Raw genomic sequence first — 57671 nt, 5'->3', positions numbered from 1 at the left:
CCGCTGCGCGTAACAGTGCCGGTAGGCGTAGGGGAAGATCCGGGCCTTGTCGAAGGGCACGAGGTGGGTGGCCTGACGGCCGGCTGCGGTGACGACGATGGGGACGGTCAGGTCGGGGAGCGTGTCCACCCAGGCTCGGTGGACGGAGCGATGTCGCAGACCGGCTTGGTGCCCTCGGGGTTGGTCTTCGGGCGGGGCAGCAGTTTCAGGCGAGCCGGGGCGACGTTGGGGAAGCGGGCGCGGATGCGTTCTTGCTGGCGGCGGATGGTGGCGGCGGTCTCAGCGCCGATCGGGAGGCGGCGGCCGAGGCGGCACGCCTTGTGGTTGTCGTAGATCAGGACGGGAGCGCCGTCCGGGTCGGCCTCCAGGCAGTCCAGGGCGAGGGTGTAGATCTCGTCGGGGCGGCGGCCGGTGTCGATGAGGAGTTCGGTGGCCACCCGGGTCCCGGCGTTCGTCATCTCCTCAAGCCGATCCAGGTGAGCGCACAGCGCGCGCATCACCTCCTCGGGGAGGTCCCGGCCCGCCTCGGTGGCCTCCGGCTCGTCGGGCATGTCCTCCGGTCCGAGCGCGAAGTCGACCGGCATCCCCTCCAACAGGCCCCCGGGTCCGGTCAGGCCCAAGGTGCGGAATCGCACCTGGACGCGGCGGACGAACCGGGTGAACGCCAGCCGGCGGGCGGGGCTCAGCTTCCCCGTCGAGGTCAGGTGGCCCATGCGGTTGATGAACCCGACGATGTCTGCGCGTCCCCACCGTGCTGGGACCTCGCCCCGGTCGGGCCGCTGAAGACGCAGGCTGTCCGAGAGCAGGGCGACGGCGGAGATGATCGCGCGGGCGTGGTGGACGGCGTTCTTGTTCCGGCGCCGCGGCAAGTCGTCATAGACCCACACCTTCATCGCCTCCCGCAGCGCGCGCTGGCGGATCGCGGTGAACGGCAGCGTTCCGGCATGCCCGAAGACGGACATGTCCCAGACGTCCTTGACCCGCTCGGTCTCCGGCGTTGTGTTCAGCCGGACCAGCGCCAGTTGGGCGGCCCGGATCATCATGACCTGCTCGCGGCTGTACCCGGCCTTCTCCGGTTCGGTCACCTCCATGAAGGAAGTGACCTGAGGGCCCGGAGCCGGTCGTAGAGGGGGCGCAGGCACTCGGGGCGGAGTTTGTAGCCGTTCCCGACCCGCGACCACAGCGCGTAGAGCCCCTCGGCGACCAGCAGGTCCGGTAAGCCCCGCAGGCTCACCTCCCGGGTGGAGCAGATCGCCTTCTCCGTCCGGCGCCACAGCTCCTCATCGAAGGACTCCCTCGGGAGGGCGAGGCGCATCCGATGGTAGTGGGCCTTGCAGTACGGGTAGCGGGTGCTGGTGCGGTCGAGGTAGCAGGCCAGGACCCGGCACGGGCCGAGTCCGGCGAGCCCGATCACCTTCGGGTCGGCCAGGAACTCCTCCAGGGGCCGGCCAGCCATGGTTGCGCTCCCGCAACATGCGGTGGGTCATGCACAGACGCCCCGCCGCAGTGTCCCGGGGCCGCTCACACCGGTCGACGGCACACGGCTGCCGCCCGCCCCCCATGGTCCAGGCCTTCGGCGTCCGGATGAATTCCTCCACGGCAGGCTGCTTCTTCCGAACCGCTCCAAGGACCCCCGGCACATCGGATGGGTGAAGACTGCGATGGCCAGTGGGCAGGTCGGCACCGGGCAGTCCCGCAGACCGATGACCGGGTGGTCCCAGGGGAAGGTGATCACCCGCCGCTGCCAGTCCCAGCCCACCACCTCCAAGAAGCCGGGATCGAGCGCGCGCAGGATTTCCTCCAGGCGGTCGTCGCAGGCCGGCTCAGCCGCGCTCTCCGGCCGCACGCCCGCCACAGCTGTGCCGGACCTCATCGGTCCTCCCGTCCGCCGAACACGCGGGGGGTCGGGACCCGATCGGCCGCAGCTCGCACCCGGCCCGGATCAGGAAACCGGTACGGTCCTGAGGAATCTGGGCTCCGGTGTCCCAGCAGGGCCTGAACCTCGTCCGGCGTACCGCCCGCGTCGGCGACGTTCGACCCGAACGCCCGCCTCGCCATGTGCGGCCCCACCCTCCGCCCCAACCCTGCCCGCACCCTCAGCCGCTCGAACAGCTCCCCGATCGCCTCGGGCGACATCGGCGCCCCCAGCGGACCCCGGAACAGGTTCACCAACAGGAAGTCGCTGCCGCCCTCGCCCAGCAGCCTGTGCCGCTCCTCGTAGTACAGGTCGAACGCGGACACCGTCAGGAAGTCCAGCGGCGCCACCCAGTCGTGGCGCGACTTCGACCAGGCTCCGTTGGAGTTCTCCCGACGGCGCACGTGCGCGTGCGCCCCCGGATACGCGCATCCCAGCGTTCGGGAGTCCGGCAGCAGGTGCACGTCACTGCGGCGCAGCCCGGCCGCCTGCCCGCGCCGCAGCCCCGCCCGGCCCAGCAGCAGCACGACCAGGCGGTCCCGGGCGCTGCGGCAGGCGAGGAACATGGCCACCAGCTCGGCGTCGGCGGCCCGGTCCACGTCGGCGACCGGCTCCCGGAGCGTGTGCACCGGCCGCAGCCGGTAGAACAGCCCGGCGTCCTCGCCCGTCGCCTCCGCCGGAAGGCCGCGGCTGTCGGCGAGTTCGTAGATCTGCCCCAGCACCCCGCGCGAGGCCTCACCTGTGGACACCGCGTAGGAGAGCAGTCCGCGTACGGCGACCAGCACCCGGTTGATCCGCCGCTCGCCTCGCACCGGCTCCGCCTCCGGGCCGGGACGGACCACCGCTGCGATCCCGTCCCGGGGCGCCGGGGTGTGCTTCAGCCAGACCATGAACAGCCCCGGGTCCCGACCCGCCTCTGTCCAACAGCGGCCGGTGATCCGGCACCACCGCAGGTACAGCGCGGCCCCGCCTGCGTACGCCTTCGTCGTCAGCTCGGCTGTTCCGATACCGTCGTACGGTTCTGCGGTCCAACCGTAGGCGGCGGCCGATGGCGTTAAGCGACAGGCCCGTGGCGGCGAGCTCGTTGACCTCAGCGTGTCGTTGTCGGATCCGAGCGAGGAGCGGAGTGTCCGGCGTGGCCAGTGGTGGGCTGGCTTCCGCTTCGGCTGGCCGTCGTAGGCACTCACGGTGACGGCGGCAGGTCTTCTCCACGGCCGTAGAGAGGTTCTGGAGCAAGTGCCAGCGATCGGCCACCTCCAGAGCGTCCGGGGCGGCCTGCCTGATGGCCTTGGTGAATGCCATCAGGCGGTCTCGACAGATGATTTCGGCGCCGGGGTGCTCGTGCAGCCATGCCGCGACGGTGCCCGTCTCGCGATCAGGCAGCACGTCCACCGGCCTCGATGACTCAACATCGACGAGGACGGTGCCATAGGTACGGCCCCTACGAAAGGCGAACTCGTCGATTCCGAGTATCCGCGGGGCCCGGTCCGGCACCGGCTGAGCGGTCAGCTGTCCCAAGAGGGCCGTCCGCCGGCCGTGGACCCCCAGCTTTGTGCACAGGCGTTGGCCCGGGCGGCCGCCGAGTTCTATGGCGACCGCCCGAGTCGTTGACCGTGCCGCTGTCGTACTACGACGTCGTGGCTCGGTCAGGCCCGCCACCTGTTCCACAAAGGTCCGACGTCGGCACCGGTCTTGATCACAAAAGAACCGACGGACACGGAGACGCACGATCAGGCGGTGGCCGCCGACCGGCAGCCCCGCTATGTGACGCCAGTACCGGCTGTGAACGCGTACTGAAGGGTGCTGACACTGAGGACAGGCTCCGGGCGGCCCGCAGCCAGTCGCGTCGATCAGCATGCGGTCATCCGCGAACACGGCTTGCTGCACCACGACGTCCAGGTTGGGGAAGAGGACGTCCTTGAGCGTCTCCACCTTCATGGCGACGTGATCCCCTGGCGGAACGGTCCTGCAATCTCCGCTCCTCAGCACGTGCTGCAGCTGGGCGGTCAGGGGCCTTGGTGGAAGGGGATGGGTATGTCGTGAGCCTTCAGAGCTTCCGTGTAGTGGACCAGCAGCTCGTCAAGGTTGGAGAGGAGGAGGGCCGCAGCCTCACGGGCCTCACCTACCTCGCCTTGGTCGCAGGCTTCTACGATTGCGGCGACATCCGCGCGGATGATCGACAGGGAGTCTCCCTGAATCAGTACACCAGGAAAATTTCGCGGGGGCAGGCGGACGACCGCGTCGTTTCCCGGATCTGTGAACAGCTCAACTTCGATACGTTCCATCTGATCATCCAACCTCAGCCGCGCCCCCTTCTCCAGGCGTAGTCATCACGGAAGAGCGGTCAGAACCAACTACAGCGCTCAGTCACACCGATCACCCGGGCATACCTCCGCATACCTAGATCATCTAGGGCGGGTTTTCGGGCTACTGCTGTCGCCCTGGCCGTGAGACCCACGCAAGGGGTGGAGAGGGGCCACAGGGGCCCTGACCAGGAAGGCACCGTCATGCGCAAGCGCATCACCCGCTGGTGCACCCTGCTCACCGCCGACGCCTACCCGGAGCGCTTCACCAGCTCCGAGCCGGCGGGCGCCATCGTCACCGTCCGGCGGCTCGGCGGCCGCGCCGAGCGGTTCCGGCTGACGGACATCCCGCTGTACGGCCCGCACCGCGGCACCTTCGCGGCGGAGCCGGCCGACTACCTGTAGGCCGTCCGGGGGAGAGGCGGGGGTCGCGGTGGCGGCCCCCGCTTCCGTCTGCCCGGCGCCGGTCCGCAGTCCCCCGCAGGGGTGATTTATGCCCTCGCGTACGCGTAGGCGGCTTATGCGGCGTTCTCCCAACTCGCCTCAGTATCAGGGCTATTAACAGCAAATGGGATCTTTCCGCATGTTTCCGGCGCGGCCCGACAGTCGGGCCGCGCCGGAAGTGTGATCAGAGTGTGTTTCATGGTGCGTTCGGGGCGAGAACAGTACGACGAGAACCACTCCGCGGGCCGGCTGCGGTCGCCCCTTGCGGCCTGGCGGTGGGCGGCGGGCTCGGGTCTGGTCCCGCCGGCGGACGCCGGCCAGGGGTTGTGGTCGCGGGCGGTGGTGGAGGCCGCCGACCCCGAGGCCGTGCGCGCGGCCCTGGGGGGCCCGATCGGTGCGGGGGTGGCGGCGGACCGGCTGACGCAGGCCTTGGGGGAGCCGCTCCCGAGGTGCCGGCCGCGGGTGACGGCCTCGGCGGTCGGTCACCTGGTGAAGGCTGGCCTCCTGGTCCGCCTCGGCGGGGACGCCGAGTTCCCCGACGTCCACCCGGACCAGGTGGCCGCCCTTGCCCGCCGCCGGGACCTGCCTGCCCTGCTCGACTGGCACGTCCCCCTGGGCCCGGACCAGGCCGCCCCGCGCCTGGGTGTCCGAAGGACCGATTGGGACCAGGTGGTCAGGCTCGGTTTCGTCTCCCCGGTGGACACGGTGACCATCGACTTGGATGACGCCACCGCGAACCTCGCAGCCTGGACCAGCGGCATGCACCAGCTCGACTGGCTTACCGCCCGAGGCCAGACACAAGCCGCCTGGTCCCACCTCGTGACCACCCTGCGCACCGCCCAGGCTCACCTGAACATGCCCAGCTGGTACAACCCCGCGAGCGCGCTCACCGACCTCCTGCAGGTGTACCAGGCAAGCCGCAGCATCCGCGCCTCGCAGCCCTCCGGCCTCACCGGCGTGATCAGCCCCACCATCGAGGCCTCCTTCGCCAAACAGGAGGGACTGCTCCAGCACCTGGAACAAGCCCTCGCCCACGACCCCCAGTTCACAGCCCACCCCGACGCCGAGGCCTCGCACACGGCCGTGCGTACCCGCCGCATGCAGGACAACGGGAAACAGCCCCCGGAGGGGGCGCCGGGAAAACAACTACAGGGCCGCCCCGCATTCGCCGCCCTGTTCCACGCTGACACCACTGGTCTCCGAGATGACATCGACCCCCGTCTCCTCCACCAGCTCGAAGACCGTCTGCAGTACGTCGCCAAGGGCTACACCCCAACCGGCAACACTCGCTTTGACGACCACCTGGAATCCCTGCTTGCCATCCTCGCCACCAGCCCCGCGTGGAGGCCCACCGACAGCCACTATGTCACCGACCTGCTGCAGCACTTCCTGCGATTCCTCTACGACCGTTTCGACGCCCAGGCCAACCTCTACGGAGACCGCACCGCATGCCTCGGCCCACCGACCAAGGAGAAGAACGGCAAAGTAACTCCCTGGGCGGAGAAGCACCTGCAGGACGACTTCCACCAGCACCTGACAGGAATCTGCACCCCAGGGACCGTCCAGCGTGAAGTGTGGGACGTCGCAGGAGGGCGCGCTGACGTCATCTACACCCCAGCACCAGGAAGCCGCCTGGTGACAGAAATGAAATGGAGAGACAAGACCTGGACACGGCCGAAGATCGAACAGGAGTACCTCGCGCAGGCTGCCGTGTACACCGCCACCGGACCACCCTTCAGCTTCCTACTGGTGGGCGATGCCACTGGCAACCCTGGCGGCCACCCCAGCATCGAGGACGGCATCTGGGTGGTCTCCCATGCCCGAACCGCCACCGAAATACCTCGCCTGGTTGTCACCGGCGTCCTCCCGACTGCTCGCCCCACTCCTTCCGCCCCGCGCACCCCCGGGCCGCCCGAACAACCTCGCAGTGAGGTCAGGACCTGCAGAGGCTTTGGGTGTGCCGCTGCGTGCTGCTGGCCGCTCGAAACCCAGAGGCGGCGGTCGACCACCCTGTCGAGGCCAGACTCCTTGCCTACTCGGCTACAGGGTCGAGACCCCGGCGGTCAGACACGCTGAAGTAGGTAGGGAAAGCGCCCGCGACATCGCCCTGTTGGACGTGGTCCGCCCCTCGGTGGACTGGCGGGCGGTCCGCGAGACCCGTCCGGCCCGCCGCTTCCCGCTCGCCGCCCTGACCCCGGTCACCCCGGACACCGACCGGGTCCTGCTCGCCGGGGTCGCCCGGATCGCGAGTGCGGGCCGCAGCGCCGGGGTGGGCCGGGCGGCGGTGGCCAACTGGCGCCGCCGCCACCCAGACTTCCCCGCCCCCACAGGCGGGACCAAGACCCATCCGGAGTTCGACCGGGCCGACATCGTCGCGTGGCTCCTCGCCCACGACAAGATCACCCTTCCCACCGGGGCGGGTATGGCCTTGCTGCTGGTGCGTGGCACGGCGGGCGCCACAGGACGGTTCCGGCTCGATGCCCCGTGGCTCGGCCTCGCCGACGACATCGAGGCACCGACCGGCTGTCGGGATGGGTCGCCGACGACGCGGACGCCGACGCGCTGGCCGCCCTGGCGGCCGGGTATGTCGGAGTCACACTCACCCGGCTCACCGCACCGGGTGCAGGCCCCCTCGCGGTGCTCGGGGACGTCCGGGTGACCGACCGGTTCCGGCCCGGATCCGGCGGCCTGCGCATCACGCTGGAATGGCCGGCCCGCCTGCGCGGCACCGCCTCGCCAACCGGGAACGGTGGTGTGGTCCGCCACATCGTCCCGCAGACGAGGGTCGGCGAGGAGTGCGTGTGCGCGCGGCATGGCTGCGGCGGCCTGGACCCGGTCCTGTGGTGCGAGGAGCACGGCGGCGACGTCGCCCCCGTGCTGGAGTGGCACGCGGGCGGAGGCCTGCGCTGCGCGCAGCTCGCGCGCGGCAGGGCGGCAAGCGCGTAGGGGCTCGTCGGCTGCGGGTGGTCCCGGCGCACCCTCGGATGCGCCAAAGGCCGGTCAGGCCCGGGATTCACCGCCCGGGGTGCCGGCGGCGCGCTGGAACCAGGCTTCTGCCTCGGTCTCGCGGCCAGTGTTTACCAGCAGCAGTGCGAGGTTGTTCATGGCTTCGGTGTGTCCGGCGTCGGCGGCGCGCTGGTACCAAGTTTCTGCATCGGTCTCGCGGCCAGTGTTCTGCAGCAGCACCCCGAAGTTGTTCATGGCGTCGATCTGTCCGGCGTCGGCGGCTTTTCGGTACCAGGTTTCTGCCTCGTTGGTGCGGCCGGTGTTAGCCAGCAGCAGTCCGAGGTTGGTCATGGCGTTGATGTGTCCGGCGTCGAGGGCTTTTCGGTACCAGGTTTCCGCCTCGTTGGTGCGGGCGGTGTTGGCCAGCACCACTCCGAGGTTGTGCATGGCGTCGATCTGTCCGGCGTCGGCGGCTTTTCGGTACCAGGTTTCTGCCTCGTTGGTGCGGCCCGTGTTCTCCAGCAGCAGTCCGAGGTTGGTCATGGCGTCGGTGTGTCCGGCGTCGGTGGCCTTCCGGTACCAGGTTTCCGCCTCGTTGGTGCGGCCGGCGTCCTCCAGCAGCACGCCGAGGTTGGTCATGGCGTTGATGTGTCCGGCGTCGGTGGCCTTCCGGTACCAGGTTTCCGCCTCGTCGATGAGGCCGGCGTCCTCCAGCAGCCGCGCAAGGCTGAACATGGCGTCATAGTCTCCGGCTTCGGCGGCCTGTTGGAGGCGCTCCGCGTCGGGTTCCGGAGCCTCCGCTGCCGGCACGGGGGTGCGCCCGGGTGCGAGATGGGCGGTGCGCAGGCGTGCGGCGACGTCCTTGGCGGTGAGGGGATGGCCGCCGGGGTCTTTGGCAATAAGGGAGGTGATGAGGTTGTCGATGTCGGGCGGGATTGCGGGCTGGTGGGTACTGGGCGGTTCGGGAGTGGTGGACAGATGCATGGCGATGACGGCGTACGCGGAGTCCGCGGTGAACAGGGGGCGCCCGGTGAGGAGCTCGTAGAGGCTGACGCCCAGGGCGTACAGGTCGGACGAGTGCGTCGGCGTCTGTCCGCTGAGCTGCTCGGGAGCCATGTAGTGAGGGCTGCCGAGCAGCGCTCCGGTCATGGTCAGACCGATCGTGCCGTCCTGGACCTGGGCGATCCCGAAGTCGCAGATCTTGACGGTGCCGTCGTCGAGCAGCATGAGGTTGGCCGGCTTGATGTCGCGGTGGACGATGTTCCGCCCGTGGGCGGCGGCCAGCCCGTCGCACACCTGGGCGCCGTACTCCACCACCTGCTCCAGGGGGAGCCCGCCGGGGTGGTCCTCGCGCAGGACCGTCGCGAGATCACGACCTTGCAGGAACTCCATGACGAGGAACGGAGAGACTTCCACCTGCCCGTCGGCGCTCGTCTCCCGGTGCTCGCCCAGGTCGTGGACGACGGCGATGTTGCGGTGGTTCAGCCGGGCGGCTGCTTCGCCCTCACGGCGGAAACGGGCCAGGACCTGGGCTGCGAGCCGGTCGTCACGCAGATGGGAGGTGAGCACCGTCTTGATCGCGACGGTACGGCGCAGCCTCAGATCGGACGCCGCCCACACCTCGCCCATACCGCCGTGCCCCAGCCGGCTGTCGAGCCGGTAGCGGCCCGCTAGCTCCATCCCCCTGTACATGCAGGTCAACGTATGCGACTCGCCCGCGATGCGACAAGAATCCTCCGAACCTGGGCGGGGTCTTCCGGCCGCATCCCCGGCCCGCTGCCAGGAGTACGAGCACCGCCGCGACACCGCGACCGGTCCGCTGCGCGGGTCGGCTCCGGCTGGTCCCGGTGTGTGCCCTCGGAGTTGCCGGGGGCCGGTCAGGCCCGGATCTCGTTGACCTGCATCCGCAGGGTCAGGCTGTGCTTTTCGGGCGGCAGGGCGTCCATCGCGGCGGTGGCGTGCGCGACACCGCCCGCCTTGTCGCCGGACCGGGCGAGCATCAACCCTCGGTGGAGCTCCAGATGCGTCGCGAAGCGAGGCAGGGACGCAGGAAGTTCGGCGAGGGCCTGGTCCTGCGCCTCAGTCGCGGCTTTCTCCTCGCCGAGACGGGCCAGGAGGAGAGACCGGAAGACGTTGAGCCGCCACCACGGCACCGCGTAGTCCGAGGTCTGCTCGTGGGAGCCGGCCGCGTCGAAGACCCGGCGGCCCCGGTTGTCGAGCGCGAACGCGGTAGCACGGTCGCCGCGGAGGGCAGCGGCGTGGGCCTTGCCGTAGATGGCGTTGAGCAGACCAAGAGACGGCCGCTCGTCAAGGGCGAGGGCCTGGTCGGCGAGGACGTCCGCGACGTCGAGGGACGTCCTCTCGTATCCGAGGGCGATGGCGGCCCGTCCCCGTACCCACACCCGCGCGGCCGGGTCCCCGGACTCGTCGGCGGCGGTGGCGGCCATGCGGTACCAGCGCACGGCGGCGGCCCCGTCCGAGCCGGGGAACGTCTTCGCGTACAAGGTCATCAGCCGGGCGGCCACCGACCACAGGCGCGGCTGATCGAGCTGCTGCTGCACGACGACGAGTTCGCCGGAGACGCGGCGCTGGATGTCGGCCGCGCCCATGGACATGTGATCGGTCCCGTACGCCGCAAGCTTGGCCTCCCACGCCTCCGCCGAGGGCCCGCCGGCCAGCCGGGCGGCGAAGCCCTTCGCGAGGAGGTCGGAGGCGACCACGGGGGCTATGGCCGTACCGGCCACATCGGTCAGGAACGTACGTCGCAGCATGGGGTCCTCCAGCACGGACAGCGGGACGTCGAGCACCCGGGACAGAACCGCGAGGTAGAACGCGCGCGGTGCGCACTTGCCGCGCTCCCACCGGGCGACGTACTCGCGCGTCAGAGTCGTGCCCTCGGCGCGGTTGATCTCATCGGCCAGACGGGCCTGCGACCAACCCTGCGCGGTGCGCAGGTCGCGGATCAACTCCCCGATGTCCATGGGGACATCTTGCCCCCAGCTTTGCCCCTGCCCGGGGGTTTCTCGCGGGCCGAAAGTAAAGGGCACCAGCCCGACCCGCGAACGGGCTGCACCATGAAAACCACCGACCAAGCCCACGCCGAGGCCATCAAGCTGTTTCCCCCGGCCGCCCTCACGGCCCCGCCGGACTGCGCCCGCTGCCAGGACTACGCCCGCCGCCGCCCTGGCAGAGAAGGAGGCAACCGCCGCCCAGGCCGCGGCAGCACAGGCGGAGAAGGACGCCGCGGACGCCGCGAAACTCGCCACCTCCGCCGAAGAGCACGCCAAGACCGCCGAGACCGCGGCCACGAACGCCAACCAGCACGCCCGCGAATCCGACGAGTCGGCCAGGAGAGCCGAGGAATACCAGCGCGAGCGGCAGCGCAAGGCCCGCGAGGAAGCATCCAAGGCACAGCCGTCCGATCCCGTCCTCGACGACCAGGTGAAGGAGGCGCTCGCGGCGGCCGGGCTCTCACCCGAGGCCTACGAGCAGGTGCGGGCCCTGGCGCAACTCGACCTCCTCGACTACCTGAAGTCGAACGGCGCCGAGATCCTCGTCGAGCTCTTCCTGGAGGACATCAAGGCCTGCATCGACGACCCCGACATCCCGACCTGCCTGTGGGCCGTGGTCCAGAACATCGGCCCGGCGAAAGCCGCCAAGATCCTCGGGAAGCTCCCCAGGGTCGCCAAGGCCATTGCCGGAATCAACGCCTTCCTCGACAAGACCGCGGACGCGCGCAAGCAGCTCAAGAAGTACGAGGAGGCGCTGGGGAAGATCAAGGCGGCCGCCTCCTGCCTGGTGGACATCGCCGGGCAGAGGACGAAGGCGGGTCTCCGCCGTGGCGGCGCGGCTCCCTTCGTCGCAGCTGGCCGGTCCGACTTCGCCGGTGCGTCCGCGGCCGGGTACGGCCAGGCGGCTGGGACCGCCAAGGTCCACCGGTGGAAGCACCTCCGGCAGGCCGACGGCCCCGCCGTCAACGATCGCAGCCCTGTCGTGCCGGCCGGGGTCTTCGCGGTACCCGCTGGTGGCCCGAAGAAGGAGGGCTGCCTCCTCGCCGACGGCGATGAACTGGTTCTGGGCATCAACGGCCCCGACAGCGGAGACGCCCTGGCCGAGGCCCTCCAGAAGGAGACCGGCAAGCCCTACTTCACACTGAACGGCGGGCCGTGGGGCCAGATGAGTACGGCCGACCCGAACAAGCCCCTGTGGATGGTCGCGGTCGAAGAGGCTGCACAGAATCCGAAGGTCAACCTGACGTTCTCGCTGGACGGGTTGCGGAAGGCCGACGGGAGCGAGTTCGAGACGGCCGAGGAGGCCCTGCGGTACACCGTGGCGCGGGGCAGGACCTACACGACCCCGGAGCTGGGCCTGAAGCATGGCAACCAGACCGCCTGGGAACTGGCGACCGTCGTCAGGGCCTCGATACTGAACGAAACCCGTGAGCTGAAGGACATCACCTGGTTCTGGAACGGAAAGAGGCTGAACGACCCTCCGGCCTTTGACTGGCGTTCCACGACCAGTATCGACAAGTAGACCCGGAGAGCACCTCTTGCCGGGGCAGCCAGACCTGCTGCCCCGGCAGCACCGTCCACTGCCCCCTGCCCGCCGCACCGAACGAACACGGACGAACCATGCACCCCGAGCCGGCCGACCTTCACGCCCCACTGGACACCCGTACCTACCCGGAGCTCGCGGCAGACGCCGGCGACCCCCTTGTCGGCCTCAACCGGATCGCCGGCGCTGCGGGCGCCGCGCTCGCCCCGAGCCGGCCCTGGGGACGCTGGGACGCCTCGCAGGACTCGCTCGCGGTCGCTGTGGAAAGCGGCCGAGGGACCTGCTTCGTCACCTTCGAACGCCACCAGCACGTCATCGGGGTACGGTTCACCCTGCCCTGGATCGGCAACGCCCTGGCCGGCACCGTCCCCGCGCTCCAGGATGCGGTCGCCCTGCTCGATGCATGGCACAACCGCCTGCCCCTGGACGAGATGGGGCGCCAGTGGCCGACGCTCACCACCTCGCCGTTCGCCGTGGCGCTCGAGCAGGGACGGGCCATCCCGTACAAGTGGCAGGAGATCCGCTCGCTGCCCGCCGGCCTGATCGACAGCCGGCTCGTCGAAGCAGCCTTCGCCGCACCGCAGCTGAGGGCGCTCTTCCCGGTCGTCTCCCATGGCGCCCTGACCTTCAGCGACACCCCGATCCCGCCCCACCCCGACCACTTCCCCCGGGCCAGCCCGCACGGCGAGCACGGATGGATCGTCGACAGCGCGGAGAAGTCCGCATCCGACCGCCTGGTGGCGGCCACCGCAGAGGAGGCCGCTGACTGCCTCCTCCGGCTGCTGCCAGGATCGTAGAGGTTCAGGCCGCTCCGAAGCGGACGGGCTGAACCCGCCGTCGACTCCAGGGGGTTGCCGAACACCGGCCCGCCGACCCCGGCTCTCCGCGGGGCGGCAGGCCGGCAGACCGGCCGGCTCTCCGAGGTGCGCACCAGCGCGGTGGACATCGAGGTCGCCGAGGTCCACGTCGTCATCGAGTAGCCCGGGCCGCACCGACCACGGCAAGGGGGACGAAGGTCTGATGGGAGCCGACCCGGCCGTCCGCCGTGGTGATGGCGCCGTCCGCCGTGGCCGTGAAGGAGGCCGCGTCGGGCACCGGGCGAGCGGCCTCCGGCTCGCGCGGACTCGGAGCGAACACCTGCGCGATGACGCTCAGGTGTGTTGACGACGGCGTAGTTCCCCAGGGGCTGTGGTCACGTATTCCCCCCATGCCTGGCGGGCTCAGACATCGTCGCGCAAGACGCTACGCGCGGCGTTCGGGGACGCCTTCGGCAGGGCCACCCGTGCCGAAGGAGCACGACCCGCCGGTCGCGGACACCGTGATCGCCAACCTCGTGCAGCAGACCGAGGCCGTCGTCGAGGTCGACCAGCAGCGCCTGGCCGGCGGCAAGAGCGCGCTGCTCGCCTGGATGGCGGAGGAGACCGATGACGGCGACAGGCAGCCTGCAGAACCCGATGCCACTCCGCACGACCACCACGCTCGGCCTGCGGAGCGACCGCTCAGCGAGGTGCGCTTCCTCACCGTCGCAGAGGTCGCCGAGGTCATGAGGGTCTCGAAGATGACCGTCTACCGCCTCGTGCACAACGGCCACCTTCCGGCGATCCGCGTCGGCCGATCCTTCCGCGTCCCGGAGAACGCCGTACATGAGTACCTCCGGGAGAGCTACGCGGAATGGATCGCCTCGCACGCAGGCAAGCCCGGCCAGGAGTAGCCGGACGAGTCCCCGCGCTGACCGGCAGCCGGGCGATCCCTGCTGCGCCTGGAGGAGTCACGGCGGACGTTCTCTTTGACCACCCCTGTCATGGGAGTACGGCAGGAGCCTGCCCGCTCGGTTGGACGGCAGGATGACGGGCAGCAGCGGACGCCTGGTCTGACGATGCCGCAGGCGGTCGTGATCAGCGGTGTTGCCGGTGGTGTTCGTCCTGGCGGTGGTGCTGGGCCTGCAGGGAATGCCGATGGGTCCGGCTGCTGGGCGGTACGGGCGCGATCGGCGCGGCTTTGATCCTCGCGGCGATGCCGGGCGGGCGTGGGGTGGTTGCGGCGGTGGCCCGGGCTGCTCTTCAGACGGCTGGTAGGGGGTGGGTCATGGGACGTCGCGAACTCCCCATCGACTACACTATCCGGGCGCGCGGCGAGCTGGCTGCGCGGCGCTGCGTCAGCTGCGGGCGCAGTCCGGGCTGACCTACGACGAACTCGCTGTCCGGACTGGGCTCTCCGCGGCGACGCTCAAGGGGGCGGCTTCGGGCCGCACCGTGCCCTCCTGGGAGACGCTCACCGCGGCCTGCGGCGGCGCGCCGCAGGCGAGATCGTGCAGCTGTGGAAGTGGCGGACGTTGGAGCCACTGTCCGATCCGGATGACGAGGATCGCCGTGCCCCGCGGGGCGGCCGGAGTGCCGTGGTCGGGCCAATCGCTCCGACGGAGCCCTGTGAATTCCATTCCTTCCCGGCGCAGCCCTCTCTTGCGATTCGGCGGCAGGAAATAGACGATATGGCTTGTTTGCGATCAGTGTTGACGCGTCTGTTGAGGGGAATTTGAGGTTACGGCGTGATGTGCGGCACAGCAAGATCAAAAGAGTTGATTAGCCGATCCTCGTGGAAGAGGATTACCGCCGTTCGGGCAATGCCCTGCGGTATCAGTTCCGCAGGTGCTGCTTAGGTTGATTTTCCATGGGGGATTTCATGGCTGGATTTATTCGTTCGCGTCGCGTGGCTGTGACGGCTTCATCGCTCGCGCTCTCGGTTGCCTTTAGTGTTTTTACGGGATCCGGTGTGTCCGGGGCGGCTGAGGTTCCCGAGGGGGCCGCTATCTCCAGCGAGGCCTTGGCGGATGGGGAGTTCTTCGTTCCGGGCGCAGATGTGGTGACCAAGGTGGATCCGGAGCTGGTGAAGGACTCTGGCGAGACGGCTGACCCGCTTCCGGATCCTTCTGGCTTCAGCGGTGCGCGCTACTTGAAGAACGTTAGGACTCTTGGAAATGTTTGTGGCACTAAGCTGCTTCAGCAGACGAGCGGTCGTGGGAAGACCACTCTTGTCATGAGCTTTGATAAGGCTGTGGCTGCGACCACGAAGAGGGAAACCTCGATTGATCTGAACTGGGTTTCCGCCGGTGTAGGATGGGACGTCACCAAGAGCTACACCGTCAAGAATGAAACTCGGTACGAGGTTCCGGCGGGCAAGTTCGGTGTCATCCAGGCATACCCGTTCTACAGGATGCAGGTAGGTGACGTCTGGCAGGGGTTTAGCGGGGGCTCGGGCCGGCCGACGGGGTATCAGGCCTACGCTTACAAGCCGGTCGGCGTCTGCTTCAACCAGTACCTTCAGTGACGAGTTATTGAATCCACGGTAGGTGAGCGAGGGTGTGTGGTTCCGTGAGAAATGCTTGTTCCATGGCTCTCGGAGCCGCTCTTCTCCTTTCCGTCGCCGGCTGCGACAGCTCGGCACATGAGTCGGCGCGGGTCGATGTCAGTCAGGCCCGGCTCGCCAAGGTGGCGACCTTGCCTGTCGCCGGCGACCCCTTGGCGGACCTGGGCGACTCGCTGGCCGGGAGATCGCCGAGGATTGTGGCCGAGGCGCGTGTCGGATCATCGCGTCTGGTCATCTATACGGGAGAGCGTGCATGCGGATTCGTGGCCATGGCCGATACCGGGCCCGCGAAGTCGCTGATCCACCTCATCACGAAGTGGCCTGACAAAGGTGAAGGCGAGGCATTGTATCCCGCAGGTCCGTACAACCGGACTACTGGGACAGGCGCCTCTAAGGTGTGGGCTTCTGTCGCCTGCAGCCCCAATGCCATGGTGATTGAGTACAGTGCCGGCCCTGGTGCGCCTCTCCAGGTGGCTGGGGCCCGTGGCCAGATGTCGATCACACGCATGCCAGGGAGCCCGTCGACCTGGACCTTCGTCATCGGGGATCCGAGAGCCCGGGCAGAGATCAGCGCAAAACTTCCGACTCCTTGACCAGGGAGTGACGCGCTGATCATGTTCTTGGTGACGGGCAGCCGGATGCTCCGGCTGCCCGTCACATTCCCTATCGCAGGGCGCCTTACGTGGGAGGTACTGGGCTGAGGTGTCGCGCGAGCAGGCTGCCGCGGTGGCCCAGGTCGAGGCCGCCTGGCCCGAGGCCCTTGCCGCGTTGCTGCCGCAGTACCGGCCGGCGGTGCTGCGGGACGCGATCCTGGCCGCGCTGGACGGCGGGCGGACCGGAAGGCGGCCCGGCAGCAGGGCCGGGTGCCCGGTCCACGGGAGGCCGGCCCTGCGCCGGTGTGGTGGGAGTGCCGGGGCACCGACGAGCACGGCCGGCCCTGCGAGGCGGCCGGGCACGGGCCGCGGTCGGAGGACGGCTTGTGCTGGAAGTGCCGCGGCCGGGCGGAGGCCGAGGAGATCGAGCGGGCCACGGCGGGCCTGCGGGCGGCGGCCGAGGCGGAGTACGCCGCCCAGCCGAGCGGGCCAAGGCGGCCGCGAAGTGGGCGTTGCTCCTCGAGGATGCCTACGCCGAGCACGCCGAGCGGGAGGCGGCCGCGGACGCTGCGGTTCGCGCCCGGCGGCGGGCCGAGGCGGAGGAGACCCGGCGGCTGCGCGAGCGGCTGGCCGCCGAGCACCCCGAGTTGGCCGCCTACGCCCAGCAGCCCGAGCCTCAGGCCGCCACGGCGCCGTCCTAGCCGCCGAGCGCGGTTACCGGTTACCGGTTACAGCCCTGCGGTTACCGGGTCCGGCCTGGCCTGGCCTGAGCTGCACGAACCCGCGCTCTGCGGCCTGTAACCGGTAACCGGTAAGCGCCCCCGGGGAGTCCGGGCGCCGGGCGGGTGGCGGTGGCCTCCGGGCCCAGCGTTTGGGCCTAACAAGGGCCGGAAGGGCCGCTGTGCGGCCCGCTGAGCGCCTCGGAGACGATTTCGGCGCCCCAGGTCGGAGCGGTCTCTGAAAGGCGCTCAGCGGGGCTTGTGGGGCCTCGGGTTGGTGGCGGGCCTCGGGTGACGGCCGTTCAGGCCCCGCCCGGCAGACCGGCGCTCGGTCTCGGCCAGTGTCCCGCGTGGTGTGTCCCCGGTCCGTGTCGGACACGGGGGACACGTGCTCTGACCTGGGCCGGGATCTCGGTTTCCCCCGGTCGGCGGTGTGTGTCCCGCGGCCGGGGGACAGGGCTGGTGCCTACGGTGCCGGGGTGGATCACCACTACGCGGAACGGCGGCGCGGGTGCCGGAACCTGCGGGACCCTCAGCGGGAGCTGGCCGAGCAGCTGGCGGCGCGGGCGGACCGGTTGCGGGCCGAGGCCGGCCGGGACGGCGGAGACGGGCTGTCCGTGGCCGACGCGGTCGCCCTGGCCGCCGTCCAGCTCGGTCTCGAGCCGCCCGCGGCCGTTCCCGCGCCCGGGGCTGACACCTGACACGTCAGAACCGGCGCTGACCTCGCACAGGGCCCCTCGGCGCGGGACCGGCGGCGTCAGTGTCAGGTGTCAGTGTCCTCTGACAGGGAGCTTGGACGGATTGTCATTGAAGTTGGACGGGAGGGGGCGGCCCCGCGGCGGAGGTCCAGGGGGATCGGTCGGGTAGCGATCGGTTGATGCTCCTATTGATCGTCAAGCGTGGGGAGGTGCGCGCAGGAGCGAGGTACCTTCACTGCATGTCACTTACTCCCGCCGGTGAGGTCCGCAGCCGCGACGAGCTGGTCGCGTTCGTCCGAGAACTGCACCAGGACTACCTCCGCCGGGGGCACGAATGGGAGAACCAGAGCCTCGATCACTTCCTTGAGGCCCTCGCGGCGTGGATGGACGACTCGCCGGGCTGGTATCGAAACGTCGGGAAGCAGCTTCCCGAAGAAGGGGACTGGACCTTCCTGGCCAGAGCCCTTCATGCCGCCACCATGTATGAGTGAATCCGCTTCTGGAAGGTCAGGCCGCGGTGAGCCAGTCCCGGTAGGCGCTGGCGAGGTCGTCGTCGCGGCGTGTGCCGCGTTCGATGCAGGAGATCACTGCCGGCCAGACGCCGAAGTGCTCGGCGACGGTGGTGAGGGTGATGTTCTTGGCCTGGCGCGCGGGCCGGAGGTCGGAGACGTCCGGGACGCTGACCGGTGTGGTGAGGTAGCGGAAGATCTCCCGGGCGATCGCCCGCTTGAGCAGGCGGATGATCTCCTTCTTCGTGGGTCCGGCCGCGGTCTGCCGGGCGACGTAGTCGCGGGTGCGGGCGTCGCTGGACATCCGGACGAGAGCGACGCGGTAGAGGGCTGAGTTCGCCCCGCGGTCGCCGCCGCGGGAGAGGCGGTGGCGGTTGGTCTTGCCGCTGGAGGCTGGGACGGGTGCGACGCCGCAGAGAGCTGCGAAGGATGCCTCGGTGCGCAGTCGGTCGGGGTTTCCGCCGGCGGTCACCAGGAGCTGGGCCGCGGTGTCCGGACCTACACCGAACGCGGCGCGGAGGCCGGGATTGTGGTCGGTGGCGGCGGCGTCCAGGGCGGCGGTGAGGGTGTCGTGTTCTGCGGTGAGGGCCTGGACCCGGCGGGCGAGGGTCTTCAGCGCGGTCAGGAGGGCGACGCGTGGTCCGTCGCCGGTGGGACGAAGCCGGGAGAGGGCGTCGACCTGCGTCTTGCCGCGCAGGGCGGTGTACTTGCCGCGGATGTCGTCCGGGGCGGTGACGAGGATGTGCGTGATCTGGTTCAGGGTGGCGGTGCGGGCCTTGACGGCGGACCGGGCGGCGTTGTGCAACGCGCGTATGCCGCTGACGGTGTCCTCCTTGGGGACGACCGATGCCCTGCCGGACAGTGCGGCGCGGGCGGCCGCGTAGGCGTCGATGGGATCGGACTTGCCGATCCGGCGCCGCTCAGCCCTGTCGGGCCGGTTGACCTCGACCACAGTGAGACCCGTGTGGCGGGCGGCACGGGTGAACCCCAGGCCGTAGGAGGAGGTGCCCTCGACGCCGACGGCGGTCACGGTGCCGTGGGCATTCAGGAACGTGATCGCCGCGGCGTATCCGGCTGCCGTGGTGGGGAATTCGGCGTCCGCGACGTGGCCACCCCGGCCGGTGATGACAGCGACGTGAATCGTGTCCGCGTGGGAGTCCACTCCGCCGAACACCGCATCCAGCTCGGTGGCGGGCGTGGTCGTCGCTGTCATCCTGTGTGCTGCCTTCCCGGGCCGGCGGTGACGCCGGCCGGGTGGATCAGACAGGACATTCAGGGGGCCTGTGGCCAAGCTCCTATCAGGTCATGCTCCACCTGGCCGGAGCCATGGAGAACGGGTTCCGGCAGCCGGGCAGAACAACCGTAGGACAGCCCAGCAGGACGTCAGTCAGACCCTGAGCCTCGACCACCGGGACCCGCTACGAGTATCAATGTCAGACCCCGCTCCTAGGATCGGCAACTTAGCCTGCGAGGAGGAAAGTTGCCGCCGCGTTTGAGGGTCTGTGCTGACCCATCCTGTGACCACGTCTACACCGCTACCAACCGGTTCTGCACCCGGCATCGAATGCGGACCGGCACCTGCAAGGAGCCGGGCTGCGGGCGGGCGTTCACAGCGGCTGGCGGCCGGTACTGCTCACGGCATCGGTACCCAGATCGGGAGTGTGCTGTTGACGGATGCACCCACCGCTTCCGCGCATCGAACCGAATCTGCTCCGCATGCAGGAGCATCTTCCGGGAGTGCGCCTCCGACGGCTGCGACACCGTCTACAAGGGGAATGCTCTGCACTGCCGAGCCTGCTTGACTCCGGAGCGCACCTGCGCCGACCCCGACTGCCTGACCGTGTTTAGAGGGACGACGCTGCTCTGCTGGGACCACCGTGCCGTCGAACGGACCTGCGAGGCTGACGACTGCGAGAACTCTTACCGCGGCACGACACTGCTGTGTGTGTCGTGCCGGACTGTTGAACGGCAGTGCTCTAACGACGGCTGCGAAACGGTGTACTGGGGCGACCGGACCCTGTGCAACGGCTGTCGGCAGTCCGACCGGATCTGCCCCGACTGTGAGAAGGAATTCCGGGGGCGGACAACGCGGTGCGGACCATGTTGGTGGGCGCAGATCCCGGCAGACGTGCGCGCGGCTATCAGTCGGGCAAGCGGGAATGCATACCGGGCACGGAAGCTGGCCGCAGAGGTGGCCGGTCCAGTACCCGCCGCTGAGTACGAGCGAATCCGCGCCGAGGGCCCTTGCGTGTACTGCGGTGCAGCCGCGACCGAAGTTGATCACGTGCGGCCACTGGCCACGCATGGTGGATGGGAGCACCCGTCAAACCTGGTCCCAGCGTGCCGAACGTGCAACGCCAGCAAGAGCGATCGCTTGCTGACCGAGTGGGACCAGGTTCGGGTGTTCCATGCAGTGCGAATGTCAGAGAAAGTGGCTGTCGAGTATGAGTGTCAGCGTTTGGGACTCGTTGCTGACAGTCCGAAAGAGGTTGCCCGCGTCCACTAGCCTGCCCGCTGAAGTAGGCCCGGCCAGTCCAACCGCAACGGGACACCCGCGCCCTCACGTCAGGCGGGTGTCACACGGCCCTGTCACACGGGCCGCCGACCGGTGTCACACAGAGGCGGTGTCACACGGCTGACCAGGGCCGGGCCCGCTGGCTATGTAGGTGAGTTTCGAGAACGTCTGTCGCTCAGCAGCAGGAACGCCCGGATCCACGGGAGAGTGATGTCGCTGAGTTCTGGAAACACCTGGGTGCTTGCTTCGGGACCATGGTTGTGCTCTGCACGACGAGGGGGCCCGGGTGCTGCCGAAGTCCAAGGTCGATCTGTACGCGGCGATCCGCCGTGATGCCAAGGCCGGTCTGTCGCTGCGTGCGGTCATGCGGAAGTACGGCGTCGGCTACGAGACCGTGCAGAGGGCACTGGTGTCGGCCCTGCCGGAACCGCGGAAGAAGATGGAGCCGCGGGAATCACGGCTGGACCCCTACAAGCCGGTGATCGACGCGATCCTCACGGCGGATCTGACCGCACCGCGAAAGCAGCGTCATACGGCCAAGAGGATCTACGACCGGCTGCTGGACGAGCACGATGCCGCCGACATCTCGTACCAGATGGTCCGCGGATACATCGCCGCCCGCCGCGAGGAGATCCGGCTGCAGGCCGGCAAGGGAGTCGTGGACGCGTTCGTCCCGCAGACCCACAAACCCGGCTGCCGAGGCCGAGGTCGACTTCGGGGATGTCACGGTCAGGCTGGCCGGCGAGCTGGTGACCTGCTACTTGTTCGCGTTCCGGATGTCGTACTCGGGCAAGGCCGTCCACCGTGTCTTCGCCTCGGCGGGGCAGGAGGCGTTCTTCGAGGGCCACGTCCACGCTCTCAACGTGCTGGGCGGGGTGCCGACCGGGAAGGTCCGCTACGACAACCTTAGAGCGGCCGTCGCGCGGGTTCTGGGCTTTTCCCGGCAACGGGTGGAAGCCGAACGCTGGACCGCATTCCGGTCGCACTACGGCCTGGAAGCCCTCTACTGCCAGCCAGGCATCCGCGGCGCCCACGAGAAGGGCGGCGTCGAGGGCCAGATCGGCTGGTTCCGCCGCAACCGCCTCGTCCCCGTCCCCGACGTGGACACGCTCGCCGAGCTCAACGCGAGGATCGACCGGTGGGACCAGGAGGACGACGCCCGCCGCATCCGATCCCGTCCCCGCACCATCGGCGAGTACTTCGCGACCGAGCAGCCGCTGCTGGCGCCGCTGCCGGAGGAGCCGTTTCGAGACCGGCCGGCTCTGGACCCCGCGGGTGGACCGCTACAGCCAGGTCTGCGTGCGGATGAACCGCTACTCCGTCCCGGTCCGGCTGATCGGCCGCACCGTCCGCGTCATGCTCCACGCCTCCGAGCTCGTGGTCTACGACGGCCGCGAGGAAGTCGCCCGGCACGAACGGCTCATCGCCCGCAACGGGTCCCGCCTCGAACTCGACCACTACCTGGAGGCCCTGATCCGCAAGCCGGGCGCCCTGCCCGGCGCCACTGCACTCGACCAGGCCAGGGCCGCCGGCCGGTTCACCCCCATCCACGACTCCTGGGGGGAAGCCGCGGTCAAAGCCCACGGCGAACGCGACGGCACCCGGGCCCTGATCGAAGTCCTCCTCCTCAGCCGCCACCTGCCCCACGAACACCTCGTCACCGGCCTCGCCGCCGCCCTGAACAGCGGCGCTCTGACCTCCGATGCAGTCGCCCTGGAGGCACGCAAGGCAGCCGACACCGAGGCCGAGGAAGCACCGCCGTCGCCTGCCGCCGGCAGTCAGACCGGCATCGCCCCGCTTCCCGCCGCAGTCCGGGCACAGCTGCCGCCCGACAAACGCCCTCTGCCGTCAGTCGCCCACTACGACCAGCTCCTGCGGCTCCGCCGACCCGATCGCCCCATCACGTCATAGAGGAGAAAGCCGTGACTCTTCCCCGCCAGCGAGGACTTACCGAGCAGGCCGCCACCACCGCCGTCGACCAGGCATGCCGCATGCTCCGGCTTCCCACCATCCGGTCGCAGTTCCCCGAGCTGACGGAGAAGGCCGAACGCGAGCAGATGTCCTACCTCGGCTTCCTCGCCGAGCTCCTGCTGGCCGAGTGCGACGACCGGGCCCGCCGCCGCTCAGAGCGCCGCATCAAGGCCGCCGGCTTCCCCCGGGACAAGTCGCTTCGCAAGTTCGACTTCGACGCCAACCCCAACATCGACGCGGCGGTGATCCACACGCTCGCCAAGTGCGAATGGATCAAGAAGGGTCTTCCCCTCTGCCTGATCGGGGACTCGGGCACCGGCAAGTCGCACCTGTTGATCGCGCTCGGTACCGAGGCAGCGATGGCCGGTTTCCGGGTGAAGTACGTCCTGGCGACGAAGCTGGTCAACGAGCTGGTCGAGGCCGCCGACGAGAAGCAGCTGACCAAGACCATCGCCCGCTATGGCCGCGTCGATCTCCTCTGCATCGACGAGCTCGGATACATGGAGCTCGACCGTCGTGGCGCCGAACTTTCCAGGTTCTGACCGAGCGGGAGGAGAAGAACAGCGTGGCCATCGCATCGAACGAGTCGTTCTCCGGCTGGACGAAGACATTCACCGACCCGCGGCTCTGCGCGGCCATCGTCGACCGCCTCACCTTCGGCGGCAACATCATCGAGACCGGCACCGACTCCTACCGCCTGGCCACCACCCGAGCCCGAGCCGAACAGCAGCCCCTGAGCTGACTCCGGCGCGGGCGACTCCCCTGGCCGAAGCTTGTTACGTGGTCAGCGATAGTCGTTGAGCCAGTCCCCGGGGATCAAGTCACGAACGCGGTCGAGGTCCTCTGCCGTCCGGCCGCGGGCCAGGATGGCCATGCCATCGTCGTCACGCAGAAGGACGCCCTGGCCCAGGAACCACCGGACGGTGTGCTCCTCCTCGCTGATGGGATACGCGGGGAAGGGCAGCCGGACAGCGTTCTCCTCCAGGAGCCCAATGCTGTCGTCGTCCGGGTCGAGGAAGTCGCAAAGCTCTTCGCCGGCCTGCAGAGACTCAGACAGCACAATCTCGACGAAACAGAGGGAAAGTCGCTCCAGCCACTCCTCCCACCGCTCGGCGCTCTTGTGGGCAAGGTCAGGCCGGATGAACACTGCAGGATCGTCATCCTGGAGGTTGTCGAGGAGGATGCCCCAGGACGCGGCTCCTTGGTTCTCGTGACGGAAGACCACGGCCTCCTTGGCGTCATCCACATACAGCTCGGCCGGGCCGAGCAGCACATCGTGGTTGCTGGTGAGGTCCCGACGGCGCCCGAACAACAGATACGCCTCGCGCAACGCCGCCGGCAGCCGGACACCCAGCCTCTCCTCGGCAGCGTCCAGATCGGCCTCCGCCCACCCGTCACCGCTCTCCAGGGCCTCAGCCCAGGGGGCAGCGAAACCCTGGATGAAGCCCCATGCGCCACTACGGCCTTCGACGCCTCTGGCAAGAGACGCAGCAAGTTCGAACCCTTGTGTCATGTCAGGACGATATCTGTCCCGCTCATCAGGTCCCCCCACACCCCGACACGCCGACGGAGTGTTCTCGGAACTCGGCAACGTTCTCGACCTGCTTGATCAACATCTGTTGCCCGAACTCGGCATCAATCGTTCCCGCCTTACACCGACGAAGCCAGTCGCCGAACTCCTGCGGTCATGGACATCGTGAAGGCCAGGGATCGCCCGCCGCAACCGAACCGAGCTCGTGCTGCCCCGCCGAACGATCTGCTGGAGCCTCTGCCCCTCCTGCTCCGTCAGCCTCCGGACCCTGACCTGTGGTGCGACTTCGCTTCCAACCAGCACCACGAGCAACCCGGTGAACCTATGCGGTCACAGCACTAGGTGGTGGGGAGGCGCATGCCGAGTCTGCTGCTCAGTGCTCGGGCGGTGGCGCGTACCTCCTCACCGGTCTCGCCCTCGGCTACGGCGGTGAGGACGGCGAGGGCAAGTTGGGCTTCGCGGTGGGTGAGCATGGGCAGCCGTGGGGGTGCGGGGTCGGTGTCGAGTTCTTCGGCCACGAAGTCGGTGTAGAGGTCGTCGAGTGTCATTACGATCCCCACGCCTGGTTCGGCCTGCGGTTGCTCCAGGCGCAGCCGTGTGCTCGGCCGCGTGGAGAAAGTTGTTCGTTAGCTATTCCTTCACCTCGGGCGAAATTCTCGTGAATCTATCGCTAAAGGTGCACACCTCGTCCGGGTCGACAGAAATGCAGAATTTCTGATTTTCTAGGAATGTCAGGCTGATGATGCAGTCGCCTTGTGGAATTTCGTTGAATGTGACGCCGATCGTGTCGCCCGACCGCGCTGTTGTGGACACGATAGATAGGTCGCCGGGTTTGCCGGCATCTACATAGAAGCCCCAGTCTCCGCGTGCCTCGCCACTTGGGCAGCCTTCGGCCAATGACGGGTCGAGATGCAATCCCTGCGAGGTGAATGTGCGATCTGCCTTGAGCGTGAAGCGCGCTCCCGTCGATGTGGTCCATGTGCCGAAAACCTGCTCATCGTGCACAATGGCGCGGCGGTCTACATGGCCGGCGCACGATGCAAGTAGTGGAATGAGCGCCGCAGTGGCGAATCGATGCAAATTTGACATTATTATCTCCCTGGTCGATTGGTAGAGTGGGGCGACCTGTCGGCCGCCCCACTCTACGGGAATCTACTGCACCCAGCAGCCGCAGCTACTCAGCGGAAGTCTTTCCTGCCAAGAGAAGTCCTCTGTCACGGCTGCGCCGAATGTTTTCTCGAAATACGGATTCCAGGGTCGCGGGATGGCGTGCGTGGCGGACCTCCAGTCACTTATGTTGTGTACCGTGAACTCAAGGCGGACATCGCCCTTGCTTCGATTCACGCTCTTGATGCGTGCGGTCCCGGCATACGTTCCTAGGAACGCGTCGGCCATGTTCGAGTGACCGACGGCTCCATTGGTGAGGACGCTCGAGACGTCATTCCAAATGCCGCGGGCTGTATTAAATCGCCACCACGGACTACCCGGCTCGGGTCCACGGTCCTTGTAGTTGAAAGTGAGCGTCTTCTTTGCGTTCGGGGCATTCATGCCGCTTTGTTGGGCCTGCCTCACAAGCCCTGCCCTGACTTCCGAGATGGACTTGTCCCCGGCGAGCACCTTAGTGAAAGCATCGCTGCCGGAGAATTTCTGTTTCGCTGCGAGGGGATAGCTCCACCCCAGAGCCAGCCGAAGAACAGGCCGCGAGACGTCTCCCAAGAATTGACAGGACCGTCGTCCGCAATGATGCCGAATCCTTCGTTAAAACGAGCCGCGAGGGGAACGGGCGCCTCCGCCTCCGCCTCCGCCTCCGCCTCCGCCTCCGCCTCCGCCTCCGCCTCCGCCTCCGCCTCCGCCTCCGCCTCCGCCTCCGCCTCCGCCGGTGGCGCAGTTGCCGTCGTTGAGGTCTCCGGTGCAGTCGTTGCGATGGCCCCCGTTGGCAGTGCAGTCGCTGAAGTGAGCACAGTTGTCGACCCAGAGGCCGGTCGGGTCGCTGTCAGTGATTGGGTTGTTATTGGCGTAGTTGTAGCCGTTGAGGGACTGAGGCTGGTCCAGGGTGAGCAGGGGGTCGACGCTGATGAACTGACCGAGGCTGGTGTTGTACTCGCGGGCGCCGATGTGGGTGAGGCCGGTGGTGGCGTCGATGTCGCCGCCTACGAAACCCTCCAGGCCAGTAGACCGGCGTGCCGCCGCGTTCGCCACCATAGGGGAGTTGTTTGCGTCGGTTGACGGCGAGGTTGGCCGCGGTGACCGACAGGGTGCTGGTGCCGTGGTGGTCGGCTATCAGGAAGCTGACGTAGCCGTCTGCCGCGCGGATCGCGGTACCGCCGGGCACGCTGTAGTACCGGTTGCCGGCGAGCGTGTCGGTGGCCTTGGTCAGGATGAGTTCCTGGCCGCCGGGCAGGTACAGGGTCGTCTTCGTGGGCTCGCGCTTGAGGAGACGGGTGCCATCCGCGTCGTAGAGGAACGACGTGGTGGAGCTGGACATGGTCGAGGTGGCGAGCTTGCCTTCCTCGTTCCAGGTCAGTGTCTGGGTGGCGCCGACTGCCGGGTTCCGGGTCTCGAGGTTGCCGGTCTTGTCGTAGGTGTAGGTGTCCGCGGCGGTCGTGCCACCGCTGGCGGTCACGCTGCGGACACCGTGGGCCTGCGCCGCACCTGCCGTGGTGGGGTAGGTGTACGTGCGGGTGGTGTCAGCGGTGACGGGTCCGGCCTTGTGCTGGGTTTCCGTGGCGCGCTGGCCGGTGTCGGTGAAGGTCCAGCTGGTCCAGTACGGGTCGACGGTGCCGAGGATGTCGGTGCCGGCGCCGGTGGTGGGCTTGGTCGAGCAGCTGCCGGCCGTCGTCCAGGCGTCGGTCATCCGGCGTGCCCAGTCGTAGTCGAAGCACTGGTCGTCCTCGACCGTCGCGTCGTTCTGGAGCTCCTTGATGCGGGTGACGTTGCCCGCGTCGTCGTAGGTGTAGGCGATGTCGGAGAGCTTGGCCGGTCCTGTGGCCTCGCGGTCGACGACCTTGGAGGCCACTCGGCGGGTGGAGGCCTGATAGGTGAGGGTCTGAACGACGCGCTTGCCCAGGTTGCCCAGCTCGGCCTGCGCCAGCTCGCCGAACTCCGTGTACGACGCGCCGCGCAGGTAGACCTGGGAGAGGTCGCTGTCGGTCAGGGCCAGCTGGTCCTGGGCGCCGTAGTGGTTGGTGACGGTCTCCGTGGGCAGGGCCGCGGCTGCGGTGGTGTTGCCGGTCGTGTACTTGAGCGTCTCCGGCAGGCCGTTCACGAGGCCTGCGCCACCTGGCACCAAGCCATCGACCACATGGATGGCGTCCGCTCCGTACGGACCCGCAAGGCCATCTCGCGGATGCGGGGCGACCTCGCCCGCTTCCGGGCCCGCGGTCTGCGGTGCGTGGCCGAGCTCGACGAACGCGGCCGCGAGTTCCTCGCCGGCGCCTGAACTCGGTGCCGTCAGCGTTCGAGCTGGTCGGTGAAACGCCGGACAAGCGGCCCCAGGTAGTCCGCGTGCGGACCAGCCAGGTACTCCAGTTCCTGCGGCGAACTCACCAGGGCGATCTCGTCCAGCTCGGGCTCCCGTCCTTGAGCCCGCTCGGCGGCCGCAGCAGCAGCAAAGGCAGCCCGTACCGCCGGTTCCGACAGAAGCGGCGCACGGTACGTCAGGCCGACGCTGCCGTTCTCCCCCCGGGTCACAGCCCACAGCCTCAACACCTCCGAGCTGGCATCGAGCCCGAGCTCCTCGAGCAGCTCCCGCGCGGCCTGGCCCGCCAGATCCGACTCCACCAGCCCCTCACCCGCCTGCGGCGGTTCCACGGAGCCCCCCGGCAACTGCCAACGGCCAGGGGCAGCGGTGGAGGACGACATCCTGGCCACCAGCACACGGCCGTCGTCGGTCGGCTGAAGCACGTTCACGAACAGCGACGGCAGCGCCGTGGCGCCAGGAACACGACGCAGGGCGTAGTGCCGGTAGGTGACCCGCACCCATGACAAACGCAGGACGTGTGAATCCGTGTGCTCCAGTCCAGCGCAGGCCACTACCGGCCCGTCAAAGAGGGCCGGGTTGGCCTGGACTGCCTTCTCCCACACCCGGTCTCTGGCCGCCTCGTCCGAAGGCGACAGGCGTGGCTCCTCCTCTTCAGTGAGCTGGAGGCGCTCAACATCGAAGAGGTCAACCGCGGGGGGCAGCGTCTCGGGCACCCGCTCATCGTAGAACGAGGACGGCTTGGCAATTGCAGTTCAGATTCAACGAGCGAGGCGCGCGGTCGGAGCCGCCCCTCGTGGAGTGGGCAGGGCGTGCCGCCAGTGAGGGGCGCCTGCAGGGACGCCGCGGGCTGTTCTTCGGCCATCACCGGTACGTGCTGTGCACAGCTGCCTGATCGCCGGGTTCGTGACGCCTTGCGAGGCCCGACGCAGATCTGCCACGTCCACCCGGCACGGAGACGGGGCAGGTGCGGACCGCAGGCGTAGGGCCGGCCGAGGCGGCGGTAGCCGCCCTCGGGGTGGCTCTGGCCGCGTACGGGCCGGTCCAGGGCCCGTGACCAGTGGGCTCCGCCGCCTGGCTTTCTCCGCACCCGGGATAGAGGGCGCCTCGGCTGGGGAGCTGTACCGCTGGCAAGCAGCTGACTACGGGAGGGGAGAGCATGGGGACAGGCGCGGTGGTGCTTGTTAGCCGTCCTGGCTGCGGGGGGCTTGGTGGGGGTCCTGGTTCGGTCTGGGCGCCGCGAAGCGGAAGCGGAGAAGGCGCGGCTGGCAGAGCAGGCGAGGATCCAGGCCGTCCGGTCGATGGAGGCGGTCTGGTCGATGGACCCGCGGCAGTTCGAGGAGTATGTCGCGGAGCTGTGTCGCCGGGATGGATGTACCGAGGTGCGCCGTGTGGGTGCGGCGAACGACCTGGGCGCCGATGTGACGGGCCGGCTGCCGGACGGACGGAAGCTCGTGGTGCAGTGCAAGCGCTACGCGAAGCACCGCACCGTCGGAAGCCCGGACCTGCAGAAGTTCAACGGCACCGCACGCAGCGAACACGGAGCGGACGTCCCGCTCTTCGTCGCCTCCTGCAAGTTCACCAAGCAGGCCCGCGCTTTCGCCGCCCGCCACGACCTGTCCTCGTCGACGTCGACCTGCTCGGCTTCTGGAACAGCGGCACCGCCCTTACCGCGCTGCTCGACCTGGACATCAACCGGTCCGGCACCAATCGGAGGCTGTCCCCCGACAACTGAGCTCTCCCACCACTCAGCGGCCTGCGTCGATGCCCTTCCAGCCGTTTGCAAGTCCGCGGCGGCGGGCCCGCGATGCCGGGACGGCAGGCGCCGGGCGGGGGTTCATCGCGGCGGTCACCTGCCCGGCCGCTGCCTGGGAGAGGCCGGCGGTGACCTGCCCGGAGGCGAGGGCCCGGGCGTACGTCCCCGGCCCGTAGGCGGGCAGGGCCACCGCGAGGGAGGCCGCAGCCGTCTTGGCCGGCCCCGCGCCCCAGTGGAGTTCATCCTTGGCGGCGGGGGCCTGGCGGGGGAGTCCCCGGCGGGCGGCGAGGAGCACCGCGAGGGCCTGGGCGGCAGCCGCGTCCAGCGTGACGGTCAGCAGAGCGGGGCTGAGCTGGTGGACTCGGTGCCCGGCCAGGCTGTGCGCGGCGAGCGCCCGCCGCAGACCGGTGCTCAGCACCGTCGGGTCCTCCGCGGTGTCGGCGCGGAGGACCGGCCCGGCTGCGGCCGGGGTGTGCTCGACGCGTTCGCGGAGTGCGGCGATGGCGGCCGGGCACGCTGCCACCGGCAGGAACTTCCGCTGTGGAAGGGATGCTGCCGCGGCTGCCGCCCGTACCGTCTCCTCGACGACGCCCAGCACACAACCAGCCAGTACACACAGCTGCTGATCGACGTGCCCATCGGCGGATCCGGACCGCCCCCGCCGATCCCGGTCGACGAACCGTCCCACGCGGACCTGCCACCCGCACCGGCGCACACCGCGGCCGGGTGGACGGGCTGATCGTCGCGGTCTTCCGGCACTACGAGTCCAGGGCCACGGAATCGAGGCCGCTCCTTCACGCTCACGCGGTCGTGTCCGTCCGCACCCGGCGGCCGCACGACGGGAAGTGGGGCAATCTGTCGGCGGACTCGCTGATGGCCCACATCGTCGCGGCCGACACCCTCTACACCCTGCTCTTCATGGAGGAGGTCTCGGCCCGGCTCGGGTGGGCGTGGGAGCCGCGCGAGGTGACGCCTGGCCGCCGCCCGCTCATGGAGATCGCCGGGATCGACCAGCGCCTCCTCATCGGTTGGCAGTCGACCCGCCGCCAGCAGATCGAGGACGCGCTGCCCGTCCTCACCGCCGAGTACGAGGAGCGGCAGGGGCATGCGCCGGGAGAGCGGCTGCCTACGCGCTGGCCTGCCAGGCCGCCGACCAGACCCGCACACCCAAGCGCAAGGAACTGCGCTCCCTGTCCCAGCTGCGCGCCGCCTGGCGGGACTCGGCGACCCGGGCGTACGGAGCCGACGTCGTCGCCGGGCTCGCGCAGCGTGCCCGAGCAGCGGCCGCGGCGATATGGGCCCGGGTGCGCCCGGCCGTCGACGTCGCGCGGGCGGCGGTCAACGTCGCCGCCGTGGTGTACGTGATGCGCGGCGGCTTCCAGCACCACCACCTCCTCGCCGAAGCCCGCCGCCACCTCTCCTACGCCCTGCGCGGCCGACCTCACCGGCCCGGCCTGGACGAGGAGGTAGTCCGGGCGGCCATCGACGGCTACACCCGCCCGGCCAGCTGGAGGATGCTCACCGCCGACCTGCGCGCCCTGTACCCCGCACGACACCGAGGACCAGGCCGTGCTCCGCATGCTGACCCGCCAGCGCTCCGCCACCCCGTACGAGCGGGCCCGTCTCGCCGCCGGGGCGCTGACCGCACGCGTCCACGTGCTACGCCGCGCAGACCGCCTGAACTCCCGGCCCCGGCCGCACACCGTCACCGTGCCGCCCGCCATGAGCCCCCACCCCGGGCGGAGGACCGGTCGGGACCTCGAGCTGATGACGGACGTCGCCGCGGTGGAGCTGACCAGCCGGACGCTGGAGGCCGCCGCGGCCGAGATGGCCGCCCGGCTCCAGGCCGGCGTCCGGGAACGAGCCGCCGCCCGCCGTCCCTCTCTCAAGTCCGCGGTGGCTCCGCCGCCGAGCGCCCACCAGCCTGTCCAGCCTGAGCCGGGCCGGACACCACCCACCGGAGGAGTCGCATGACCACCAGGCCGCCCGCGGACCCGAGGATCGAAGCCGTCGCCGCCCGGCTGAAGGAGGCCGCGCAGAAGCGCGCCGAGGCGTATGCGCCGCCGACGGACTGGCAGCCGATCTGGAAGCGGCCCCGGAAGCCGAAGTCCATCAAGGCGAAGAAGGAGGAGATGGCTAAGCAGCGCAAGCGCCTCAAGGCGGCTGGTGTCCGACGGTTCTACGGCGCCCAGTCGCGTCGGCCCCGGCCCCGGCAGAACCGCATCGGCAGCGCCGCCGCCCGCCGCGACGCCCGCGCCCTGTCCCGGATGCGGCACTCCAACGCCTGGCTGTGGTAACGACGGGGTCCCCGAGGCCGCGGTGACCGTCCTGCGCACGGCCGGGGAGCTGCTTCGCCAGTCGTACTACGGCTACGAGTTCTCCACCGTGGCGGTTATGCACTCCCTGATCGCGGTGGAGATCGTGCTGCGCGACCGCATCTCGGGCGCGGGCAAGAAGCCGCTGCACCAGCTCATCAAGCAGGGCGCCGAGACCGGCGCCCTGACCGCCCGCCAGGCGGGTACCTCGCCTACGGGCGGCAGATCCGCAACGGCATGCCGCACGGCAAGTCCACGCACGCGGCGATGCCGCCGGCCATGGCCGTGCCGATGGTGAGGACCTCGTAGATCGTCTCCGAGCTCTGCGCCGCCCCCCGAATGGTCACGGCTCGACAACAGACGTCACGCCGTCGGCTCCCTTGGCACCTGTAGCAGGTGAATGCGGGACTCTGCCCGGAGTCCCACGCCCACCCGCGGGAGGAGCCCGGCCATGACGCATACCAGCAGCGTCCGGCAGCCCGAACGGGAGTCGCGCCCGACCTACTCAAGGGTGCCGAGCGCCCTGCAGACGGCCCGGAACCCAGTGCCGCGAGTGCCGTGAACGATTCCACGTCATGCCCATCACCGCAGCTCACACCGCCCGCAAGGGGGCCTGCCCGGCACGCTGACACCTCACCATCACGACAACGCCATCATGCCGACCTTCCCAGTAGACATGTGGCACGCCCTTGCCTCCCTCCACGGAACCCACGCCGATCCCGTCGGTGATATCCCGCCCCTCGACCGCCACGACGCCTTCCTCTCTCCCTCACCCGGCCCGCAGCATCAGTCACGGCCAGGGCCCGGCTGACCGATGCCGGGTGACCCGGCGCTGGGCAAGCCCAAGGGGAACCTGGGCAAGCCACCCCGTGCACCGGCTTGCCCACTCCGGCCGGGGCTCGTCGGCAGGGCGGTCCGATAGGGTCGCCCCGACCGGCCTGCTCGCGGCCGACACAGGGAGGGGAACCCGCCGTGATCGACCCTGGCACCGCCCTCACCGCAGGAGCTTCCGCCGCCGGACGGAGAGCCGCGTCGGCGGCCGTCTCCGGGGCCACGGGCCCGCTCATCACTGTCCGCGCTGGGAGCCGCGAGGATGTCCATGTCCGCTGCGACGCCTTCGAGGACGCACTGTTCGAATACTTCTATCACCCCACGGCCGAGTACGAGATCGCGCTGCGCCAAACCCACCTCAAGCTCGCCCGCCGTTGCACCGACGACCCCACCCGTGAAGCCGCCTGGGCGCTCACTATGCGCGTCCTCAACTTCCGTGACCCGTCGATCAGTAGGACCGACAGCGATGCGCTGAGGGAGGAGTACAGCCACGCTGACCATGAGGAGTGGCTGTCCAACACGGCCCGCCGCAGGAGCGGCATCTCCCTTGATGACGAGGCCACGCTCTACATCTGGATCGACGAGTTCCACACGGTCGTGCGCCGCGGCCGCCTCGTGCGAAGCCGGGAGACCGCCGTCCGCTGGTTGCGCGCGGCCAGCCCCGCCGGCCTCCTCCGCCGCCGGAATACCCCCGGCGCCCAGCCGGCCGTGGTGCGGCCGAACGTGGGCGGCGCGAGGGATTAACCGACGTCGTGACGCGCCGGCCCGAGCAGCGGCAGACCCGGCCCCGAATGCGTCAAGGAGCTGCTGCCCTCCCCGTCCCGATCAGGCAACGCGCACCTGCCCAGCCCGACGCTCCGGTGGGTCCGTCCACCTCGATCCTCGTGCTGCTGTCAGTGGTCGCCCCTACACTCACGGTTGACGGAGCAGGGGGATACGGTGCATCCGAAGTCGTTGCGTGCCTGGAACAAGTTCCAAGCCAATGTCGCCGCGCAGGGCGGCACGGTGCTGGAGCCGCAGTGGTTGGGGGCCAACGCGGGGCATCGGATCCGTTGCCCCGAGGGGCATGAGCACACGCCGATGCCCAGCAACATCGCCCGCGGCACCGGGATCTGCCTCACCTGCGCAGGGCAGAGCCCCGCCGAAGCACACCGGGCGTTCCTTGCCCGCGTGGAGGAGCTCGGCGGTCGGGTCCTGGAGCCGAAGTGGCTCGGGTCCTCCGTAAGGCACAAGATTGTCTGCGCGAAGGGCCACCACGTCACGGCTCACCCGAACTTCGTCCAGCAGGGCGGCGGAATCTGCGGCCCCTGCGCCGGACGCGACCCTGCCACGCTCCTTCTCGCCTTGCGTAGCAGAGTGGAAGAGCTGGGGGGAGTGCTGCTGGAGTCCACGTGGCTCGGATCCACCGTCGGCCATCGTGTCCGCTGCAGCCAGGGCCACGAGCGAACTCCCCGACCGGGCGATGTCCGGGTCGGGGGCCTGTGTGGCATCTGCGCCGGCAACGACACAACTGCCGCTTGGGCCGGCTTCCAGGCCCGCGTCGCCGAGCTCGGAGGGCACCTCCTGGACACGAACTGGCGCGGTGTCGGTCAACGCTATGAAGTCCGCTGCCCGCAAGGACACGTGACGCGGCCCCTGGCCTGTCTGGTCCGGGCGGGCGGCGGGATCTGCCGCATCTGCTCCGGCCGAGACGGTCAAGCCGCCTGGGAGGCCTTCCGCGCCCTGGTGAAAGAGCTAGCCGGGGAAGTACTGGAACCGCGGTGGATGGGCAGTACCTCCGGCCACCGGGTCCGCTGCGCAGCCGGTCACGAATCGACCCCCACGCCCAGCAACGTCCAGCGCCGCCGCAGCTTCTGCCCCGCCTGCACGGGCCAGGACTCCGCCACCGCGTGGGCGTACTTCTGCGCCCAGATCGAGGAACGGGACGGGGAGGTCCTGGAGGAGGAGTGGCTGGGCAACGGGGTGCGGCACCGGATCCGGTGCGCCGAAGGCCACGAGACCACCGCCCATCCCGGGAACGTCCGCCAAGGCGGCGGCATCTGCGCCTTTGTGCGGGCACCTCCCCCGAGGCCGCCTGGGAGTCCTTCCGCGCCGAGGTCGAAGCCGTCGGCGCCACCGTCCTGGAGAGCGTGGCGGCAGTCTTAGCCCTGTCGACGCCCTCTGGGGCATCGGCGGCACCTATACCCACCCCAGCGCCTGGCACAGTGTCACCGTCGCCGGGCAGCACTTCGGTCCCCGGCACGGCCTCCCCGTCGCCTGGGCACACTCGGCACAGCCCGCCGGCCGCCACGCCGTCTCCGTCGGCATCGACCCCGGCTTCTCCCAGCGCACGGCCGACGCCGGGCCCGGAGCGCACGCCTGCCCGCACGGCTGCTCCGTCGAAGAAGGCGGAGGTCCGCAATCCGGAGGCGGCGGCACTTGAGGACTTCTGGACCGCCGACCGGATGGCCCAGGCCCAGCCGGTGCAGGAGCAGGCCGGGCGCGAGGCGCGGCTTCCCGCCGCTGCTCGCCGCAAGGCCGCAGGCTTCACCAAGTCCCACGAGTTCGCAGGGATCAAGCAAGTTGGCACGTTCTTCTACGCGGCCGACGACAAGTACCGCTTCTGCGCTGGCACGGTGGTCCCTTCCCCGGGGAAGAACCTGGTGGCTACGGCCGCACACTGCTTCGACGGCACCGATCGTGTGACGAAGCTGGTGTTCGTTCCGAAGCACAACGAACGCTCCCCGCGCCCCTATGGCGTCTTTCCCATCAACGTGGGCAGGATCTACATGGATCCCGCGTACCTGACGCCGGGCGGAGATCATGCCGCGACCGATCTCGACTTCGCGTTCCTGCAGACCTCGGCGCGGTCCGACGGGAAGCGGGTCCAGGATGTGGTGGGCGCAATCCCGCTGGCCTTGAACGCGGGCTTCGACCACCCCCAGACGCTGGCCATCGGCTACCCGTGGCTGCCTGGCATGGACAAGTACAAGCCCGTCCAGAACCCGCTGACCTGTACCACCCCGATGAAGAAGTTCACCACCAGGGATTCGGGCGGCTGGCGCGGCGGCACGTTCGCCGAGGTCAATTGTGACGGGTACGTCTCGGGCACCTCGGGTGGACCGTTCCTGATCAAGAAGGGGTCCGGGCTCGCCCTGGCCGGTGTCACGGGCGGCTGGATGACGGGCGGGCACTCTCCCGACACCTCGTACAGCTCCTACTTCGACGACGACGTCAAGCGGGTGTACAACGCGGCGGTGGAGGGCAAGCAGCCGGCGGCCCGATCTGTGCTTCCGGGGGCGTCCACGTGGAAGCACGCGAAAGGCATTGCTTCTGGCTACTTCACGGTGGACGGCGATGACGTGGCCAACGACCGCATGGACATGTTCGTCGTGTGGACTGACGGTGAGCTGAGCCTCTACCGGGGAGCGGATCCTGCCAAGGGGCGGTTCGACAAGGAATTCCGGGTCCTGCCCGACAATCCGACGTGGGCCAAGTACGCGCGCGAGATCACTGCAGGGAACTTCACCGGGGATGCCGGTTCCGACCTCATTGTCCGTTGGTCCGACGGTGAGCTCACCCTCTACCCGTCCGTGGACGAGAAGGGGTTCCACGGTGAGATACAGCTCCTGGCGCCCGACCCCTTGTGGACGCACGCCCAGCAGATGACCGCCGGGCGTTTCTCCGGCAACAGCCGACAGGACGATCTCGTGGTCCGCTGGTCCGACGGCGAGCTCTCCCTCTACCCGGACACCTCGGAGCGGGGGCTGGGGCGTGAGATCAAGGCGATTGCAGAGAACCCGACGTGGAAACACGCCACCGAGATCGGGTCCGGCGACTACACCGGCAATGACAACTGGGACCTCATCGTCCGCTGGTCCGACGGCGAACTGACGAACTACCAGGACTTCGCAGGGTCGATCGCGTCGGCGAAGGAGCACAAGCTCCACGGCCGCGACTCTACGTGGACCCATGCCCTGATCGTGTCCGGTGGCGACTACTCCGAGAACCCGTATCCCGATGACACCGTCGTCCGCTGGTCCGACGGCGAACTCACGCTCTACACGGACGGCAACGCCACCACCATCGGCAAGGAGAACCGGCTGGTCAGCCCCTAGCGGCTGCGTCATCGACCGAGCGACAGAGGGATACGCATGACCACCAGCCACAAGCTTCGAACACCACTCGCCGTCAGCGCGATGATATTAGCGACACTCGTCCTGCCCGTCGGCGCCACCGGCAGCGCGCAGGCCGCTGGTTCGGGCTGTACGCACAGCGTCACGGACTCGGGCCGCACCGGAAGCGTCTTCTGCAGCAAGACACCCGGCATGGCGACGCGGCAGCACCGGGTCGTTGTCACCTGCATTCACTACAGGGGCACCAAGGTCAAGATCTATGGCCCCTGGGTGTACGGAGGACACACTTCCAGCGCCACCTGCTCGCCGAACGGCAAGGCGGGGGTCTTCTCGGTCGACCACGAACGGCGCAGTCGCGGATAGGCCGTCGCTCGCGGGGCGTGATTGCCGGCCTACGGGCGGCCCATCCCGCGGGACTCGTACGGTGCGGAACCTTCAGGCGGCGAACGCCGTCTTCCTTGCCCGAGCGCCTTCACCGAACGGAGAAGATATGAGCCTCATGGAACATCACCGCCCGCTCGCCGCGCCTGGTGGGGAATCGGGCCCGTTACCGGATTTCCGGCGACGTGTCCGGCTGCTGTGCGCCGCTGTGGCCGCCTCGGTGATTCTGGGTGGCGGGCTGCTGGGCTGCGGCTCGTCCGCTCAGGAGGGTTCCCGGCCGGCCCCGGGTGGCGCGGCGTCGCCGGGGAAAGAGAGCGGACCTGCGCAGAAGTCCCCCCTGAACGAGTTCCGCACGTACCTCCGGCAGAACGGCAGCAAGTTTGACGATGGCCTTGAGACGGCTGTCGTGGATGTGAAGCTCGAGCACGTGGGACCGGAAGGGAACCCTTCGACGGACGCGACGGTCATCACGGGACTCGACCCCGACCTTGAGGCTCCTGGTTCTCCTGATGACGACAAGGCCAGGGCCTTGGCCAGGGCCTTCGCCGACTGGCGTACGTCCGCTTTCCGTGAACGAGGCACGGTCAGGGTGCTCAATCCGGCACTGGAGACGATGACCGCTCTGAACTGGTGAGCACAGCGCCACAGTGCCTCTTTCACCACCTGGAGACCCGGGGTGCCGTACCTGTCCCGGTAGACCCCGCCCGGCGGTGCCGTTTCTGAACCGGGAAACGGCACTGCCGGGGCAAGGTCCGCTTGTGTGAGTTGGGGGCGTGGTGGTGGGGTTTGGGCGTCATCGGTGTATGACGTGAGGGATCAGGCTTGATCAGTGCAGTAGAAGTTTCTGGTGGCTGTCATGGGATGACTACGGGGCTTTCGTTTGTCGATGGCACGGGAGACACAGCCAGCACCTGTCTGCTCCTCGGGGAGTTCCGCTCACGCCTGCGCCGTCGGCCCGCGGCGGGCGAATCAGCGGGGATCTTGCTCCGCTCGCCGACGAACTGAGGGGCATGCCCGCCTCAAGCGCAGCTCCGGCGGCCTCCAGCAGCGCACGGTCCAGCATCTCCCTCCCCTTGGCGAGGAACCGCCGCAGGATCCGGCTGGCTTCGGCGACTGGACCGCCCGTCCTGGACCTCGGCGTCCCCAGAACCCGGACCGCTTCGTTCAGCTGGCGCTGCAGACGGACCCGATCGGCATCCGGGACAGCCTTGCGCCAGCTGATGGTGCCGCCCTCCCGAGCGTCCAAGCGGCGCAGCTGTGCTCCCATGGGCGACAACTCCTAGTACAGCCGCGTAGCCCTGCCAGCCGGTAGCCATCTGGACGCGGGAGCCGAAGGTGCCCTGGCCGGTGCCTGCATAGCGCCAGACGACGCCGGAGGCGTCACGAGCGATCAGGTCCGCCCGGCCGTCACCGGTCACGTCGCCGACGCCGACCACGGCGTTGTACGCCGTGCCCCAGTCGTCGGCGAGCTTCACGGGCGCGGAGAACTTCCCGCCGCCCAGGCCGCTCATCCGCCACAGGTCGTTGCCCGTGTCGTGCAGGACCAGGTCGCCGTGTCCGTCGCCGTTGAGGTCGCCGGCGCCGGTGATCCGCTTGTAGCCCTTGTACGCGCCTGGGATCTGTGTCCGCGCCGCGAACACGCCGTCGGCGTTGCGGGCCTACAGGTACAGGGCGCCCGTGGAGGCGTTGCGGGCGACCAGGTCGCCGCGGCCGTCGCCGGTCACGTCACCGGGCGAGGTGAGCACGTCGTACTGGTTCCAGCCGGTGCCGACGAGCTTGTTGGCGGTGGACGGGGTGACCGTCTTGCCGCAGGAGGGGGTGTACCTGCGCAGTTCGCCGGCCGAGTTGCGGACGAGCACGTCGTTGCACCGGTCGCCGTTCATGTCCCTGATCGGGACGGGGCGGATCCCGGCGGGCCAGCCGGAGCCGGTCGCAGTGCCGTTGAACTTGCCCTTCGCGTCGCCGTACACGAAGCGGAGGCCGCCGGTGTTGGTGTGGGCGAGGACGTCGCCGGTGCCGTCGGGCCGCTGCTAGAAGTTGCCGTAGTCGTGCGGTGCGGCTGCGCCGCTGGAGACCCTGCCGGTGCCCGAGGCGACCGTGACGGCCGCTGTCGTCCCGTACGGGACCGCCTTGAGCGTCCAGCGGTAGCCCCCGTTGGGGGCGTAGGCGCCGGTGGCGGATCTTCCGTCCCATACCACGGTGAGTGTCCCGGTCCCGGCCCCGCCCGAGAGCGTCCGAAGAGGCACGCCTCCCAGGTCGGTGAACACCAGGTTCCAGGAGGCGACCGGACGGTTGAGCAGGAACTTCCACGCGGCTGGGTCAGCCGCCGGGTCCACACCCGCGGGTACGGTGCTCCGCACCATCGCGAGCGGCGACGGTGCGACGCCCACCGACCGCACGTGGACCTTCTGGTCTCCGTCGACCCAGGCGACCAGGTTTGTGTACTCGTCCACGGCCCACCGCACTCGGCGGTCCAGGGCCATCCCCTTCACTGGCTCCAGGCCGGCCAGCGTCTTGGTGGCTCCGGTTCGGGCGTCGGTCAGGACGAGGGCCTTGGCGGTGTGGTCGTGACGAACGGTGAAGCCGTCGCCCAGCATGACGTCACCGGCCGGGGCGGCCTTGGAGGAGCCGGATACGGTGTCGTACACACCCGCGGGCCCCGCATTGCCGCAGCTCCAGTACACCCATCGGCCGCGCGCCTGGAGCTCCTTGGGTACGCAGGTCGCGCCGGTTTCGATCGTGGTCGGCCCACCCGACAGAGTGTTGAGCCGCTCCAGTCGTCCGGCCGTGGGGGTGGAGCCCCACAGGATGTGGCTGCTCAGGGCAGCCGCGCGCACCGGACGCACCAGCAGCGTCTCGTGCTCCGAGTAGAAGACGAATCTTTTGACGAACTGCTGAGGAGTTGCTCCGCCCGTGTTGAAGACCACGTAGCCGTCGGAGACATCCACGAGAGCACCTCCTGGTGTGCGCCCGAAGCCCAGGCTGTGGCCACTGTCCAGGGTCTTCAGGTAGTGGTACTCCTTTCCGTCGAGGGTGGTTCGCCGGTGGACGACATCGCCACCAGACCCGGCGTTGCCCCACAAGGGAGTGCAGTCGAGGGAGGCGACGGGGCACAGCGCCTCGGTCTTCGAAGCGGGGATCCGGTTCGACGCGGTCAGACGGCCGTCGGCCGTCGAGGCCACTTCCCACACACTGGTGCGGGCGGCCGGAGTCAGGGCCGGATGGGCCTCGGCCACGCGCAGCATGCCGCGGCTGATCGCGATGCCGGTCTTGCGGTAGCCGGGGCCGGGCACCTGCGCCAGCTTCACCGGCAGCGGCAAGCCGTCGGTGGCCGTGCCGATGCGCTGGACCCACCAGTCCGCGGCGTCGGTGCCGCCGACCGCTAGGACGCCGCCGTCGGGAGTGGGGACGAGGTAGGTCAGGGCGCCGGGGAGGACGGTGCGCTCGGCGCCGCCGGCGACGGGGGCGGTGTACAGGGTCTCGTGCTCGCCGTGGATCAGCGCCCAGTCGCCGAGCAGGGCGGCGGACCTCGGCCGGTACAGCTCGCTGTTCTCCTCCTCGAACGAGACCGCCTTGGCGGGCCCGGCGAGGGCCGTGCGCTCCTTGGTGACCAGGTAGGGCCCGTCCAGCAGCCCGACCCGCGCGCCGTCCAGCAGCGGAATCGCCTCCTCCGACGCGTCGAAGGCGTCGGTGAGCGCGGCGGAGGCGAAGTCGACGTATCCGGCGCGGGTGTCGTCGAAGCTCGCCTCGCTGCTCACGCGATACCTCAGCAGCGCGCCAGAGGTGTCGCCCGCGCCGCCCGGCCACACGTAGACGGCCGCGCTCCCCACCTGCGGCAGGCCCGTGACGGTACGGTCGCGCCGCTCGCCGGCCGGAAAGTCGGTCAGCACCACGGCCGAGGTTGACAGGTCCTGCGTGATCACGGTGGAGCCGAACGTGCCCACGTACTGACGGCCCTGAAGGTCCACTGTGACGGGTGCGGAGCCGTAGGGGCGCCAGAGGGTCAGGCTTTCGGGATCGTCGTCGTTCGGCAGGGCGACCAGGTCGGCGCCCTGGCCGTACCAGCCCTGGGAGGGGCTCGCCGGCACGGGGGCGGTCGCCGGGAGCGGGACGGTACCGAGGTCGGCGTAGCGGGTCCAGACCGGGCCGGTGGCGGCCGGCGGGACGTGGAGGAAGCCGGTGGTGCCGGAGGCGAGCAGCCGGTCGTTACCGGGTTGCGCGTTCGGGTCGGGCGCGTCCAGGACGAGCTCGATGACCGGCGGCGCGGCGGTCACGGCCGCGGTCGCCGCGCCGGGGCCGGCGAGCGAGGCGCTGGCGGCGGCCAGCAGGCCGAGCGAGAGCAGCGCGGGGACGGCGCGGCGCGCGCGGGTGTGACGGGGCAAGGCGGCCCTCCGGGGCGAATGCGCGGGAGCCCGTGCCGGACCGGGCGCGTGCGCGCCGAACTGCTCGGTGGCCCCCGCTGAGATGGCGTGATCCTAAACGAACGGTTGGCCGAAACGGTGAGGGGGCCGGGGCGGTGAGTGGGTTGATCGCGGGTGGGTGTTTTGCGCCGTGCAGTCCGGGTAGCCGTCGCGTACGCATTCCACCCAGGCACTCGTACTCAGGCGATACAGCCGCCGGACATGCGTTGGCCGGCGTACAGGGTGTACCGATCCGCGATCAGCGGACCGGTCGTGAAGCTGGCCTGGTAGGCAAGGATTGCATCATCCACGCCGGGGAGAGCGCCAGCAGTCCGCTGATGCAAGCAGCCGCGACGGCAACCGTCACCGCGTGCCGAGGTGTTTTAAGCAAGTGGAGCTGCTAGCCGGATGACTTCCAGTCCGCGTGGGGCCACCAGGTGCGAGAAAACGGATGGATCGGAGAAGAGCCGCGATGAGGAGGGCCACGCCAGCTCTTTGTAGCAGGCAGCCGGGACAAGGCATGTGCCGGCCGCGTTGCGGCGGCTGACTCCTGGACTGCTCAACCGTCGACCACCCAGGTGAGACATTGGCCGTGTAGACCTCATTGGATGGCGTCGCTGCTCACTGGGTGAGAAGGGTGCCGAATTCGGCCTTTCCGACTGCGCCGGTGAGGGTGGCGAGGTCGGTCAGCTTGAAGGAGGTCGCTCCTGTGCCGGTGACGCCGGCCGGGCCGGTGGGCAGGCGCCAGACGCGGCCGCCGAAGTGGTCCTGTCCGGGGCCGCCGACGAAGACCTCGCTGCGTCCGTCGTTGTCGGTGTCGACCGCGCTGACGGCTTCGCCGAAGACGTCGTAGTACTCGCTCGTGGTGGGCACGCCGGAGGTGTCCTGGGTGATGCGCGTGGCGCCGGTGGTCGTGAGGCCCTTGGCGCTGCCGCGCAGGATGGTGACGGCGCCGGCGAGCCGGGTGCCGTCGGCGGCGGTCTCGTTCCGGGCGCCGATGACGACGTCCTGGTAGCCGTCGCCGTCGGTGTCGCCGATGGAGACGGCGGCGGCCCAGTCGTCGTGTTCCTGGTTGGTGCCGGGGACGCCGGGGGTGGACTGGCGGTAGGTCTGGGCTGGGATGGTGGTGCTGAAGCCCTTGGGGCCGCCGTAGGCGACGTTCAGGCGTCCGATGTGGTCGTCGACGGTGTCGGCCGCGGTGCCCGCGACGAAGTCCTGGTAGCCGTCGGCGTTGATGTCACCGAAGGAGCCGTTGCGCCACAAGCCGGGCTTGCCCCATTCCGCGGGCAGGGAGTTGCCCTTGACGAAGGTGCCGGTGGCCGTCCCCTTGTAGACGATGTTCGTGATCTTGCGGTTGTAGTCGACGACCTGAGTGACGACGTCGGCGCGGCCGTCACCGGTGATGTCGCCCACGGCCGGGTAGTTCGCCATGAGGTCGTCGAGGTCCGAAGTCCCGTAGAACTTCGTCGTGGCCGGCTTGCCGGTGGTGCGGCTGAAGGGTCCCACCATGGTGCGCAGTCCACCGGTGGTTTGCTCCGCTACCCCTCGGTAGCCGTTGCCGGCGATGTCGGCGATTCCGTCTCCGTTCACGTCGGCAACGGACACCCGGCCGGATCCCATGCGGGAGACCGTCATGGACGGCTCGCCGGATGGGACCACAGTCCCGCCGGACAGGCCGGACCCGCTCCCCCACAGCACCATGTACTGGTAGTCCTTGGACAGCTTCCGGCCGCGTATCAACAGGTCGTCGAAGCCGTCCCCGTCGAAGTCGCCGTGCCCTTGGACCTCGCCCCAACCGTGGCCGTATCCCGGAGTCCCCGGCACACCAGGGCTGGCCTCGGTGATCACAGCGGCGTTCTCCTTGCGGACCCCGGTGGCAGACCCGTACAGCACCCCGATGGCGCCGGCCCACTCGTGGCCGTTGATCACCGCTTGCGTCGCGCTGACCGCGATATCGGAAAAACCGTCACCGTTGAAGTCGGGAGCGGAGCTCCCGGCCGCCGCCGGCAGCGCGGACGTCCTGGGACCATCACTGGTGCTCGCCGAAGCGGGACATGTCGTCGCAAGCAGGGCCAGAGAGCACAAGGAAAGGGCTCCCAGGTCACGCACATTCATCGAGATCCCCCCGGATCCAATCGCAAGGCCAAGTGATCAGGAGATGGAATCACACATCTCGCCGGGGTGCGGCATGCCCCTGCCGGCCACAACCCGCGTGAATCGCCCACATCGCCCACCCTGCTACGGACTGCATCCTCCAGGTGAACCGCCTGAATGCGGCCCTTGGGTGTCGAAGCCGCGAACCCTTTGTTCCTGGGGTGTATTGCGCAACAAGAGGAGGCCGTCCGGCTGCGGTCTTACGTGTGCTTTACCTTGAGCCCGACCACCTGTGATCAATCCAGGTGATGTGCAGGGCCAGGGGAAGGTCCTTAAGACCGTTTTGGTGGGGAGTATGGCCGAAAGACGCTATAAACGAATTCGTCCCGTGCTGAGCGCGGCCCTCGGTGCTGCGCTGGTGATGGGCATGGCACCCGCCCACGGGGCCCAGGCCGCGAACACGAGTCCTACGGTGCCGCTGTCGGAGGCCGAGCGTGCCCTCGATCTTGCGGAGGAATCCGGGAAGCCTGTCGAGGTAGTCGGCGAACGGAGTGAGTTCACCACCACGTATGCCAATCCCGACGGAGAGTCGTTCCAACTGGAACAGTCGGCAGTCCCGATCCGCGTCAAGACGGCCGAGGGCAGCTGGGCGACCCCTGATGCGACGCTCGAGTTGCGCGCGGATGGCACGGTCGGCCCCAAGGCCGCGGTGGTGGACGTCAGCTTCTCGAACGGAGGTGCAGGGGAGGATCTGGTCGAGCTGGAGAAGGGCAACCGTTCCCTTTCTCTGGGCTGGCCCGGCACCCTACCCAGACCGGTCCTCGATGGCCCGAACGCCACGTACCGGGAGGTCCTTCCTGGTGTCGACCTGCGGATGACCGCCACGCTCGAGGGCTACCGTGAGGTCCTCGTCGTCAAGACGCAGGAGGCAGCGGCCAATCCGGCACTCAAGCGTATCGAGTTCGCGATGGAGTCCGAAGGTCTCACCGTCGCCGGTTCCAAGGAGGGCGGGTTCACCGCGTCCGACAGCGACGGCGAGGTCGTGTTCACGGCGCCGCCGGCCCTGATGTGGGACTCCCGAGGCGACGCAGGCACGGACAGCGGCGCTACCGGCCCGACAGAAGCCGAGACGGCCCAAGCCGAGACGGAGGCTTTCACCTCGAAGCCAGCCGCAGCACCTGCTGCGGTGCCGGTGGCGGCCGTGGCGGACCAGGCGCCTGACGTACCTGCGACTGCGGCAGCGGGCGAGTCGCCCCTGGACGGCCCGGACCAGGACGACGCCAAGGCCGATGTCCCGGTAGAGGTGGACCACGACTCAGTCACGATCATCCCTGACCCGGGCATGCTCTCGACGACAGCCGCGTCAGCCTTCCCGATCTACATCGACCCGCCCATCGAGTCCAACGAAGTCGAGCGCACGCTGCTGCGCAACGACGGCGTCGAGATCTACGGCTGGGGCAACGACGACGACAACCAGGGCAAGGGCGTCGGCAAGTGCGGCACCTGGAACGGCTACGTCTGTGGGTCCGGCTACGTCCAGCGCCTGTACTTCGAGTTCACGCCCACGAAACTGCAGGGCAAGATCGTGCTGGACGCCACCTTCCGGATCACGGAGCCGTGGGCGTTCCAATGCGACCCGCGCAACGTGTTGCTCGTGCGTACCGCGACGGAGATCACGAAGTCGACGACCTGGGCGACCAAGCCCGCCTATCAGGACCTGCTCGGCGATCGCTGGGTGTCCGCCGGCCGTGGCTCCTTGTGCGATCCGAACTCACCCACTGCCCCCATCGAGTTCAACGACAACCCCGACGAGCCGGACGAGAACCTCACGCCGACGGTCCGGGACTTCGCCGACGGCAAGTTCGACAGGCTGACCCTCGAGCTGCGGGCGGAGGACGAGTCCGACGCCACTGCCTGGAAGCGCTTCCGCAACGATGCGGTGCTGAGCGTGAAATACGTAGGGCGGCCCGGCCTGCCGACAGACGTTGCAGTCAATGAAGGGGGCGCGGACGGGGACTGCGCCAAGAACCTCAATGACCCCATGGTCATCGACGAGACCAAGCCCAGACTGCGGGCGCGGGCGCAGACCGCACCCGGTGGCGAGGGCGAGACCAATCTGCGCGTCATGATGGTCGTCGACAAGCAGAACAGTGACGGCGGCTGGTCGCGTGTCGGGGCCACCGAGTCCCCCAATACCACCGATGGCGACCCCGTTGCGGGTGACTCGCAGGTGAACCTGGTCGACGGCCCTCTCTACCGGTACATCGCCTGGGTGCGGACGTACAACGGCTCGTCCCAGTACTGGGGAGGGCCGCTCTCAGCCGCCTGCTACTTCAAGGTGGACACCACAGCGCCCAAGCCGCCTGTGGTCGAGATCGGCTCGCCGTACACCGACTGCGAGAAGGACTGCACCGCCAAGGGAGGTCCCGGCCGGGGTGGAGACTTCACGTTCAAGCCGGCTGCCGGAGACACGAACACCGCATACCGGTACCGGCTTGATACCAGCATCAACGAAACGTGGTCCGCTCCGATCCAGGGCGCGACGGCCGAGGTGACGCTGGCGCCGAACCGGTCAGGGCTCGTCACTCTCGCCGTGAAGGCCTACGACGGCTTCAAGTGGAGTACCCAGACGACAGTCAAGTTCAATGTGGCCCGCCGCGCTGCGCCCGTGGCGCACTGGAACTTCAACGAGACCTCAGGGCCAGCGCTGGACACCAACCCGCTCACCGTTGATCCGGCAAAGGCCGCACTCGGGGCGGATGCCGACGATGCCGCCTCGCTCGGTGGCAGCGCGTCTCGTCCAAGTGACGGTCGACGCGGCTGGGTCCCCGAGTACAGCTTCGAGGACCGTGCTCTGAAGTCCGACGGCACCGACGGCTACGCGGCAACCAAGGGACGCATCGTCGACACCCAGTCGTCCTACACGATCTCCGCTTGGGTTCGCCCGGACCGCGTGGACAAGACGTTCTCGGTCGTCGGGCAGGCGGCGAACTTCATGAGTGGCGTGTCCATCTCACACCACGCCGGAGCCACGTGGTCGGTGCGTGTGCCCACGGCTGATGACGCGAGCGCGGACATCAGCACGAACGTGGCGATGGCTACGCGCCCTGCAGTTGCCGGGGTCTGGACGCACATCACGGCGAGCTACAGCGGTTACTCGCACATGCTCCGCCTCTACATCAACGGTGAGAAGCAGGACGAAGTCGAGGTCAAGAACCCCCCTGTAGACGCGAATGGACCGCTGTCGTTCGGACGCATCAAGTACCGCGGAAGCTGGGTCGACTATTTCCCCGGCCTCATCGACGAGGTGACCGTCTGGCAGGACCTGCTGACCGCCGAGGAGATCAAGGCCGACGCCAACCTGTACGACCCGGACTCGGGCGGAGCCTTCGCAGAGCTGGTCGCCAACTGGAACCCGGAGGGAACCACGGGCAGCACTCTGAGTGACACCTCCGGGTACAACCGTGACCTGGCCCTGTCCTCGGGCGCGTCGCTCAGCGGTGAGCATCTGATCCTGAACGGATCCACTGGGGCAGGCACGATCCCAGCACCTCCGCTGGACGAGACCGGTTCCTTCACGGTCACCACCCGTGTGGACATCGACGGCCAGAAGCTGGCGGCGCGCCCGGATCACTCCGACGTCCAGGTCTTGGGCCAGCGGACCTCTTCCGGTTCCGCGTGGGGCATCTGGTTCGAGAAGACAGGAGTGGACAAAGCCGAGGTCAATGGCGAGCTGGTCCCGGAGGCCGTTGGCATCTGGCACTTCGGTCGACGTGACGCAAGCTCCTCTGTCTCTGTGGCCACAGAGCCCCTAAAGACCCCGTCCACCCAAGTGACAGGCGTGTACGACGCGCAAGCGAAGAAGATTTACCTCTACCTCGGTGGCCGGGGTGACCAAACCGGCAAGTCGTTCACCGCGGCCGTCGGCAGCGGCCAGTTCGCCGTCGGCAAGGGCTATTCCGACGGCCAGTGGGGCGACTTCCTGCCCGGGCGGATCGGCGAGGTCCGGCTGTGGACCGGCGCCTTCAACTCCACCCAGATCCTGACACGCGTGATGCCGCAGGACTGACACCTGTGACCTGGTCGGGCCCTTCGCTCGCGTCGAGGGCCTGACCAGGTCCGTTGGACCCCCACCGGAGTCAACGCTGATCCGACCCCGTGTGCGACTGACCCTGTTCTCGAACTTGTCCCTGAGGCTGCTGTCCTCATACATCCCTCTCCCGGAGCATCTCCGTGTATAGATCATTTATGCCCTTGAGGGGGGCGGCACGAGCAATACGCGCTCGCAGCCGCCATGTGCCCCTCATCGGTGCCCTTGCCCTCACCCTCACAGTCCCGAGTCCCTTGGCACCCCTGGTCTCCGCTTCCGCTGACAGCGGTGACCTCCCGCCCGCCCGTTACTCGGCGCGCGATGCGGACATCCACGCAGCTAACAGGACGGCAGCCACAGCCGTGCAGGCGCAGCTGGCCAAGTCCAAGGCAGCTACGGCGGCCATGGCTGCTCGGGCTCGCGCCAACAAGGCGACCGCGTGGCCTGCGCCCATCACGTTCGCGCCCACCCTGGGGGCCCGGTCCTCCGGCCTGGGCCAGATCGTTCAGGTTCACAGCCGGGCGACGGCCAAGAGCGACCCTTCTGCAGCAACCACTGCCCTGGGCACCGCGGCGGTAAAGGTGCTGGACCAGCAAGCAGCTCGCAAGGCTGGCATAACTGGCGTGCTCTTCACTGCGGTCCCTCAGAAACCCGGGCCTGCTGTGCTGACTGTCGACTATTCGTCCTTCGCCTCTGCGGTCGGCGCCAACTGGTCTGCGCAGCTGGGGCTCGTATCGCTGCCTGCGTGCGCACTGACCACCCCCCAGAGGCCCGAGTGCCGGACGGCCACCAAGCTCGCGTCGCGCAACAACGTGCGCAAGCAGACCGTCACGGCTGACGTCACCCTCGCGGCACCGAAGCGCGCCGCAGGACCCGCCGGTACGAAGAGCACGGACCTAACGGGAGCCTCCTCGACTGAGCAGGCGCCCGTCTTCGCCATCACCGCAGACGCCGCTGCCCCCGCGAGAGGCGCCGGCACCAGCACCGCCACACCTCTGTCGGCATCCTCGACGTGGGAGGCGGGTACCTCCTCGGGTGGGTTCGCCTGGTCGTACCCGATCGGCCTGCCGCCTGTCGCCGCCGGCCGGACCCCCTCGCTCTCCCTGTCCTACAACTCCAGCAGCATCGACGGCCGCACCGCGAACACCAACAACCAGGGATCCCAGGTCGGTGAGGGATTCGACCTGACCTCCTCCTACATCGAGCGCAAGTACGGCTCCTGCGAGGATGACGGCCAGGGCAAAAACAAGTTCGACCTGTGCTGGAAGTACGACAACGCCTCCCTGGTGCTGAACGGCAAGGCAACCGAGCTCGTCAAGGACGAGTCCGACGCGACCGGCAGAAAATGGCGCCTGAAGGACGACGACGCCTCCCAGGTCTTCCACGACACCGGCGCGGACAGCACCGACGACGGCGACACCACGACTGACCCGAACGACAAGGACGGCGAGTACTGGCGCGTCATCACAGGTGACGGCACCACCTACACCTTCGGCCTGAACAAGCTGCCAGGCGCCCCGGACACCGACCGCACCAACTCGGTGTGGACCGTCCCGGTCTACGGCGACGACGCGGGCGAACCCGGCTACAGCAAGGGCGCCACCTTCTCCGGCCGATCGGTTCAGCAGGCCTGGCGCTGGAACCTCGACCTCGTCCAGGACCTGCGCGGCAACGCCTCCTCTTACTGGTACACGAAGGAGGGCAACTACTACGCCAAGAACGGCGACAAGACCAACCTCGGCAGCTACACCCGCGGCGGCTACCTCAAGGAGATCAAGTACGGACAGCGCACCGACGCCCTATTCACCGGTATCGCCTCCGGCAAGGTCACCTTCACGTACGCTGAACGCTGCTTCGCCGCGAGCTGCAGCACGCTGAACGAGGACACCGCAGACAACTGGCCCGACGTCCCGTTCCACGCCATCTGCTCGTCCACAGAGACGGACTGCCAGGCCACCGGACCGTCGTTCTTCACCCGCAAGCGCCTGACGAACATCGACACCTACGTCTGGTCGACCGACGCCGAGCCCGACGCGTTCGCCCCCGTCGATTCCTACGCGCTCACCCAGGAGTATCTGGACGGCGGCGACCTCGGTGACACGAGTGACAAGAGCCTGACTCTGAAGTCGCTCAAGCACACTCCCAAGCACGGTGCGGCCATCAAGGTCGAGCCCGTCGACTTCACGTACCAGATGCGGGAGAACCGCGTCGACGGCGCGCGTGACAACGTCGTGCCGCTGAACCGGCCTCGGATCCTGACCATCACCTCCGAGACGGGCGCCGTCACCACAGTGACCCTCTCCGAGGCGAGTGAGTGCACGGCTGGCATGGCCAAGCCGGCCGAGGACCAGAACACGTTGCCGTGCTATCCCGTCTGGTGGCCCGTCCACGGTCTCGGCCCCGAGCTGGACTGGTTCCACAAGTACCGCGTCCTTGAAGTCTCCACGGCAGACGCCCGCGGCGACAGCGCCACTGCTCAAACGACGTACGAATACGCCAATCCGGCCTGGCACTACAACGACGATCCCCTGACGCCGGAGAAGGAACGCACCTGGTCCAATTGGCGGGGCTACGGCAAGGTCACCACCTACCGGGGGTCCACGGGCACCGCCCGGACCAAGACCGTCCAGGTCTTCATGCAGGGCATGAACGGCGACCGCCTCAAGACCACCGACGCCAAGACCGACACCCCACGACGCGCCGCCACCGTCACTCCGGTCGACATCGACGGCAGCGGCCCCATCTCGATCACCGCCTGGGTGGACAACGACCAATACGCCGGCTACCTGCGCCAGCAGGTCACCTACAACGGCTCCGTCCCTATCGCCTCCACGATCAACAACCCGTACAGCGACCAGACAGCCGTCCAGCACAAGTCCTACGCAGACGTCGAGTCCTACTACGTCCGCACCCAGCGCATCTACCAGTACACCTACCTGACCGCGACCGACAGCTGGCGCAGGACACACACCGACTTCTCCTTCGACAGCTACGGCATGCCCTACAGGGTCAGCGCCGCCGGTGATTCGAACAAGACCGGCGACGAAACCTGCACCCTCACCTGGTACGCCCGCAACCCCGGGATCGGTCTGACGAACCTGACCTCCCGCACACGAACGGTCACCGGCCTGTGCACCGATTCGGCCGGCGCACTCATCACCGACGACAAGCTGGACCTTCCCGCGAGTCTGACCACCCGCGGGGACGTCATCTCCGACACGGCCACGGTCTACGATGACGCCACCGTCACCGGCTGGACCAACGGCCGCATCCCCACCAAGGGCCTGCCCACATGGAGCGGCCGGGCCAAGGCCTATCCGGCCGCCAGCGGCACCAGCGCACGCACACCCCTCGAGGACGGCGGCTGGGCGACCACCGGCACCATCTCCTACGACGCCCTCGGCCGACCCGTCGCCGTGACGAATGCCGCCGGCGACACCACGACCACGAAGTACACACCCGCGGACAAGGGCCCTCTGACCGCTCAGAGCGTCACCGGCCCGAAGCTGGCCACCAACGGCCAGCAACACGCCGTCTACACCTACCTCGACCCCGCCTTCGGAAGCATCACCCAGTCCTACGACAGCAACCTCAAACTCACCGAGACCACCTACGACGCCCTCGGCCGTGTCACGGCCACCTGGCTGCCCAACCGCAACCGCGACTCAGGCCAGTCCGCAAGCGCCACCTATACCTACTCCATGGGCCGGGACACCAACCCCTGGGCCTCCCAATCCACCCTGCGCGCCGACGGCGAGACCTACCGGACCAACTACACCATCTCGGACTCCCTGCTGCGACCGCTGCAGACCCAGTCCCCGGCCGCCATCAAGGGCCGCCTCCTCACCGACACCCGGTACGACTCGCGAGGTCTGGTCGTCGACAGCCGGGCCGACGTCTACGACGCGGACAAGGACCCGGACAGCACCTACGACCCCGTGGGCATCGGCGAATCGCCCGTCCGTACCCTGACGGCCTACGACGGCGCTGCCCGCCCGACCACGTCCGAGTTCCAGGTCCAGGGCGTCAAGCAGTGGGCCACGAACACCAGCTACACCGGTGACTCCATCGCCACCACAGCCGTCGACGGCGGGAACGCCACTCGCACCATCACCGACGCCTTGGGGCGCACCACCGAGACACGGACCTACGCGGGCAGCAACCCCGACGACACGGCCTACGGGGCCACCCTCGGCACCGCCTACACCAGCGTCAAGCAGACCTACACCACGGACGGCCTGCCAGCGACCAACACCGGCCCCGACAACACCAAGTGGACCTACGGCTACGACCTCTACGGCCGCCTGCGCACCTCATCGGACCCCGACCGAGGCACCTCCACGACGCACTACACCGCGCTCGACCAGATCTCGAGCGTGGACGACGCCCTCGGCAACACCGTGCTCTACGACTACGACGAGCTCGGCCGCAAGACGGGCATGTGGAAGTCCAGCCGCACGGACGCCAACAAGCTCGCCGCCTGGACCTACGACAGCCTCCTCAAGGGACTTCCCACCGCGTCCATCCGCTACGAAGGCGGCACCACGGGCGACAAGTACATCAAGGAAGTCACCGAGTACGACTCCATGAGCCGGCCGATCACCAACCGGCTCACCATCCCCAGTGACGACCCCCTGGTCACCTCCGGCGCCATCAAGGCAACCACCGAGTACGGGCTCACCTACCGCCTCGACGGCCAGGTCACCCAGCTCTTCCACCCCGCCGCCGCCGGCCTCGCAACCGAAGTCGTCGGCATCGGCTACAACAGCTACGACCTGCCCACCAAGGTCGGCGGCACCAGCGGATACGTCTCCAGCGTCACCTACACCGAATACGGAGAGCCCTGGGCCACCGACCTGGCCCGCTCCGAAGCGGTCGGCGTCGCCAAAGCCCGCATCAGCAACACCTACGAAGCAGGCACCCGCAGACTCCACACCACCACCATCAGCGACGAGACACACCCCGGACCGCTCCAGAACCTCACCTACTCCTACGACCAGGCCGGCAACGTCCTGTCCATAGCCGACCCCGCCAGCCCCATCAGCGCGGCCGACTACCAGTGCTTCACGTACGACGGACAGCGACGCCTCACCGAATCGTGGACACCCAAGACCAACGACTGCACCGCCGCCAACCGCACCACGGCCAACCTCGGCGGCGCAGCCCCCTACTGGAAGAGCTACACCTACACACCCGGCGGCCAGCGGGCCAGCGAAACCACCCACACCGCCACCAGCACCACGAACCGCACCTACTGCTACGACCCGGCCCGACCGCACGCCCTCACAGCGACGACCACCGGCAGCAGCTGCACCGGACTCACCCCCCAGTACACCTACGACGACACCGGCAACACCCTCAAGCGCCTGCAGACGCCTTCCAGCACCACCAGCCAGACCCTGAACTGGAACACGGAGGGCAAACTCAGCAAGGTCGCCGAAGGCACCGACACCACCACCTACGTCTACGACGCGGACGGCGAGCTCCTCATCCGCCGGAACACAGGAGGTGACACGGTCCTCTACGCCGGCGACACCGAGGTCCACCTCGAAGGCGCCAAGAAGTGGGCCAACCGCTACTACACCGTCGGGGGCCGGCGCATAGCCGTCCGCAGCTCGGAGAGCGGCACCTCAAAGGTCTCCTTCCTCGGAGGCGACCATCACGGCACATCCAACGTCAGCATCGACAGCAGCGAAGACCAAACGGCTGCCAAGCGGTTCATCACACCCTTCGGCGCACCCCGCGGCGACGCCGTCGGAACCTGGCCGGACGATAAACGCTTCCTCGGCAAGACAGCCGACACCGACACAGTCCTCACCCACGTCGACGCACGAGAATACGACCCCTACACGGGCCAGTTCATCAGCGTCGACCCGATCCTGAGCCTGGGCCAGCACCAGTCCCTCAACGGCTACGCCTACGCCGGCAACAACCCGATCGCCTTCAGCGACCCCGACGGCCTGTGGTGCGACAGCTGCAACTCAGGCAAGGGCTGGACCCGGCCCGACGGCGGCACGGACGTCAACGGCAAAGACGACGGCGGCGGATACACCGACACCGGACAGATCCGCGGCACCGGTGGGAAGGGCAGCACCAAACCCACGACCAAGCTCGAAGATCTCCGCAACGGCGCACCTGGCCCCCTTCCCGAAGACCTCGCCAGGCAATGGCTCAAGAAGGGCTACCCAAGCCAAGCGCAGATGCAGGCGACCAACGGCGCCGCATACGAGTACCTGAGCCAGGAACTCAACCTCGAGCTCTACTACCGAGAGCAGTGCACCGGCGCTGCAGGCCCATCCATGGGGACCTGCATGAAGATCCGTGACTTCTACGACGGCTGGAAGCACGTCAAGGGCATCGACACCGTCGAAACCTGCCCGATCTGCGAGAACGTCGGCTTCCAGATCCTCATGGTTCACGTCAGCGCACGGATGGGCGGGCCGTGTCAGAAGTGCTTCCTCGCCGGCACCAAGGTCCTACTCGGAGACGGATCTTCAAAGAACATCGAAGAAATGAAGGTCGGCGACACCGTCAAGGCCACCGACCCGATCACCGGCAAGACCGCAAACCGCCGCGTACAAGCGTTGATCATCACGGAGGCTGATAGGAAGTTCAACGCGCTCACGCTCAAGACGCAGCACGGCATCGAGCACCTGAGCGCCACATACGAACACCCCTTCTGGTCGCCCTCGGAGAGCGAGTGGATCCCTGCCAGGGATCTCCGACCCGGGATGACCCTCCGGGTTGATGATGGCCGCACGGTTGTGATCACCGGCAACAGGCCGTTCACCAAGCGAGCAAAGACCTATAACCTAACGGTCGACGACCTGCACACGTACTATGTGCTGGCGGGTGAGACGCCAGTCCTCGTCCACAATTCAAGCTGTGGAAGCGCTGATCCATTCAGCTTCAGACGTACTGAGGCTCTGTCTGGTAATGCCGCCAAGAGAAATGTCGATACGCTGACGGCCTCGATGAAGGAAAACGGCTGGCAGGGTGATCCGATCTCGGTGGCGAAGATCGGAGACAACCTCTATGTTCTTGATGGTCATCACCGGGTTGCTGCCGCGAAGCGTGCAGGCGTCGACGTGCCGTATCGGATCCTTTCGGACTCTGAGATCCGGGCCAGATATCCTGGGGGTGCCGATGACATCACGACTGCCTGGGCTGAGGTCGGGCCGGACAAGCTAGTAAACAAGTACAGGAAGCCGGGGTATCGATGACAGGCGAGCCTTTGAGTGAAGTCGAGGCGTACTTGCAAGCCTTGTCCCGGGTGCGCGGCGCTGTTCAACGCTGCCACCCGGGGGGCGAGGGGTTGCTTAGCCTGCTCCGCCTGTATCGGTCACGAGCCATGGGGAAGACCGGAATCATCGATGAAGGTCTTGAGTATAACTTCCATGGTTCTGGGTGCCTTTTCGTTGAGGTCGACGGTGGTGAAGTTGACGTCGATTTCCTTGAGGAGAGGCTGGAGATCTTCGACCCCTGGCGGGTTAGGCGATTTTCGATTAGCATCGAAAATGAGCCTTCAGGAAGCCTTGAAAGGATCGCTGAAGCCTGTCGATCCTTGGTTTCGCAGGGGCGATTGACAGAGCCGCGCAGCGGATGGTTTTCAATGGCCGCGTAACACTGTTGCTGGATTCCGACGGAGAGTAAACATTCCCCTATGCGGGGGGCCGTAGAAACTTCGAGACCTCCTCTCCTGTATTCCTCGAGAGGGGGTCTCGTGGCACCCCAGCGCCGTGTCACGGCCCTGGGGTGCCGTCGGCCTACCCGCTCCCCCGACCTGGTGTAAGCGCGGTCGCCGCGGGTGGCGGACCCTGGGAGGGAGGGCGACTCGTTGAGGGAGGTGCCGAGGTGACGCTCAGACCGCCGGTGGAGCCGATGCTTGCGCAGGCCGCCGAGTCGGTCCCCGGGCCGGCCGCGCTGCGCGCGGGCGTGGCCTATGAGTAGAAGTTCGACGGCCACCGCGCGATTTTGTTCACCCCGACCGAGGCGAACGGGAGGGTGCTGGTGCAGACCAGGCGCAGGGCGCTGGTTCAAGACCGGTGGCCGGACCTCGTGGCCGCAGCTGAGGAGCAGTTGCCCGGCGGGCTGGTCCTCGATGGCGAGCTACTCGTCTGGGACACAGCGGCGGGCTGGTTGTCGTTCGAGGAGTTGCAACGCCGGTCGGCGGCCCGCGCCCGCGGCGCCATCGGCCTCGCCACGGCCTTCCCGGCGTACTTCGCCGCGTTCGACGTGCTGCAGCACGACGGCTTCGAGTGCATGACCCTGCCGTAAGTGGACCGCCGCGCCCGCCTCGAAGCTCTCTTCGCCGACTACGCCCTGACCGCCCCGTGGACGCTTTGTCCGATGACGACGGACCTGGCCAAGGAGAGGCAGTGGCTGGAATCGTGGACCGACGTGTACGGCGTCGAGGGCATCGTCTTCAAGCCCCTGACCAGCCTCTATCTCCCGTCGTACCGCGGGTGGACCAAGCTCCGCCGCAGGGACCACACGTCGCGGCCCCAGCCCTCACAGTGGGGGCCGCCCGCCTTACGCCAGCCACGAACCGGAAAAGCCTGCTGCCGGACCGGGCACGTCGCTGGGAGACTTCGGAGATGACCACGCAGCGCCTCCCGTTCCCGGTGCCCGACGAACGCGCCCACAACTTCGCCGGCCAGTACGCCGACATGCACGACCTCGTGGAGGACCTGGTCGTGCCCGACGGCGTTCCCCAGGCCGCGGCGAGCGTCCTGCGCACGGCCCGGGAGCTGCTGCGCCAGTCGTACAACTGCTACGAGTTCTCCACCGTGGCGGGGCGGTCATGCACTCCCTGATCGCGGTGGAGATCGTGCTGCGCGACCGCATCCCGGGCGCGGGCAAGAAGCCGCTGCACCAGCTCATCAAGCAGGGCGCCGAGACCGGCATCCTGACCGCCCGCCAGGCGGAGTACCTCGACTACGGGCGGCAGATCCGCAACGGCATGGCGCACGGCAAGACCACGCACGCGGCGATGCCGCCGGCCATGGCGGCGGGGATGGTGACGACCTCGTTCACGATCGTCTCCGAGCTCTGCACCGCACCCACCGATTGATCAGGCTCGATAACAGGCGTCACACCATCGGCTTCCCCGGCACCTGTAGCAGGTGAATGCGGGACTCTGCCCGGAGTCCCACGCCCGCGTGAGGAGCCTCGACGATGACGTACGCCAGCACTGCCCGGCAGCCCGAGCCGGAGCCTCACCCGACCTGGTCAAGGGGTGCCGAGCGCCCTGCAGACGGCCCGGATTCCAGTGCCGCGTCCAGTGCCGTGAACGATTCCAACGTCGTGCCCATCACTGCAGCTCACGCCGCCCGCCAAGGGCCTGCTGACGCCTCTCTCCCTAGCCCTGAGACATCAGCGAAGGGGAAGAAGTCCACTCCCACGGCCGGGAAGGTACGGGCCGATGCGCTGCGGATGCTGGGGTGCGTGCGGATAGCCACGGTCCGGCAGATGGCGCAGGTGATCACGGGGGAGGGGTCGGACGGCCGGTCGTACGTGCGCAGGGCGATGGTGGAACTGGCGGAGCTCGGGCTGGCGGAGACGAACGGCAAGGACGGCAAGCACCAGATCTGGAACCTCACACCGGCAGGACAGAAGGCTCTGGCCGAAGGCAATGAGCTGCCGCCCCGACCGAAGGCCGGCACAGGCGCGAAGGCCGTGAGAGCTGGATTCGGCCCGCACGCTGTCGCGGTGACCGACACGATCCTCGCCTACACCGACACCGTCCTCGGCAGCCGGGAGTACCTGACCGACTGGCAGGTGGAGGTCAGCCACGCCATCAAGGAGACCGGCCTGTCCTTCAACGCCGACGCAGTCTTGGCCGTGCCGACCAAGACCAGCGAGGTCCGCCTCTTCGAACTCGACAACGGCACCATGTCCCAGGCCCGCCTCGCCAAGGAGGTCTGGGACTACGAGCGCTACGCCGGGCACCGGGTCTGGGAAGGCGCCCGCGGCACCATCGGCGGCACGTACCCGTTCTGGCAGCGCCACCGCTACACCCGCTCCACCACCTTCCCGCGGCTGCGACGTCGTGTGAGTGGGTGGGGTGGTGGCAGCGGTTGGGCGTCAGCGGGTGCGCGGGGGCTGGCCGGTGTGGGGGCTTGTTGTGGCTCGGTGTTTTCGTGGCAGT

At 68.6% G+C, this 57671-nt stretch carries 46 protein-coding genes and 6 pseudogenes (1 of these 52 running past the window's edge); 31 read left to right on the top strand and 21 right to left on the bottom strand.

Going from position 1 to position 57671, the window contains the following annotated elements; all coding sequences use genetic code 11:
• From IF43_RS42045 to IF43_RS43855, 5 genes and pseudogenes are all read right to left on the bottom strand, one after another.
• A protein-coding gene (locus IF43_RS42045) for a hypothetical protein (RefSeq protein ID WP_199922693.1) crosses the window boundary here: on the bottom strand, window positions 1–129 show its 5' portion. The gene continues 633 nt to the left of window position 1, outside the view; 129 of the gene's 762 nt are visible here — the first part of the coding sequence; it begins with the start codon at window positions 127–129; the stop codon falls past the left edge of the window.
• A complete protein-coding gene (locus tag IF43_RS0108715; protein ID WP_030196369.1) occupies window positions 108–1091 on the bottom strand; it encodes a hypothetical protein in 984 nt (327 codons plus the stop codon). The genes IF43_RS42045 and IF43_RS0108715 overlap by 22 nt, the downstream gene beginning before the upstream one ends.
• Window positions 1082–1456, bottom strand: a complete 375-nt coding sequence (locus tag IF43_RS0108710) for a hypothetical protein (protein WP_030196363.1) — start codon at window positions 1454–1456, stop codon at window positions 1082–1084. Before IF43_RS0108710 ends, IF43_RS0108715 begins: the two co-directional genes overlap by 10 nt.
• Before the next feature lie 413 nt (window positions 1457–1869).
• Window positions 1870–2805 carry a site-specific integrase gene (locus tag IF43_RS0108705; protein ID WP_037887788.1) on the bottom strand — a complete coding sequence of 312 codons (936 nt, stop codon included), beginning with the start codon at window positions 2803–2805 and terminating at the stop codon, window positions 1870–1872.
• Between the two features lie 286 nt (window positions 2806–3091).
• Window positions 3092–3772: pseudogene (locus tag IF43_RS43855) on the bottom strand (ISL3 family transposase); the annotation flags it as partial.
• 206 nt (window positions 3773–3978) lie between these two features.
• On the opposite strand from IF43_RS43855, the gene IF43_RS41515 reads away from it, so the two are divergent.
• The 5 genes from IF43_RS41515 (at window position 3979) to IF43_RS40500 (ending at window position 7608) form a co-directional block, all read left to right on the top strand.
• Window positions 3979–4242, top strand: coding sequence for a hypothetical protein (locus IF43_RS41515; protein ID WP_158939238.1), 264 nt, complete (start codon window positions 3979–3981; stop codon window positions 4240–4242).
• A gap of 180 nt (window positions 4243–4422) precedes the next feature.
• The gene (locus IF43_RS0108695; protein ID WP_030196355.1) at window positions 4423–4623 is read left to right on the top strand and encodes a hypothetical protein; all 201 of its coding nucleotides are present in this window, start codon (window positions 4423–4425) and stop codon (window positions 4621–4623) included.
• 237 nt (window positions 4624–4860) lie between these two features.
• Window positions 4861–6738, top strand: coding sequence for a hypothetical protein (locus IF43_RS37885; RefSeq protein ID WP_158939236.1), 1878 nt, complete (start codon window positions 4861–4863; stop codon window positions 6736–6738).
• A gap of 34 nt (window positions 6739–6772) precedes the next feature.
• Complete coding sequence (locus tag IF43_RS40505; protein WP_030196350.1) at window positions 6773–7321, top strand: hypothetical protein; 549 nt, start codon at window positions 6773–6775, stop codon at window positions 7319–7321.
• Window positions 7318–7608 carry a hypothetical protein gene (locus IF43_RS40500; protein ID WP_158939234.1) on the top strand — a complete coding sequence of 97 codons (291 nt, stop codon included), beginning with the start codon at window positions 7318–7320 and terminating at the stop codon, window positions 7606–7608. Before IF43_RS40505 ends, IF43_RS40500 begins: the two co-directional genes overlap by 4 nt.
• A 54-nt stretch (window positions 7609–7662) precedes the next feature.
• On the opposite strand, the gene IF43_RS0108675 is transcribed toward IF43_RS40500, so the two are convergent.
• Both IF43_RS0108675 and IF43_RS0108670 read right to left on the bottom strand, forming a co-directional pair.
• Window positions 7663–9288, bottom strand: coding sequence for a serine/threonine-protein kinase (locus IF43_RS0108675; protein WP_051794953.1), 1626 nt, complete (start codon window positions 9286–9288; stop codon window positions 7663–7665).
• Window positions 9289–9485: 197 nt separating this feature from the next.
• On the bottom strand, window positions 9486–10589 hold the full coding sequence (locus IF43_RS0108670; RefSeq protein ID WP_030196342.1) for a helix-turn-helix domain-containing protein: 1104 nt from the start codon (window positions 10587–10589) through the stop codon (window positions 9486–9488).
• Between the two features lie 460 nt (window positions 10590–11049).
• Here IF43_RS0108670 and IF43_RS0108665 point away from each other — a divergent pair, with 460 nt between their 5' ends.
• From IF43_RS0108665 to IF43_RS0108630, 9 genes are all read left to right on the top strand, one after another.
• Entirely contained in the window at window positions 11050–12141 is a 1092-nt protein-coding gene (locus IF43_RS0108665) for a polymorphic toxin type 27 domain-containing protein (RefSeq protein ID WP_030196339.1), read from the top strand.
• Between the two features lie 98 nt (window positions 12142–12239).
• The gene (locus IF43_RS0108660) at window positions 12240–12959 is read left to right on the top strand and encodes a DUF6193 family natural product biosynthesis protein (RefSeq protein WP_030196336.1); all 720 of its coding nucleotides are present in this window, start codon (window positions 12240–12242) and stop codon (window positions 12957–12959) included.
• A gap of 54 nt (window positions 12960–13013) precedes the next feature.
• Entirely contained in the window at window positions 13014–13142 is a 129-nt protein-coding gene (locus tag IF43_RS43405; RefSeq protein WP_267884739.1) for a hypothetical protein, read from the top strand.
• Between the two features lie 527 nt (window positions 13143–13669).
• Window positions 13670–13873, top strand: coding sequence for a helix-turn-helix domain-containing protein (locus IF43_RS0108650; RefSeq protein WP_030196333.1), 204 nt, complete (start codon window positions 13670–13672; stop codon window positions 13871–13873).
• Between the two features lie 367 nt (window positions 13874–14240).
• Entirely contained in the window at window positions 14241–14645 is a 405-nt protein-coding gene (locus IF43_RS43850) for a helix-turn-helix transcriptional regulator (protein ID WP_078910000.1), read from the top strand.
• A 184-nt stretch (window positions 14646–14829) separates the two neighbouring features.
• Entirely contained in the window at window positions 14830–15486 is a 657-nt protein-coding gene (locus tag IF43_RS0108645) for a hypothetical protein (RefSeq protein WP_158939230.1), read from the top strand.
• A gap of 1144 nt (window positions 15487–16630) precedes the next feature.
• Window positions 16631–16819, top strand: a complete 189-nt coding sequence (locus IF43_RS40495; RefSeq protein ID WP_030196327.1) for a hypothetical protein — start codon at window positions 16631–16633, stop codon at window positions 16817–16819.
• A gap of 497 nt (window positions 16820–17316) precedes the next feature.
• A complete protein-coding gene (locus tag IF43_RS0108635; RefSeq protein ID WP_030196324.1) occupies window positions 17317–17538 on the top strand; it encodes a hypothetical protein in 222 nt (73 codons plus the stop codon).
• Window positions 17539–17774: 236 nt separating this feature from the next.
• Entirely contained in the window at window positions 17775–18026 is a 252-nt protein-coding gene (locus IF43_RS0108630) for a hypothetical protein (RefSeq protein ID WP_030196321.1), read from the top strand.
• Window positions 18027–18042: 16 nt separating this feature from the next.
• Here IF43_RS0108630 and IF43_RS0108625 read toward each other — a convergent pair whose 3' ends face one another.
• Complete coding sequence (locus IF43_RS0108625; RefSeq protein ID WP_051794951.1) at window positions 18043–19257, bottom strand: IS110 family transposase; 1215 nt, start codon at window positions 19255–19257, stop codon at window positions 18043–18045.
• 351 nt (window positions 19258–19608) lie between these two features.
• On the opposite strand from IF43_RS0108625, the gene IF43_RS43845 reads away from it, so the two are divergent.
• From IF43_RS43845 to istB, 3 genes and pseudogenes are all read left to right on the top strand, one after another.
• The gene (locus IF43_RS43845) at window positions 19609–20550 is read left to right on the top strand and encodes an HNH endonuclease signature motif containing protein (protein ID WP_078909998.1); all 942 of its coding nucleotides are present in this window, start codon (window positions 19609–19611) and stop codon (window positions 20548–20550) included.
• A gap of 295 nt (window positions 20551–20845) precedes the next feature.
• A pseudogene (istA, locus tag IF43_RS39115) lies at window positions 20846–22470 on the top strand (IS21 family transposase).
• A gap of 11 nt (window positions 22471–22481) precedes the next feature.
• Window positions 22482–23272 (top strand): annotated as a pseudogene (gene istB, locus IF43_RS36215) (IS21-like element helper ATPase IstB).
• Window positions 23273–23314: 42 nt separating this feature from the next.
• On the opposite strand, the gene IF43_RS0108610 reads toward istB, so the two are convergent.
• The 5 genes from IF43_RS0108610 to IF43_RS42495 all read right to left on the bottom strand — a co-directional run bounded on the left by IF43_RS0108610 (window position 23315) and on the right by IF43_RS42495 (window position 27326).
• Window positions 23315–24043, bottom strand: a complete 729-nt coding sequence (locus IF43_RS0108610; protein WP_030196308.1) for an SMI1/KNR4 family protein — start codon at window positions 24041–24043, stop codon at window positions 23315–23317.
• A 356-nt stretch (window positions 24044–24399) separates the two neighbouring features.
• Entirely contained in the window at window positions 24400–24609 is a 210-nt protein-coding gene (locus tag IF43_RS0108605; RefSeq protein WP_030196306.1) for a hypothetical protein, read from the bottom strand.
• 82 nt (window positions 24610–24691) lie between these two features.
• Window positions 24692–25150: a hypothetical protein gene (locus IF43_RS41510; RefSeq protein WP_158939228.1), complete on the bottom strand. Its 459-nt coding sequence runs from the start codon at window positions 25148–25150 to the stop codon at window positions 24692–24694.
• Between the two features lie 669 nt (window positions 25151–25819).
• The gene (locus IF43_RS43840; RefSeq protein WP_369405184.1) at window positions 25820–26176 is read right to left on the bottom strand and encodes an RHS repeat-associated core domain-containing protein; all 357 of its coding nucleotides are present in this window, start codon (window positions 26174–26176) and stop codon (window positions 25820–25822) included.
• Window positions 26070–27326: a hypothetical protein gene (locus IF43_RS42495; protein WP_030196303.1), complete on the bottom strand. Its 1257-nt coding sequence runs from the start codon at window positions 27324–27326 to the stop codon at window positions 26070–26072. The genes IF43_RS43840 and IF43_RS42495 overlap by 107 nt, the downstream gene beginning before the upstream one ends.
• Window positions 27327–27362: 36 nt before the next feature.
• Between IF43_RS42495 and IF43_RS41505 the strand changes: the two genes are divergently transcribed.
• The gene (locus IF43_RS41505) at window positions 27363–27500 is read left to right on the top strand and encodes a hypothetical protein (protein ID WP_158939226.1); all 138 of its coding nucleotides are present in this window, start codon (window positions 27363–27365) and stop codon (window positions 27498–27500) included.
• Window positions 27501–27511: 11 nt separating this feature from the next.
• Here the strand turns inward: IF43_RS41505 and IF43_RS0108590 are convergent, their stop codons facing one another.
• A complete protein-coding gene (locus IF43_RS0108590; protein WP_030196300.1) occupies window positions 27512–28255 on the bottom strand; it encodes an NUDIX hydrolase in 744 nt (247 codons plus the stop codon).
• A gap of 585 nt (window positions 28256–28840) precedes the next feature.
• Between IF43_RS0108590 and IF43_RS42490 the strand changes: the two are divergent.
• A pseudogene (locus tag IF43_RS42490) lies at window positions 28841–29089 on the top strand (restriction endonuclease); the annotation flags it as partial.
• A gap of 198 nt (window positions 29090–29287) precedes the next feature.
• On the opposite strand, the gene IF43_RS0108585 reads toward IF43_RS42490, so the two are convergent.
• The gene (locus tag IF43_RS0108585) at window positions 29288–29818 is read right to left on the bottom strand and encodes a hypothetical protein (protein WP_030196296.1); all 531 of its coding nucleotides are present in this window, start codon (window positions 29816–29818) and stop codon (window positions 29288–29290) included.
• Between the two features lie 185 nt (window positions 29819–30003).
• On the opposite strand from IF43_RS0108585, the pseudogene mobF reads away from it, so the two are divergent.
• Window positions 30004–31269: pseudogene (mobF, locus tag IF43_RS36210) on the top strand (MobF family relaxase); the annotation flags it as partial.
• Window positions 31266–31592, top strand: a complete 327-nt coding sequence (locus tag IF43_RS0108575) for a hypothetical protein (protein WP_030196294.1) — start codon at window positions 31266–31268, stop codon at window positions 31590–31592. The pseudogene mobF and the gene IF43_RS0108575, both read left to right, overlap by 4 nt.
• A gap of 230 nt (window positions 31593–31822) precedes the next feature.
• Here the strand turns inward: IF43_RS0108575 and IF43_RS43400 are convergent, their stop codons facing one another.
• The gene (locus IF43_RS43400) at window positions 31823–31957 is read right to left on the bottom strand and encodes a hypothetical protein (protein ID WP_267884735.1); all 135 of its coding nucleotides are present in this window, start codon (window positions 31955–31957) and stop codon (window positions 31823–31825) included.
• Between the two features lie 625 nt (window positions 31958–32582).
• Here IF43_RS43400 and IF43_RS0108560 point away from each other — a divergent pair.
• Entirely contained in the window at window positions 32583–33185 is a 603-nt protein-coding gene (locus tag IF43_RS0108560) for a hypothetical protein (RefSeq protein ID WP_030196291.1), read from the top strand.
• Window positions 33186–34246: 1061 nt separating this feature from the next.
• Here the strand turns inward: IF43_RS0108560 and IF43_RS41500 are convergent.
• The gene (locus IF43_RS41500; RefSeq protein WP_158939224.1) at window positions 34247–34399 is read right to left on the bottom strand and encodes a hypothetical protein; all 153 of its coding nucleotides are present in this window, start codon (window positions 34397–34399) and stop codon (window positions 34247–34249) included.
• Between the two features lie 486 nt (window positions 34400–34885).
• Between IF43_RS41500 and IF43_RS0108550 the strand changes: the two genes are divergently transcribed.
• The 3 genes from IF43_RS0108550 to IF43_RS0108545 all read left to right on the top strand — a co-directional run bounded on the left by IF43_RS0108550 (window position 34886) and on the right by IF43_RS0108545 (window position 37571).
• Entirely contained in the window at window positions 34886–36538 is a 1653-nt protein-coding gene (locus IF43_RS0108550; RefSeq protein ID WP_051794949.1) for a serine protease, read from the top strand.
• Between the two features lie 36 nt (window positions 36539–36574).
• On the top strand, window positions 36575–36919 hold the full coding sequence (locus IF43_RS41495) for a hypothetical protein (protein WP_158939222.1): 345 nt from the start codon (window positions 36575–36577) through the stop codon (window positions 36917–36919).
• 127 nt (window positions 36920–37046) lie between these two features.
• Window positions 37047–37571: a hypothetical protein gene (locus IF43_RS0108545; protein ID WP_158939220.1), complete on the top strand. Its 525-nt coding sequence runs from the start codon at window positions 37047–37049 to the stop codon at window positions 37569–37571.
• Between the two features lie 385 nt (window positions 37572–37956).
• Here IF43_RS0108545 and IF43_RS43835 read toward each other — a convergent pair whose 3' ends face one another.
• The 4 genes from IF43_RS43835 to IF43_RS0108530 all read right to left on the bottom strand — a co-directional run bounded on the left by IF43_RS43835 (window position 37957) and on the right by IF43_RS0108530 (window position 43452).
• The gene (locus IF43_RS43835; RefSeq protein WP_078909995.1) at window positions 37957–38577 is read right to left on the bottom strand and encodes a VCBS repeat-containing protein; all 621 of its coding nucleotides are present in this window, start codon (window positions 38575–38577) and stop codon (window positions 37957–37959) included.
• 18 nt (window positions 38578–38595) lie between these two features.
• Window positions 38596–38907 carry a hypothetical protein gene (locus IF43_RS37880; protein ID WP_051794947.1) on the bottom strand — a complete coding sequence of 104 codons (312 nt, stop codon included), beginning with the start codon at window positions 38905–38907 and terminating at the stop codon, window positions 38596–38598.
• Between the two features lie 60 nt (window positions 38908–38967).
• Window positions 38968–41319, bottom strand: coding sequence for a hypothetical protein (locus IF43_RS37875; RefSeq protein ID WP_051794945.1), 2352 nt, complete (start codon window positions 41317–41319; stop codon window positions 38968–38970).
• A 639-nt stretch (window positions 41320–41958) separates the two neighbouring features.
• Window positions 41959–43452, bottom strand: coding sequence for an FG-GAP-like repeat-containing protein (locus IF43_RS0108530; protein WP_078909994.1), 1494 nt, complete (start codon window positions 43450–43452; stop codon window positions 41959–41961).
• Between the two features lie 334 nt (window positions 43453–43786).
• Here IF43_RS0108530 and IF43_RS0108525 point away from each other — a divergent pair, with 334 nt between their 5' ends.
• From IF43_RS0108525 to IF43_RS36195, 6 genes and pseudogenes are all read left to right on the top strand, one after another.
• Entirely contained in the window at window positions 43787–47500 is a 3714-nt protein-coding gene (locus tag IF43_RS0108525) for a LamG domain-containing protein (protein ID WP_030196279.1), read from the top strand.
• Window positions 47501–47883: 383 nt separating this feature from the next.
• On the top strand, window positions 47884–54744 hold the full coding sequence (locus IF43_RS0108520; protein ID WP_158939218.1) for a polymorphic toxin-type HINT domain-containing protein: 6861 nt from the start codon (window positions 47884–47886) through the stop codon (window positions 54742–54744).
• 739 nt (window positions 54745–55483) lie between these two features.
• A pseudogene (locus IF43_RS42485) lies at window positions 55484–55798 on the top strand (ATP-dependent DNA ligase); the annotation flags it as partial.
• A gap of 320 nt (window positions 55799–56118) precedes the next feature.
• Window positions 56119–56337, top strand: a complete 219-nt coding sequence (locus IF43_RS42480; protein ID WP_030196274.1) for a hypothetical protein — start codon at window positions 56119–56121, stop codon at window positions 56335–56337.
• Complete coding sequence (locus IF43_RS42475; RefSeq protein WP_030196271.1) at window positions 56325–56594, top strand: hypothetical protein; 270 nt, start codon at window positions 56325–56327, stop codon at window positions 56592–56594. The genes IF43_RS42480 and IF43_RS42475 overlap by 13 nt, the downstream gene beginning before the upstream one ends.
• A gap of 398 nt (window positions 56595–56992) precedes the next feature.
• On the top strand, window positions 56993–57671 hold a 679-nt coding region (locus IF43_RS36195), incomplete at its 3' end, for a replication-relaxation family protein (protein WP_234332028.1).

The sequence above is a fragment of the Streptomyces sp. NRRL S-87 genome (assembly GCF_000719335.1).
Lineage (GTDB): Bacteria > Actinomycetota > Actinomycetes > Streptomycetales > Streptomycetaceae > Streptomyces.
The sequence above is the reverse complement of the archived record's forward strand: the minus strand, read 5'-3'. Positions and strand labels throughout refer to the sequence as shown.

Bases quoted from the DNA above. Each gene is read 5' to 3' on its own strand.
- IF43_RS0108715 (WP_030196369.1), bottom strand. From the start codon at position 1,091: ATGGAGGTGACCGAACCGGAGAAGGCCGGGTACAGCCGCGAGCAGGTC.
- IF43_RS0108710 (WP_030196363.1), bottom strand. From the start codon at position 1,456: ATGGCTGGCCGGCCCCTGGAGGAGTTCCTGGCCGACCCGAAGGTGATC.
- IF43_RS0108705 (WP_037887788.1), bottom strand. From the start codon at position 2,805: ATGGTCTGGCTGAAGCACACCCCGGCGCCCCGGGACGGGATCGCAGCG.
- IF43_RS0108695 (WP_030196355.1), top strand. From the start codon at position 4,423: ATGCGCAAGCGCATCACCCGCTGGTGCACCCTGCTCACCGCCGACGCC.
- IF43_RS37885 (WP_158939236.1), top strand. From the start codon at position 4,861: ATGGTGCGTTCGGGGCGAGAACAGTACGACGAGAACCACTCCGCGGGC.
- IF43_RS0108675 (WP_051794953.1), bottom strand. From the start codon at position 9,288: ATGGAGCTAGCGGGCCGCTACCGGCTCGACAGCCGGCTGGGGCACGGC.
- IF43_RS0108670 (WP_030196342.1), bottom strand. From the start codon at position 10,589: ATGGACATCGGGGAGTTGATCCGCGACCTGCGCACCGCGCAGGGTTGG.
- IF43_RS0108660 (WP_030196336.1), top strand. From the start codon at position 12,240: ATGCACCCCGAGCCGGCCGACCTTCACGCCCCACTGGACACCCGTACC.
- IF43_RS0108645 (WP_158939230.1), top strand. From the start codon at position 14,830: ATGGGGGATTTCATGGCTGGATTTATTCGTTCGCGTCGCGTGGCTGTG.
- IF43_RS0108630 (WP_030196321.1), top strand. From the start codon at position 17,775: ATGTCACTTACTCCCGCCGGTGAGGTCCGCAGCCGCGACGAGCTGGTC.
- IF43_RS0108625 (WP_051794951.1), bottom strand. From the start codon at position 19,257: ATGACAGCGACGACCACGCCCGCCACCGAGCTGGATGCGGTGTTCGGC.
- IF43_RS43845 (WP_078909998.1), top strand. From the start codon at position 19,609: ATGCGGACCGGCACCTGCAAGGAGCCGGGCTGCGGGCGGGCGTTCACA.
- IF43_RS0108610 (WP_030196308.1), bottom strand. From the start codon at position 24,043: ATGACACAAGGGTTCGAACTTGCTGCGTCTCTTGCCAGAGGCGTCGAA.
- IF43_RS0108605 (WP_030196306.1), bottom strand. From the start codon at position 24,609: ATGACACTCGACGACCTCTACACCGACTTCGTGGCCGAAGAACTCGAC.
- IF43_RS41510 (WP_158939228.1), bottom strand. From the start codon at position 25,150: ATGTCAAATTTGCATCGATTCGCCACTGCGGCGCTCATTCCACTACTT.
- IF43_RS41505 (WP_158939226.1), top strand. From the start codon at position 27,363: ATGGATGGCGTCCGCTCCGTACGGACCCGCAAGGCCATCTCGCGGATG.
- IF43_RS0108575 (WP_030196294.1), top strand. From the start codon at position 31,266: ATGACCACCAGGCCGCCCGCGGACCCGAGGATCGAAGCCGTCGCCGCC.
- IF43_RS0108550 (WP_051794949.1), top strand. From the start codon at position 34,886: ATGGCCCAGGCCCAGCCGGTGCAGGAGCAGGCCGGGCGCGAGGCGCGG.
- IF43_RS41495 (WP_158939222.1), top strand. From the start codon at position 36,575: ATGACCACCAGCCACAAGCTTCGAACACCACTCGCCGTCAGCGCGATG.
- IF43_RS0108545 (WP_158939220.1), top strand. From the start codon at position 37,047: ATGAGCCTCATGGAACATCACCGCCCGCTCGCCGCGCCTGGTGGGGAA.
- IF43_RS0108530 (WP_078909994.1), bottom strand. From the start codon at position 43,452: ATGAATGTGCGTGACCTGGGAGCCCTTTCCTTGTGCTCTCTGGCCCTG.
- IF43_RS0108525 (WP_030196279.1), top strand. From the start codon at position 43,787: ATGGCCGAAAGACGCTATAAACGAATTCGTCCCGTGCTGAGCGCGGCC.
- IF43_RS42480 (WP_030196274.1), top strand. From the start codon at position 56,119: ATGACCACGCAGCGCCTCCCGTTCCCGGTGCCCGACGAACGCGCCCAC.
- IF43_RS42475 (WP_030196271.1), top strand. From the start codon at position 56,325: ATGCACTCCCTGATCGCGGTGGAGATCGTGCTGCGCGACCGCATCCCG.